This is a genomic window from Ruminococcus flavefaciens (assembly GCF_900143025.1).
GTDB lineage: Bacteria > Bacillota > Clostridia > Oscillospirales > Ruminococcaceae > Ruminococcus > Ruminococcus flavefaciens_I.
The window spans coordinates 57,672-104,016 of the sequence record NZ_FRCT01000011.1 but is presented as its reverse complement, the minus strand read 5'-3'; the positions used below and the strand labels follow the sequence as shown (position 1 = coordinate 104,016).

General features: G+C 44.9%; 33 protein-coding genes and 1 pseudogene (1 of these 34 running past the window's edge). 15 read left to right on the top strand and 19 right to left on the bottom strand.

Features of this window, described 5'->3' with window-relative positions:
* Positions 1 to 145: 145 nt before the first annotated feature.
* Genes BUB28_RS11840 through BUB28_RS11830 form a run of 3 tightly spaced genes read right to left on the bottom strand, consistent with a single transcriptional unit; the run spans position 146 to position 1,650 of the window.
* Positions 146 to 688 (bottom strand): GNAT family N-acetyltransferase, encoded by a 543-nt coding sequence (locus BUB28_RS11840; RefSeq protein WP_072951675.1) that lies wholly within the window; start codon positions 686 to 688, stop codon positions 146 to 148.
* A gap of 24 nt (positions 689 to 712) precedes the next feature.
* Complete coding sequence (locus BUB28_RS11835; RefSeq protein WP_072951673.1) at positions 713 to 1,144, bottom strand: YaiI/YqxD family protein; 432 nt, start codon at positions 1,142 to 1,144, stop codon at positions 713 to 715.
* The gene (locus tag BUB28_RS11830; protein ID WP_072951672.1) at positions 1,141 to 1,650 is read right to left on the bottom strand and encodes a GNAT family N-acetyltransferase; all 510 of its coding nucleotides are present in this window, start codon (positions 1,648 to 1,650) and stop codon (positions 1,141 to 1,143) included. Before BUB28_RS11830 ends, BUB28_RS11835 begins: the two co-directional genes overlap by 4 nt.
* 240 nt (positions 1,651 to 1,890) lie before the next feature.
* Between BUB28_RS11830 and BUB28_RS11825 the strand changes: the two genes are divergently transcribed.
* The 6 genes from BUB28_RS11825 to BUB28_RS11800 are packed head-to-tail and all read left to right on the top strand — an operon-like array spanning position 1,891 to position 12,768.
* Positions 1,891 to 3,222 (top strand): FHA domain-containing protein, encoded by a 1,332-nt coding sequence (locus tag BUB28_RS11825; protein WP_072951670.1) that lies wholly within the window; start codon positions 1,891 to 1,893, stop codon positions 3,220 to 3,222.
* A gap of 12 nt (positions 3,223 to 3,234) precedes the next feature.
* Positions 3,235 to 4,014 (top strand): PP2C family protein-serine/threonine phosphatase, encoded by a 780-nt coding sequence (locus BUB28_RS11820; RefSeq protein WP_072951668.1) that lies wholly within the window; start codon positions 3,235 to 3,237, stop codon positions 4,012 to 4,014.
* Between the two features lie 16 nt (positions 4,015 to 4,030).
* Positions 4,031 to 5,731 (top strand): serine/threonine-protein kinase, encoded by a 1,701-nt coding sequence (locus BUB28_RS11815; protein ID WP_072951666.1) that lies wholly within the window; start codon positions 4,031 to 4,033, stop codon positions 5,729 to 5,731.
* 13 nt (positions 5,732 to 5,744) lie between these two features.
* Entirely contained in the window at positions 5,745 to 6,149 is a 405-nt protein-coding gene (locus BUB28_RS11810) for a hypothetical protein (RefSeq protein ID WP_072951664.1), read from the top strand.
* Positions 6,146 to 7,087 (top strand): hypothetical protein, encoded by a 942-nt coding sequence (locus BUB28_RS11805; RefSeq protein WP_072951662.1) that lies wholly within the window; start codon positions 6,146 to 6,148, stop codon positions 7,085 to 7,087. Before BUB28_RS11810 ends, BUB28_RS11805 begins: the two co-directional genes overlap by 4 nt.
* Positions 7,084 to 12,768, top strand: coding sequence for an Ig-like domain-containing protein (locus BUB28_RS11800; protein WP_072951660.1), 5,685 nt, complete (start codon positions 7,084 to 7,086; stop codon positions 12,766 to 12,768). The genes BUB28_RS11805 and BUB28_RS11800 overlap by 4 nt, the downstream gene beginning before the upstream one ends.
* A 56-nt stretch (positions 12,769 to 12,824) precedes the next feature.
* On the opposite strand, the gene BUB28_RS11795 is transcribed toward BUB28_RS11800, so the two are convergent.
* The 6 genes and pseudogenes from BUB28_RS11795 to BUB28_RS11770 form a co-directional block, all read right to left on the bottom strand.
* Positions 12,825 to 14,687, bottom strand: coding sequence for a leucine-rich repeat protein (locus tag BUB28_RS11795; RefSeq protein ID WP_072951659.1), 1,863 nt, complete (start codon positions 14,685 to 14,687; stop codon positions 12,825 to 12,827).
* Positions 14,688 to 14,850: 163 nt separating this feature from the next.
* A pseudogene (locus BUB28_RS11790) lies at positions 14,851 to 14,985 on the bottom strand (VOC family protein); the annotation flags it as partial.
* Complete coding sequence (locus BUB28_RS11785) at positions 14,975 to 15,796, bottom strand: YhfC family glutamic-type intramembrane protease (RefSeq protein ID WP_072951657.1); 822 nt, start codon at positions 15,794 to 15,796, stop codon at positions 14,975 to 14,977. The gene BUB28_RS11785 and the pseudogene BUB28_RS11790, both read right to left, overlap by 11 nt.
* Positions 15,797 to 15,800: 4 nt before the next feature.
* Positions 15,801 to 17,177, bottom strand: a complete 1,377-nt coding sequence (gene radA, locus BUB28_RS11780) for a DNA repair protein RadA (RefSeq protein ID WP_072951655.1) — start codon at positions 17,175 to 17,177, stop codon at positions 15,801 to 15,803.
* Positions 17,178 to 17,188: 11 nt separating this feature from the next.
* Complete coding sequence (locus BUB28_RS11775; RefSeq protein WP_072951653.1) at positions 17,189 to 18,250, bottom strand: hypothetical protein; 1,062 nt, start codon at positions 18,248 to 18,250, stop codon at positions 17,189 to 17,191.
* A gap of 117 nt (positions 18,251 to 18,367) precedes the next feature.
* On the bottom strand, positions 18,368 to 18,730 hold the full coding sequence (locus BUB28_RS11770) for a hypothetical protein (RefSeq protein ID WP_072951651.1): 363 nt from the start codon (positions 18,728 to 18,730) through the stop codon (positions 18,368 to 18,370).
* A 221-nt stretch (positions 18,731 to 18,951) separates the two neighbouring features.
* On the opposite strand from BUB28_RS11770, the gene BUB28_RS11765 reads away from it, so the two are divergent.
* Positions 18,952 to 22,320, top strand: coding sequence for a glycoside hydrolase family 97 N-terminal domain-containing protein (locus BUB28_RS11765; protein ID WP_072951650.1), 3,369 nt, complete (start codon positions 18,952 to 18,954; stop codon positions 22,318 to 22,320).
* Positions 22,321 to 22,358: 38 nt separating this feature from the next.
* Here BUB28_RS11765 and BUB28_RS11760 read toward each other — a convergent pair whose 3' ends face one another.
* Positions 22,359 to 22,793, bottom strand: coding sequence for an acyl-CoA thioesterase (locus BUB28_RS11760; protein ID WP_081373501.1), 435 nt, complete (start codon positions 22,791 to 22,793; stop codon positions 22,359 to 22,361).
* A gap of 129 nt (positions 22,794 to 22,922) precedes the next feature.
* Here BUB28_RS11760 and cls point away from each other — a divergent pair, with 129 nt between their 5' ends.
* Entirely contained in the window at positions 22,923 to 24,455 is a 1,533-nt protein-coding gene (gene cls / locus BUB28_RS11755; protein ID WP_072951646.1) for a cardiolipin synthase, read from the top strand.
* A 43-nt stretch (positions 24,456 to 24,498) separates the two neighbouring features.
* Here cls and BUB28_RS11750 read toward each other — a convergent pair whose 3' ends face one another.
* The 5 genes from BUB28_RS11750 to BUB28_RS11730 all read right to left on the bottom strand — a co-directional run bounded on the left by BUB28_RS11750 (position 24,499) and on the right by BUB28_RS11730 (position 34,008).
* Positions 24,499 to 26,418, bottom strand: coding sequence for a diguanylate cyclase domain-containing protein (locus tag BUB28_RS11750; RefSeq protein ID WP_072951645.1), 1,920 nt, complete (start codon positions 26,416 to 26,418; stop codon positions 24,499 to 24,501).
* A gap of 170 nt (positions 26,419 to 26,588) precedes the next feature.
* Complete coding sequence (locus tag BUB28_RS11745) at positions 26,589 to 28,019, bottom strand: family 16 glycosylhydrolase (RefSeq protein ID WP_072951643.1); 1,431 nt, start codon at positions 28,017 to 28,019, stop codon at positions 26,589 to 26,591.
* Between the two features lie 119 nt (positions 28,020 to 28,138).
* Positions 28,139 to 28,588: a hypothetical protein gene (locus BUB28_RS11740; protein ID WP_072951642.1), complete on the bottom strand. Its 450-nt coding sequence runs from the start codon at positions 28,586 to 28,588 to the stop codon at positions 28,139 to 28,141.
* Positions 28,589 to 28,763: 175 nt separating this feature from the next.
* The gene (locus tag BUB28_RS11735; protein WP_072951640.1) at positions 28,764 to 33,056 is read right to left on the bottom strand and encodes a glycoside hydrolase family 2 TIM barrel-domain containing protein; all 4,293 of its coding nucleotides are present in this window, start codon (positions 33,054 to 33,056) and stop codon (positions 28,764 to 28,766) included.
* 256 nt (positions 33,057 to 33,312) lie between these two features.
* Positions 33,313 to 34,008, bottom strand: a complete 696-nt coding sequence (locus tag BUB28_RS11730) for a GTP pyrophosphokinase (RefSeq protein WP_072951639.1) — start codon at positions 34,006 to 34,008, stop codon at positions 33,313 to 33,315.
* Between the two features lie 336 nt (positions 34,009 to 34,344).
* Here BUB28_RS11730 and BUB28_RS11725 point away from each other — a divergent pair, with 336 nt between their 5' ends.
* The 6 genes from BUB28_RS11725 to BUB28_RS11700 all read left to right on the top strand — a co-directional run bounded on the left by BUB28_RS11725 (position 34,345) and on the right by BUB28_RS11700 (position 41,995).
* A complete protein-coding gene (locus BUB28_RS11725) occupies positions 34,345 to 34,977 on the top strand; it encodes a GyrI-like domain-containing protein (RefSeq protein WP_072951637.1) in 633 nt (210 codons plus the stop codon).
* A gap of 5 nt (positions 34,978 to 34,982) precedes the next feature.
* Positions 34,983 to 35,756 carry a PhzF family phenazine biosynthesis protein gene (locus BUB28_RS11720; RefSeq protein WP_072951636.1) on the top strand — a complete coding sequence of 258 codons (774 nt, stop codon included), beginning with the start codon at positions 34,983 to 34,985 and terminating at the stop codon, positions 35,754 to 35,756.
* Between the two features lie 120 nt (positions 35,757 to 35,876).
* Positions 35,877 to 36,599, top strand: a complete 723-nt coding sequence (locus BUB28_RS11715; protein WP_072951634.1) for a MerR family transcriptional regulator — start codon at positions 35,877 to 35,879, stop codon at positions 36,597 to 36,599.
* Positions 36,600 to 36,792: 193 nt separating this feature from the next.
* On the top strand, positions 36,793 to 38,817 hold the full coding sequence (locus tag BUB28_RS11710) for a M13 family metallopeptidase (RefSeq protein ID WP_072951632.1): 2,025 nt from the start codon (positions 36,793 to 36,795) through the stop codon (positions 38,815 to 38,817).
* Between the two features lie 3 nt (positions 38,818 to 38,820).
* Entirely contained in the window at positions 38,821 to 41,283 is a 2,463-nt protein-coding gene (locus BUB28_RS11705) for an ABC transporter permease (RefSeq protein ID WP_072951630.1), read from the top strand.
* A gap of 13 nt (positions 41,284 to 41,296) precedes the next feature.
* Positions 41,297 to 41,995 (top strand): ABC transporter ATP-binding protein, encoded by a 699-nt coding sequence (locus tag BUB28_RS11700; RefSeq protein ID WP_072951629.1) that lies wholly within the window; start codon positions 41,297 to 41,299, stop codon positions 41,993 to 41,995.
* A 50-nt stretch (positions 41,996 to 42,045) separates the two neighbouring features.
* On the opposite strand, the gene BUB28_RS11695 is transcribed toward BUB28_RS11700, so the two are convergent.
* Positions 42,046 to 42,663: a TetR/AcrR family transcriptional regulator gene (locus BUB28_RS11695; RefSeq protein ID WP_242939990.1), complete on the bottom strand. Its 618-nt coding sequence runs from the start codon at positions 42,661 to 42,663 to the stop codon at positions 42,046 to 42,048.
* Positions 42,664 to 42,741: 78 nt separating this feature from the next.
* On the opposite strand from BUB28_RS11695, the gene BUB28_RS11690 reads away from it, so the two are divergent.
* Entirely contained in the window at positions 42,742 to 42,942 is a 201-nt protein-coding gene (locus BUB28_RS11690) for a DUF1858 domain-containing protein (RefSeq protein ID WP_072951625.1), read from the top strand.
* A 324-nt stretch (positions 42,943 to 43,266) separates the two neighbouring features.
* Here BUB28_RS11690 and BUB28_RS11685 read toward each other — a convergent pair whose 3' ends face one another.
* The 3 genes in view from BUB28_RS11685 to BUB28_RS11675 are tightly spaced (at most 46 nt apart) and all read right to left on the bottom strand, a layout consistent with a single transcriptional unit that may run on beyond the window.
* Positions 43,267 to 45,177, bottom strand: a complete 1,911-nt coding sequence (locus tag BUB28_RS11685) for a hypothetical protein (RefSeq protein ID WP_072951623.1) — start codon at positions 45,175 to 45,177, stop codon at positions 43,267 to 43,269.
* Positions 45,178 to 45,223: 46 nt separating this feature from the next.
* Entirely contained in the window at positions 45,224 to 45,706 is a 483-nt protein-coding gene (locus BUB28_RS11680) for a GtrA family protein (protein WP_072951621.1), read from the bottom strand.
* Positions 45,706 to 46,345 carry the 3' end of an NAD(P)/FAD-dependent oxidoreductase gene (locus BUB28_RS11675; RefSeq protein ID WP_072951620.1) on the bottom strand. It continues 920 nt past the right edge of the window, so 640 of the gene's 1,560 nt are visible here — the last part of the coding sequence; the start codon falls outside the window, past its right edge — the gene reads right to left on this strand; its stop codon occupies positions 45,706 to 45,708. The genes BUB28_RS11680 and BUB28_RS11675 overlap by 1 nt, the downstream gene beginning before the upstream one ends.

Below are 46,345 nucleotides of genomic sequence, written 5' to 3'. Positions count from 1 at the left end.
TTAAATGTGCCGTAAGCGAAGTACAAATAACGGTTTTGAAAAGAGTGAGTGCGTGTAACAAGCGACAACGTGGCGAGGGTGCAGCGTCACGCTGCTCGCTGTTCTGAGAATAAATATAAAAAGCGTATCGAATGATACGCTTAGCTCAGCTTTTTTCAATGCAATAGCAGACTTCGCCTTCGGGTTCGAGACCTTCCCGTCGGAAACGTTCAACATTGTCTGTGATATGCATTGAAGACTTCTCCAGAACTCGTCCCGACTTTGTGTTTTCGGCGCGGTGATAGGCTTCAAGCTTCAGGAAATCCGTGTGTCTGAATACATTTTCTATTACTGCGGAAAGAGCCTCTCCTGCATAGCCATTGCCCTGAAATGCCGTGCCAATGCAGTATTCTATCTCGGCTGTGCGCAGTTCTTCGTATACGCGGCAGAAGGCTATCTGCCCGATGTTTTCGCCGCTTGCCTTTTCTATTATCGCCCAGCGGTAGAAGCTTTCGGAGCTGTATCCGCTGATATACTGTTCGAGAAGTCCTCTTGCCTCGTCAATTGTCTTGTAAACGGGTTCTCCGTACTCTATCTGCACAGATGAGACAGATGCCCAGTTCCTGTGCATGGTCTCGAGGTCCTGCGGCTCAAATCTGCGCAGCAGAAGTCGGGGAGTATCTATAGTGAAAGTGCCTGAATGATGCATGATAGTTTCTCCTTTTGGGTTATTTTATGCTTTCAAAAGCTCCGAAAGCGCGGTTTCAAAGGCTTTGTCCTGTTCGGCTGTACGCTTGGGAAGACCTTTTGTGCGGCCGCCGCTTCTGCGTATTTTAGCGGAAACTGCGCGGAATGAGAGGAGTCCTGATATATTTTCCTCAGTGTACTGCTTTCCGTCCTGATTGAGGACTACAGCCCTTTTGCTGAGACACATGGCGGCAAGCCCGTAATCCTGAGTAATAGCGATATCGCCTGCGGTTATGAGGTTCACAAGTCGGAAGTCCGCACTGTCCGCGCCCTTGTCAACGATTATGGTCTCTGCTCTGTCGCGGTATATGGAGTGAGCTGTATCGCATATAATAGTACATGGGACAGAGTGCTTTTTTGCAAGCCTGACGGCGATATCCGTTACGGGACAGCCGTCTGCATCTATGAATATCTTCATTTCTGCTCCTTTTTTATGCGGACGAAGTATGACTCGGCATCTTCATGGCGGACCCAGCCACCGTTTTTCTGCATGACTTTAAGCGATGCAGGATTGCTTTTCCTGACGCGGAGATATATCTCGTCCTCGGTAATAGTTTTTCGCGCTTCCTCGATAAGCAGTCTGAGACCCTCGGTGGCGTAGCCCTTTCCGCGGTATTTCGGAGCTATATAGTAGCCTATATGTCCTGAGCCGTCTATAAGTGAGGGACACAGATGATGTCTGAGCTGGAATTCGCCTACAATGTCATCATCGTGCCATAAAAAGTATGTGGTCGCAGGCACATAGCCCTCGGGCAGCCTTTCGCCGTATGAATTAGCTATAAGCGTATCAAGTGCGTCATCAAAGTCCTCGCGGCTTATATCGGGATAGTCGTTGATGAAGCCGTTTTCATCGGCGGGGATATCCCGCACAAAGATATATTCTTTTTCTATATCGGCAGTATTTGCAGGTCTGAGACTGAACATTCCTTTTCTCCTTTTTTATTTAATTATACTACATTCGGGCGAAAAATTCAATGTTTGCAGTTTGTATCATTTTTTACTGTAAACATATTTGAAATATTGACAAAACCTTTATGAAGTGGTATAATAAATTTGTATGTATATCACTGAATGATCATGGTATCAGGTGTTCATGTGATCGTAATTTATAAAATGTTTTTATGTGCGGATCAAACGCGCTTTATTTCACTTAGGGGTGAGGAAATGGCCGGAATTACTACCAAGCTTCTTTATCAGGGCTGTGATACATTTTTGCAGACAGGACTGAAAAAGAAGGATCAGATCAACGAAGATCTACTCAAGCTCATCAATGAGAATACTGATAAGGGACTTCTCAGTGTAAGATGGGAGAAAACTGCAACAAGAAATGTACTTAAATATGACGTTACCAACATGACTGCGCTTTCGGAATATGTCAGGCAGACAATGACACAGGATAAGTATTTCGGGATAATCAGCCAGTTCCAGAAAATACTGGAGTACTGCGCTTCTCTCGGGCTCCCTATGGACAATTTTCTGATAAATGATCCGAAAAATGTTTTCTACAGCGTGGAAAAGCAGAAGCTCTATGTGGCTTATCTTCCGCTTTTGAACCACACCTATAAGTGTACGAATACAGCAAAATTCCTTATGAAGGTGAACAAGAATGCCAACTTTACCGTTTCAAACGGTGCTGTTATGCAGAAATACAACTACTTTCTTGAGGAATATGTCAACAACTCAAAGAATAAGAGCGGATTTATCTCGCCTACGCAGCTTTACAAGATGCTCCATGAGGTGCTGATGCTGCCTGATATGAATGAGGCTGAACAGCCTCAGCCTGCTGCTGCGGAAAAGCCTGCTGTTGTTGATGATGACTTAGACCACACTATCCTTGTAAGCCGCAGGCGCGTATCCGAGTGCCCTGCTTTTCTGAGGGACGAGAACAACAGGGAAATACCTATCGACCATTTTCCGTTTACTATAGGCAGACGTGCAGGAAATGACCTTGCTCTTACGGATAAGGGTACTGTGTCAAAGGTACACGCTGTCATAAGCTATGAAAACGGTACATTTTACGTTGAGGACAAGGAGTCTGCAAACGGAACATTCCTCAACAGCTATGCCGAGAACGGTGAGCGCATAATCAAGGAAAAGCTTACCAGCGGCGATGTTATATATATATGCGATCTTCCTTTCGTATTCAATGTGAACGATACGGATTCTGCTACGGTCATTATCGGCGATAAGGGAGCAGATGCGAAAAAGGCTCCTCAGCAGAAGGCTAATATGAAAAAGCTCGCCTATATCATCAACTCCTCAAGCAAGGAAAGGATACCTGTTTTTGTATATCCCTTTACTTGTGCGGAGCTTTCGGGCATGATAGTAGGGCGTGACAATACCAAGAACAGACACAGCATTTTTATCGAAAATATCTCCTGCCAGTCCCTTAGCGTTGAAGGGGACGATGTGGCTGTAGGCGACAGGATAAGCGTATTTTCAGGCTGCAATTTCCTGTACCACGGCATAGGTTATACATTCTTTGAAGAAAGCTGACGGTGAAGGAGTATGGAATACTTTTTCTCTTACGTGACTACCGAGGGTGCTGTAAGAAAGGTGAATCAGGATTCACTTTTTATTTCCGAAGCCGAATATGATGGCGATAAAATATTCTTCGGAGCAGTCTGCGACGGCGTAGGCGGTCTTTCCGCAGGCGAAAAGGCAAGCGGCTATGTCTGCAAGCGCATAAACGAATGGTTTGCAGATGACTTTGCGGAGCTTATGAGAAATTCCGCTTCTATCCTAAAAATAAGGGAGTCTCTTGATGACCGTCTCCATGAACTGAATGAGCGTATAAACGACTACGCTGACCGCCATTCCTCAGATATGGCAACTACCTTTACGGCGGTGCTCATAAATCCTAAGTTCGGGAATATACTCACCGCCCATGTTGGTGACACCCGTCTTTATAAGATAACCAACGATGAGATAGAGGTCCTTACCTCAGACCATTCTGTTGTGGCGCAGGAGGTAAGGGACGGCATTATAACTCAGGAAATGGCTGAAAAGGACCCGAGACAGAATCAGCTCACAAACTGTATCGGCGCAGGTCTCGATGATACCTCTTACGATTACAGCATATTCCCGTACAGCAGCGGTGATGTGTATATGCTCTGCTCTGACGGGTTCAGGAAGAAGATATCATCTGAGGAGATACAAAAGGCACTTTGTCCCTCTGCTAACAAAGATGAAAAGACTATGAAGTCTAATCTCGAAAAGCTGAAGGATTTAGTGATACAGCGCGGAGAAAAAGACAATATCACCGCCCTTATGGTAAAACTCTTCTGAAAGCGAGGAGATCTATTTGCTAAACAAAGGCTTTGTCCTTGAAAACAGATATAAGATCGTCAATGTTGCAGGCAAAGGCGGTACTTCCGTAGTTTACCGTGCTGTCGATCTGAAAGCAAATAATGCTCAGCGTGCCGTTAAAGAGGTAATGAAGACCAACGGCACAGATGCTTACAATGCAAGGCAGGAGTCTCTGCTTATCAAGGAATTTTATGAAAAGGACGCGAAGAACTCCTTTTTCCCGAATATAATCGAGATCATCGACAATGATCCCGACGCACTGTATATAGTTCAGGACTATATCAACGGAGTCTCTATGGACTCTCTCCTTGCATATGGTCCCTTCCGCCATAAGACCATGCTCAGATATTCAAAGGATATCTGCCGTGTAATGTCATTTATACATAAGTGCGGACTTATACACAGCGACATGAAGCCCGATAATATCATGGTGGTGAGAAACGAGGAGGACTTTGAGAACTCACGCAGACCTGATAAGTTCGGACGGTTGAAGTTTATTGATTTCGGTTCTGTTATCGAAAGACGAAGCGGTGCTTTCGCCTATACGCCCGCATATGCGTCGCCTGAGCAGTTCTATGAGCAGGAACTGGACGAGCAGACCGATATATTCAATATAGGTGCTACCATGTACCATATGCTCACAGGCAAGAAGCCTAAAAACGTTTCGTCAAACGGCGAGTTCGTAAGCTCTGCGGAAAGATTTGTGTTCGACAAGGGCACTAATGCAGGTCTTGTGAGGATAATACGCAAGTGCGTTAATGAGGATAAGACCAAGAGATACCGCTCCTGCGATGAGCTTTATGAGGAGCTGGAGCGAACGGATAACCACACCTATCTCCGTGCTGCAAGCATAATTGCGGGATTTGCAGTGCTTTGCCTCGGTGTATCTCTGTTTGCTAATATAATGGCGAACAAGAGCAGGAACGAGGACTTCAACAAGCTTGTGGAAAGGGCTGAGAATACAGGCGAGTATTCCGCAAGATCAGAGGCGTTCGAGGAAGTTATAAAAGCCGACGGCTCTTATGCGGACGCTTATCTGAAGCTTATCGAGATATACAAGAATGACATGGTATTTGACGCTAAAGAGGCGGAACAGATACTTGCTCTTATAAACGAAAATATCAATCAGCTCAAGGAAGCTCCCGAGTTTGAGGAGATAGCCTACGAGCTTGGTATTCTTTACTGGTATTACTATTTCTATGGGAACGAGGGCAATAACGCCGACCAGAACGGAAGTATCTCGGGAAAGATAGCTTCCGTGAAGTGGTTCAGGGAGGCTCAGACCTCCGAATTCAAGCGCAGTGAGCCCGATAAATACGAGATAGCTCAGGTGTACTGTACCATCGGAGATTTCTATTCCCAGACACAGAAAAAGGAAAATGAGCTGCTCAAGAAGAATTACTCCGAGGATCTGTGGAAGAGCATGAACGAGCTGAACAAGCTTGTCGAGGAGGCTAATGCAGGCTCTGAGATAATCATTCTTGAGACCTACAAGACTCTCCTTAATCTGGAAAATTCAAATATGAGCGATTTTGCAAAGTCAGGGATAACCTATGAGGAACAAAGAGCCTTCCTTGACGATATAAAAACAAAGACCGATAAACTTGGTGCCGCTGATGACTCGGCTGCGGTGGCTAAGGAATATATCCTTAACTATTACGACAGAGTCATTGAGAGCATAGAAGGTTCGGAATGAGCGGAGGTAGGATATGACTTCTTTTGAATGGCAGATCATCTCGCAGATATTCCTTGGGATAGGCATAGTCCTGCTGATAACAGCCTTTATGATAGTGGCAAGATTTAAGGTCATCTCAAATACGATATCCGAGATAAGATCGAGGAAAAGCCCTGCTGTACCTGTGGAAAATGTACATTCTGCGGCTATAAATATGCGTACTGTCAGCAATAATACTGCTGTTCCCGATATAACCGAAGATGAGATAGCAAGCGGCAATATAACCGTTGTTGTGGGAAAGAAGAAACAGCAGGATATCAGCGACACCTTAGTTGTGGCAAACAATAAGGATAAGAAAAACGATTTCAGAATGATAAGGAATATAATCGTCATTAACGCCGATCCCGATGTTATTGACGGTAACAGGAGAAATAAATGAAGCTTGTAAACTCTGTCATCAGTCTTGCTGCGGCTGTGACTTTAGTGCCTGCCTGTGTATGCTTATATGCGGAGGCAGACTATGAAGCTCCCTCGAATATAGAGGTGAGCGTGGGGAGCTTTGAGATAGACAGGTCTCAGCTCAGCGGAGATACACTTGTGGAAGTTCCCGTATACATAAACAATAACTGCGGTTTCGTTTCCCTCAATATACTCTTTTCACTTGACGGCAGACTCAGATTTGCCGGAGATTACGAGGCTGAGGCGAGGGCAAGAAATCTTTCGGGGGTAAATATATACAACTGCGCTGATAATACAATATCTGCCTGCTTTGAAGCGTCGGGAAGAAAAAAGGTCACCGATAACGGAGAGTTAGGCGTACTCAGAGTCAATATACCCGAAAATACTCCTGCGGGAGAATATGGCATATCAATGCCTGACAGTGCAGGGGATTTCGAGGTTATGATATTCACTCACAATAGTGATGAGGCTTTGTTCGGCAGGGAATGTTTTTCTGCTCTTAACGGCGGCAGGATAACAGTTACGGACAACAGCCATACAAGGACAGCCGATGATACTGACATAAACAATAACGAAGATAACAATAATTCTCAGCAGTCTGCGGAAGATACAGCCGATAACGGAGACAACAGCTCCGCTGCCGCTGTTACGACCACAGAAACTACAACAACCTCTTCAACAAGCACTACAGTCAAGACGACCACCACATCAGCAGCAACTTCGGCTGCTGCAATATCCGAAACCTCAGCAAAAGCTTCTGCCGCTGCTGTTACAGAAGCTCAGGTCTCGGAGAAGGTGACGGAAAGATCGGAAAAAGGAAAAAAAAGAAATATGCTTGCTCCCATACTTGCAGCTTCATTGCTGTTAGTAAGTGCGGCAGTGGCTTTTGTTGTTAAAAAGGGAGGGAAGTCAAAGTGAATAACGGTATCTTTGATTTTAAAAAGAAAATAGCTTTTACGGCAGCTCTTGTTATCGTTGCTCATTCCTTTGGTACATTGCCTGCATCGGCAGCGTCTGCCACTTTGGGTGCGCTGAATACCGATACTGTAGGTGTGCCCGATGATGGCACTGAAGTGACTGACGGCGGCGGTGATGCAGAAAATACGGAGAGCGGCACTGCTGACGAAACCACAACTGCAACTACAACAACTACTACAACTTCGGCAACTACGACAACAACTACTTCGGTTGAAACTACTGTTACTACATCAACTACTACACAGCAGAGCAAAGTTACTTATAATGTTGTTGTAAACGGCGGTATTTCGGAGGAGAATTTTATTCTCCTCGTATCAACAGCATTCAAAGGGAAAAAACCGTCATATGATTACAACGGTAAGAACGGAGGTACTATTACCGTAAACAGTGATGATGTACCCTCAGATGCTAAGCTGAGTCTTGGCAGTACAGAGTACAGAAGGAAGTCTGCATCGGGCACATCTCTGGTCTATGATGCGTACTACAAGGCAGAACTGCCGTCAGATGCAGTAACTGTCATTGCTTCGGGCATACCTGCGGACGGCTTCTGCAAAAACGGTTCGGATATCACTGTAAAGTCTGTTGATGAGTATACCCTTGTCGAGAGCGACGAGGAAAAAACTATAAAGGTGGAAAGTCCTCTTAATTTCACTTACGAAAGCATTGGAAATGATGAATACAGGCTCAATTTTGTGGGCGGAAGTTATATCATTTCGCCGAGGCTTTTCAAGCTCAAAATGTCGGATAATTATAAGTTGTACAGAGGCGATAATGAGATACCCGACAGAATCCTGCGCTGGAAGGATATAGGTCAGCTTAGGATAAAAGCAGAGGAGAGACAGGCTCTTTCCGTAAGTGACGGTTCAAAATCCCATGACTTCAAGGTAGTGGAAGATTTTGTGAAGCTGAGCGAGTTCCTTAATGTTTCGCAGTTCAGATACAGCAATAACGCTGAATTCGTGGTTACAGGCGTAAACTGGAAGGTAAGCGTAAAAAGCATATTTGAAGGCGAGGAGGATAAGAACACTACCCGTTACTTCCATGTTGAAAAGGACAGCGACAACAAATACTTCTTCCGTGTGCCTTATCTTGAACTGGGCAACTTCTACCTTAACGGTTACAAATACGGCAAGTTAAAAGATGCAGACCTGAGCAAAATGTTCTCTGACATGAGCGACGATAAGGATCCTGTGGGCTATTGCAGGATACCGTATATACCGAATATGGACGATATTGAGCTGCACTATGTGAAGTTCAAAAGATTCGGAAGCTATACCTTTGCGCCTTCACAGGATATAACACTCAGAAGCGGCAATTGCTTCTCGCTTGACAGCTCCGATCCGCATAAGTCGCTTATGACTTTCCCTGCGGATTTTGACAGCAGCTTACTCAGCTATGAGTGCTTCGGAGGCTCGGATGCGTCGGGACTAAAGACCTTAAAGGCTGTTATCCAGCCGGGTGACAGGGAATTCAATATCAATACAACTGTAATGAAAAATCCTGTCTTTATCCTTGTCAAGAACGTTATCAAGGACTCTGACGATCTGACCAGCGGTCTTGAAGACAGTATATGCTTCTATAACGATAAGAATTCACCGACTGTTTCCGATACCGAGGAACGTGATGAGAATAAATGGTATGGCAAGGAAGGTGCGGAATATATTCTTGATATCCATGACAGAGAGAATTGTCCGATACCCGAGAATGATACCATTTACTATGAGGAAAAGGAAATACGCGATGTATATGAGAAGCTTATAAATGCTCCTACTGTTGACAAGCAGGAGATAGCTTCCGTTATTGTCGGGGATTACAGATTTGACAGACCTGAGCGCGGCTGGGGCGATACCTCTGCCATAAAGTGCTATATCGAGAACAGTGCGGTAAGAAATACCGAAAAGGCTCTTATTGAGCTGCTCAGAGAAACAGAGCTTTCGGAGATAAGTGCCAAGTACGCAGATCAGGGCGACAGCTATAATTATTATAAAAAGATCATAAACAAAGGCGTTTGCAGCGAGCTTGAAACCTACTATGCATCAAAGCTCAAAGAGCTTGAAAAAGATGAGGATAAAGCAGGGGAGGCTGCGGAAATAAGCATTGCAGCCGCAAAGCTTGAAAGCTGTGTCACGGCTTATGAAAAGGCTAAGAAAGACGCTAAGAATACACATAAAACTGTACCGTCACTCACCTTTGATACGGAAACTCAGAATTTCAAGGTGACACTCAAGCCTGCTGACGGATATAAGGACACCATTATAAGAGATACAGTCAACGTATATGCTGTTGATAACAGCGGCAATTCGGGCATGGGCACTGAAAAAATGTACACCATAAATGTACGCATGGACTGTGCTCCTCCTGTATTCAGCGGCGAACCTTTTATGATAAGAGGCGCAGAAAAAATCGAAGGAGCAGACGGCTCGATAAATTATGTCGTTAAAAACGGCACGTTTATCAGCGCTTCGATGAGCGATATCTCAGACGGCACAGAGGGCTCAGGCGTAGGCAGTGCAGAGTGGTACATCGGCGATAATGACGATTTCAAAAAGCAGATGTGGCGCGATAATAACAGCGAAGGCTTCTGGACTATCATAAACGACGATGATATAAAAGGCAAAAATATCAAGAGCTATTTCAGTGTAAGGGCTACAGATAATGTGGGCAACAGCTCTGTTTTCAGGTCGGACAAAACTGACAAGAAGGTAAATGTCATATTCGACAGCGCAAGACCATTAAGCAGTATCGTTGATGCCTCCGATGCTTCAAAGGTGCATCGTCAGGAGGTAAGAGAAGGCGATGAGATCGTTGTTAAAAAGTGGTACAGCAGCTATGAGGACATAAGGCTCAGTATATTTGCAGCTGATGTCAATCCCGATAAATGCTCGGGTATACGTCAGCTTAATATCGAAATAAACGGTCATGAGTGCCCTGCATTCATTGCGGGTGACAATATAGACCCTGAGCTCCTGAAGGCAGGAAAGTATTACATTGCCTTTGAAAAGGGTACGGAGGAGGACTGCTTTGACGCATATCTCAGATGTACCGCAGACAGCGAATACAATGTAAGGATATACAGTAATCTGCACAGACTTGGCAGAGAGGAGGACGGAAGCTACAATAACCGTTCCGAAAGCGGAAGTATCCAGGTTAAATTCTCTGCAAAGGACAATGCATGGCTGGACAGCCCCGTAACCGAGGAAAGAGTATACGTTGACCTTGATGCTCCTGTTATTGCCGGAGCTGATATGAACGGCGGAAATATACTCCGCGGGGACGCTGATTTCAGATTTGAAGCCTTCTCCGACGGTCAGACTTCCATAAGGGTAAGAGTCGGGGATTCGGTGCCGAGCTCAGGCATTTCAGAAGTAAAGGCTGATCTCTTTGACAAGGACGGAAATATTATTGTAAGCAATGTCAAGGCTCAGGGAGCAGGTGATGAGTGGGAGCTTAAAATACCTGTAAACTTCAAGGGCTTTGCAAGGATAACCGCTGTTGATAATGTAGGAAAGAGCTCTGATTTTGCCGATACTCTCGGTATCATTACCGAAAACAGCGGAAAACATTCAACGGAGAAGCACGTATTCATTGATCTGCCGCAAACGGGCTTTACTGACAGGAACGGCTTGCCGCTTTACAATTCACAGGTCAACGCTAAGCTTACAGTCCGTGATACATTCTCGGGCATTGCAGATGTATTTACAAGTGTTTCGGGTGAAAATGAAACAAGACTCGGAATAAACAGGGACGGCATCAAGGAGGATACCGATGCTGACAGCTGGAATATAAATGAGGATAAGTCCGAAAACAACCTTGTTACTGAGGTAACGAGAGATCTTGTGATCTTGCAGAATTCCAACGGAAACAGGATAGCCGTGAGAATGAACGATAATGCAGGAAATCCCGATCAGGACTATGTTTATGAGGATTTCAGCATAGATACTGTCAAGCCTGTGATAAAGGTCGAATTTACTGACGGAAACGGCTCGGCAGACAGCGAATACAAGAATATATTCAAGTCGGGCAGAAAGGCTGTTATAACTGTAACCGAGCGCAATTTTGATCCTTCACTTGCAGAAGTGATGATAAACGGTGAGAGAACTATGCCTACATGGTCTCATACAGGAGGTACAGAGGGCACAGATACTGCGCAGTACAGTGCAGAGGTCAATATCGACAAGGACGGTACATACAAGATTACTGTCAATTGCAAAGATATGGGCGACCTCAGAGCCGATACATATAATTCCGAGGAATTTATTATCGACCGTACAGCACCGACTCTGAGCGTAGGATTTGACAAGGACATTTCAAATCAGCATTACTATAACGCTCCCGTAACGGCTACGTTCAGGATATCAGAGACTAACTTTGATCCTAAGAGGATAACCATATCGGGTACTTTAGACAATAAGTCAGGTGATTTCCCGAAGGCTTCCGACTGGGTAAAGAGCGGAAATGATTACGTTTCAACAGTTAAATTTGATAAGAACGGCGATTACGAGATAACTGTCTCGGGACGCGACAAGGCAGGAAATCAGCTCGATACATACAGCGAGACCTTCTGTATCGATACTAAAAAGCCGACTATCGGCTTCAGTGATATAAGCAGATCAAACAACGGCAAGGAGATACGTCCGAGTATCCGTTTTGACGATGCAAATATCAAGAAGGAGACCATAAAGGTAGAGCTTGAGGGCGCAAACAGAGGAAAGGTAGTTGACGTCCGCGGCAGTCTTACCGAAAAGAACGGCGGATATGAGTACGTTTTCGATAATATCCCGAATAAGCCCGAGTATGACGATATCTATACCATAAAGGCAACTGCCGAGGATAATGCGTCAAACAAGATAGAAAAGAAATTCAGATTTTCTGTCAACAGATTTGGTTCCACATTTACTCTCAGCAATGATACGGCAGCTCTCAACGGCGGATATCTACCGCGTCCAAAGGACGTTATCATTACCGAGTATAACGCTGATAAGCACGCAAAGGCACACAGCGTTTTCATTACAAAGGATTCGGAAATGATCGAACTCAAGGAGGGACTGGATTATCTGGTAGAGACCCGCGGCGGTATAGATGAATGGTCAAGGTATACCTATACTATCTTCTCGCGCAATTTCGACAATGATGCAAGGTATACAGTTTCTATCCATTCATGTGATGAAGCAGGCAATATAAATATAAGCGATTCTGACAAGAAGAATGCAGAGGTATCATTCTGCGTCGATAAGACGAAGCCTCTGTGCATACCGCTTAATATTGCCGATAACAGAACATACAGAGGCGAGAGCTATACTGCAAGGCTTTCGGTTTCAGATAATATCGTACTGAAGAATATACGTGTTTATGTTGACGGTCTCCCTGTAACTACAAGGCTCAATGATGATGAGTGTACCTTCAATATCTCAAATTCCAGCAGTGCCCGTGAGGTATGTGTAGTCCTTACGGATATGGCAGGAAATGAGGAGGAGTATTATTACAAGAACATACTCGTTACCACTAATATTTTCAGGCTCCTTTTCCGTAAGACATGGTTCAAGATAACGGCAGGTGTGGCTGCACTTCTTGCTTGTGCTGCGGCTGTTGTCATCAGAAAGAGGAAGAAGAGACTTCTGTAATAAGGTATAAATAACGAAGAAACGGTCATAACCTATGGTTATGACCGTTTTTATGCTTATTTTTCTATGAGCAGTCTTCTCATCTTTATCATATCAAATACATCTATGATACCGTCGGCAACAAAGTCGCCTGCAAGTGGGACTTCAAGACTGCCGCTGCCGAGGAGCCATTTCTGCATAGTTACAAGGTCAGCTACATCAAAGGAGCTGTCGCCGTTCACATCGCCCTTCACGTACATCTCTCCGAATGGGTAAGCAGGTTCAGCGATAATATCTATCGCATCGGTCGCAGCTTTTATCCTTCCCACATTAGTAAGGCTGTCGTATTTGCAATGTACACCGTAAAACGGGATACAGTAGGAATAATCGGACTCGCGGTAGTAAAGGCATATGTCATCTCTGTATTCATCGGGGAAATTAGGATCCCAGAGTACTATGCGGCGGTCGTAGTTGTTACCGTCAAATTCCCAATTGCCCGACTCTATGCCGCAGCCTGCACAGGTATGACCTCCGTCGCCTGTATCGAATGAAAACAGGAAAGGTTTGCCCTGTTCCTGAGCCTGCCAGCCGAGCTCTATCATCTGATCGAAGTGATCAAGCTCGTGTACGCCCGGGTGATCCTCTATTTTTCTTGCAGCCTCTGTGTATTGCAGGAAATGATGATAATTTATGACAGATATTACATCGGGGGCGGGACTGATATCACGGAGCGATTTTGCTCCTTCCTTTATATCATTTGCGGAAATCAGTCCGTATTTTGTCATAAGAACTGTCAGTACCAAGCCGTAGCATGAGCCTTCCCAGCCTTCATCAAATGTCCTGTACTTTGCAGGAAGGAGCTCTGTCAGCTTTATCTGCGCACTATCTGTGAAGTAGTATTCATCGCCGAAAAACTCCTTATCGTTTGATATCTTCCACGTATCGGCAGAAAGATCAAGGGCATAGCTGCCTTTTGCGGGAGGAATTTCAGGTTGAGAAACACATGGGACAGAAAGCTTTTTCGCCAAAGGATTTGTTGAATAGATACGTCGGGGCTTGCTGTTCACAAAAGGGTTATCCTCAATGCTTTTTACTGAATTTGGTATGGTAAGTGACTGCATACGTACACGGTTAATAAAGGCTTTTGAGCCGATAGTTTTTACCGTATCGGGTATGGTTACGTTTACATCATCTCCCACATAGCTTACCAGCTTGCCGTTGCCGAGAATGAGCCAGCCGCCGTTTTTTTCCTTGAGAGAGTACATAAAAGGTGTGCTTGAAAAGGCGTTGAGAGCTACATCGGTCAGAGACTCGGGCAGATTTATTTCGTTAAGCATTGTGCCTGAAAATGCAAGACTGCCTATGCTTTTCACGGTATCGGACAGAGTAGCCTTTGCAAGTCTTTGTGAGTAATAAAAAGCACATTCGCCTATCTCGGTGACACCGTATGGGATATCTATTTCGGTTAGCTTTGTGTGAGCAAATGTCATGTAGCCGATAGATCGGAGACTTTTGGGGAGAATTACCTCCTCCAGCTCTGAATCCACAAATGCGTAGTCGTCTATTAAGGTAACGGAATCGGGGATAGTTAAACGCTGTATGCAGGTACCGCGGAATGAGGAAGAACCGATAGTTTCCAGTCCGTCAGGCAGGTTTATTTCCATAAGACCTGTATTTTCAAAGGCGTAGTCACCGATTATTTTTACCGTATCGGGAAGAGTTACGCGGTTGAGTTGTTTTTTACTGAAGGCAATACCGCTTATCTCGGTAACTCCGTAGGGGATCTCGACTTCATTGCTGTAACCGTAGTAAGCCTCCAGAACTCCGTCCAATATAAAAAATTCGTCTTTATCGTAATCAACAGCAAAGGTCAGCAGAGGACACAGACAGGTGCATATCATAAGCAAGGCTGTAAACAGTGACAAAAAACGTTTTTTCATTTATATCCCTCCGATTCAGCATGAAGCTTTTTTCAAATCAATTATAACATAAAATCCTGAAAACAGCAACATATAAAGCAAAAACGCAGCAAGGTCTATCCGTGCTGCGCTTTTTAATATATACCGATAGTGGACGCACATATTGTGTTACTATGATAGCTTAAAGAGTGCCGTCCTTTATAAGATAAACATTAGACGTATTTTCATCCTCTTTTATCTCAAAGCCGATAACATCGCGGTAAAAGCGTATCATTTCGCCCATATTCTCGACAAATAATCCGAATCCGTCAAGTCTCATAATATTCCTCCTGTTTTTCAGGTGAGGGATAAATTATATCATCAATTACGGAGCGACCGTCGATAGTCCTGTAAACATAGACGATGATACCCGCACCGACTATTATGCCTGTAAGCTTTGATAATACTGCGATACCGCTGAATGAAGTCAGCCATACACTGCCGTTGAGAAGATAGTGGAGCAGTATAGCTCTCAGCAGCCAGCGTTTCTTGAAATTATTATCATTCAGCTTCTTGAATATCATTACAGACAGGCATATATGAAATCCGAAATTTGTTAGTATATTCAGCCAGTCAAGGATACTGCAAAAGATATCGTTATCGGCAAATGCATTTAGCTGTTTTATAACCGCCTCGGCAGCCTGCGGCGTTTTACCGGCTGTAAAGGGTTCAACGCCCTCACTGTTCAGCTTTTGTCCGTAGCCTATGATATTAAAGGTATCAAAGCCTCTTATCCAACATTCAAGTCCTGCATGACCTATTCCGTAGCATACAGCAGCACCCGAAGTCCTTACGTTGAGCAGTGGATACTTTATTGCAAGCCAGCGTCCAAACTCTTCCGTAATGCACACTATCTCTGTGGATATGGCTGCTTTCTGTGCAAATGAAGCGGCAGGCAGCATGATATAAGCCATACCGTCAGCAAGTCTTGTTGAAAGGAAATAGGTGATGATGCCTGCTGTTATTGGCAGAAGCTTTGCGGAATTATATCTGCGCATTATAAAGAATGCAGCAACAGGAAGTGCAAGATAAATAAGTGCGGTTATGCAGTATCCGATAAGGGTACTTCCCGAAAAAACGATATCATTCATAGCTTTATTTTATAGCGGCAAAAGCCTGTTTGAGCGTACTTGCAGGGATAATGTTTATATTATATTCCTTAGGGGCAACAGCCGACATGGACTGCTTAGGCACTACACAGGTGGTAAAGCCCATGCGCTCAGCCTCGCGTATACGCTGTACTATATGTGATACCGAGCGTATCTCTCCGCCAAGACCTATCTCACCGAAGGCTATCAGCTGCTCGTCTATCTGCTTGTCCATAACTCCCGAGTAAAGCGCCATAGCCACAGGCAGGTCGCCTGCGGGCTCGTCAAGTCTGAAGCCGCCGACTATATTCAGGTATACATCGAGTCCGCCCATGAATATGCCGAGACGCTTTTCGAGTACGGCTATGATGATATTGAGCCTGTTGAAATCAAAGCCCGTTACCATTCGGCGCGGTGCGGAATAGCTTGTCTTTGAGGCAAGAGCCTGCACCTCTGCAAGTATAGGTCTGCTTCCCTCCATTACGCAGGCTACACAGGTGCCCGATACATTATGGGGGCGGCCTTCAAGGAGCATCTGCGACGGATTTGACACCTCGCGCAGTCCTTTGTCAAGCATCTCGAATACGCCTATTTCGTTGGTAGAGCCGAAACGGTTCTTCACAGCGCGGAGAATACGATAGCTCTGATGCCTTTCGCCCTCGAAATACAGCACCGCATCAACGATATGCTCCATTACCTTAGGACCTGCGATAGCGCCGTCCTTATTTACGTGACCTACTATGATAATGGGTATCTCCTGATTTTTGGCGGTGTGCATGAACAGGTTCGTACATTCTCTTACCTGAGTAAGACTTCCGGGGCTGGAGCTTATATGACTTATGCTCATTGTCTGTATGGAGTCAATTATAGCGATATCAGGGGCGCTTGAAGCAATAGTCTGTGCAACAGCCTCTGCATCGGTGGCAGTGAGGATATAGAGATTTTCCGTATCCACTCCGAGTCTCTGTGCGCGGAGCTTTATCTGCCTTGCCGACTCCTCTCCCGAAACATAGAGTACGGAGTGTTCCTCGCCGAGAAACTGGCATATTTGCAGGAGTATGGTACTTTTACCGATACCGGGTTCTCCTCCGAGAAGAACAAGAGAGCCTTTTACAAGCCCTCCTCCGAGGACTCTGTTAAGCTCTCCGATACCTGTATCATAGCGCACATCGCTGTCAGCACCGATATCCTCAAGTTCGAGGATACTGTCGGAAAGGTCGGGGACAGCTCCGCCCGATGATGCTGAACGCATACCTGCGGGAGCTGTATCGGCAATATCCTCCTCGAAGCTGTTCCATGCTCCGCAGGAGGGACATTTTCCGTTCCATTTTGTGCTTTCGTAGCCGCACTGATTACAGGTGTATATATATTTGGATTTAGCCATTTTTTACCTCATCAAGCAAAGGCAAGATCTATGTTTTCAGCTGTGAGCGGATATAATCTTCCGCAGAGCATAGTGCTGTCAGATGGCTTGAAATTGGATATATCAGAGCCTGCAAGCGACCAGCACTGGACCTTGCCGTCAAAATCCGTAGCGTAGAATATTTTGGCATTTACATCAAAGTGTATGCCGCCGTCTGTATCACAGGTGGTATCAAGTTCCTTTATTCCGTCCTCTTCGAGATAGAATACACATACCTTTGAGTCATTGAGGATACCTGTGGAGACAACTACCTCGGGGACACCGTTGAGATCAAGATCCATTATCTCAAATGCAGCGTCCTTGATATTGGGATCTGCAAGAATAGAAGAGAGCTTTTCCTTATATAAAGCCTTCTGATCGTCCTTCATAACGCTGCTCCAGCACTGGGAATAGTTGAGAGCATAGTCTATAGCGTTATCGCCCATGGTGTATTTTCTTCCCACCTCAGCGGTTACGAAATCACGGTAAAGGTGGAGATACTCCTCATACTTTGCAAGAGTCACCTCGTTGTCGTTTATTTCATAGCGTATCGTAGCACCTGATGCTGCGCTGCCCGAGTTGTTGAAGAAGTCGAACTCCTTATTGAAGCTTCCTTCCTTGAATGTAAGGTATTCTCCTAATGAGAAGGTTTCGCCGTCATATGAGAAGCCTATAGCTGTCTGCGAGGGAATATACTGTAAGGTGCCGTATGAGCCTGTAGTAGCTATAAGATCGGCATTACTGCCGATGAGCATATATACATCACACTTTGATGAAGCCTCCGATGACGGAGAGATTATAAGCTCAGGGATATCATCACCTGTAAGGTCGTATATATCGAACATGGAGTCATCTGAATATCTTTCAGAGCCTTTGAAACTGTCAATAGTTGCCTTGAAGGGCTGCTGCCAGTCGAAGCTGATATCAGATGGAGCGGAATTTACATCAAGCAGGCTCGGCGGCGGTTCAATTGCTTTCTTTGTTTCGTTGCAGCCCGTAAACGCGGAAAGAGCAGCTGCCATGATGATAAGGGTAGTGTTTTTCTTTATATTCAATGTTATTGCCTCCCGGATTTATATACAATTATTGTACCACTTTTGACGAACTCTGTCAATAAATATTATTACAGGTCGAAAGTGCATTTTTTTATGAAAAACAACGGATTTACGTCATTATTCAAGGCTGCATCTCAGCTCCCAGTAATACTTCCGGCTGCATACGGGGAAGTCATCGAGTACGCCGTGCTCGGGGTCGTAGAAGGTGCCCTCGCAGTACAGTGACCAGTGCCAGCAGCGGGGAGTTTCAAGGCTGAGCAGGCAAAGAGGCGGGAGTTGTGATTTGTCCTCTGCCTGTATGCGGTTATCGGATATGTAAACACCGTGTTCGCGGAAGGTGCGCTTCATCTCTTTAAGGTCGGTCTCACGGTCGTTATCAAGGTATCGGCATATGTATTCGGGAGTCTTTTTCAGCACCATAGCCAGTACTGCCTGACCGCATTGCAGGTCGGTAGGCTCGTGAATATAAGATATTTCCATTGTATCACCTCTATGATATTTTACCATATATGGAAAATGGTGTAAAGACTGTATTTTTGGCAAAATATCCACCTTTTCTTTATTATCGGGGTTGAAATAATAAATGGATAGATGTATAATATATAAAATAGACAAATTACAGAACGGGATTGTAATAAAATTATGCACTTCTTACTAAGGAAGTGGTAATATAATTATGTTATAGAAAGAGGGTATTAAAATTGAGGAAAAACTTGATCCACAAATCTATCAGTACAGCTGCGGCATTATGTGTACTGATACAGCCGTCGGTACAGATGATACCGCGGAGCAGCGCAGCAAATGCAGCAATGAACTATTCCAATGCAGTTGTAGCCAGTCAGGGCTCGGCTGCTGGCGATGCCGTTATAAAGGGCGGCAGCGCGGCGGTAGTTTATGACAGCACATTGAAGTCAGATGTGCTCGACCTTCACGGCGACTCCTTCGGCAGCGGCTGGTTACAGCTGCCTGCAATGTTCGCCAAGGGCTGCGAGAACGGTTTCAGCTTTTCATTGAAGTATAAGCTGGACAGCGATGCAGGAAACTACACAAGACTTTATCAGTTCTCGCCCGTACCCTTCGGAGCAGGTGCGGCACCGAGCTATTCTTCACCCGATATCTCCATTGACCTGAAGGATAAGAAGGCTTTCAGAACAAGTATATTCGTGGGCAAGGGAACGACTACCGAGAACGACGACAAGCACAGGGCTATATTTGATGTAGAGTCTGCTCCCGACAGCGGAAAATGGCATGAGCTTACGGCTGTGTACTCAAAGACAAAGGCGGAATTTTATATTGACGGAAAGCTGCAAAGCATAAGCGAGGCTGATACACTTACTGATACTATGAACAGCCTTTTCAGTGAAGGTGTTCTGCCGTCTTATATCTACAATTCGATCGGTCATTCAGTCTATTCGGACAACGATATTAAAGCTTGTGTGGACGATGTTGCGCTTTATGGCTATGCGCTTACTGCTCAGCAGGCAGCTATACTTCCCGATGATCCGATGTATCTTTATACCTTTGAGGAGAATACCATAAAAGAGGGAGAGGCTGTTCCCGAGGAGGAGATATCAGTCTCCGAAAACGGCACTCCGCTCACAAGCGTTCCCGAACTGGAAAGCTGTTCTCCCGACAAGACTCTCATAACCAAATTCTGGGTAGATTCCCGCGGAAGCTATTACTATTCCGTGCATAAGAACAGTCACGGCAGTATAGGTACTGTCATAGAGCCTTCAAAGCTTGGTTTCGTTACAACTACAGAGGACTTGTCAAGCGGCTTTTCGCAGACTGCTCCTGCTGCGTCTGTAGTGGAGTATGACGATACATATACTATGCCATTCGGCAAGCACAGTACTTACCGCAATCATTACAACGAGACTTCGTTCCCACTCAAAAAGGGCAGTTCCACACTTACGGTATATGTGCGTATGTACGATGACGGCATGGCTTTCAGATACGCTCTCGATCACGGTGCGACCATAAAGGAGGAGGCAAGTCAGGTAGTATTCCCGAAGCAGGGCACTCTCTGGGGCAATATCCCTAATGCTACCTATGAATGGGATTTTACGGAATTCAATGTTGACAAAATGACAAGTGCGTGGGCTGATTATTCGGTACCGCTCACGGGTAATTTCAATAATAAATACTGGGTTCTGCTTTCGGAGGCAAATGTTTTCAATGAGAGCGACCCTTACTGTGCAGGCTATTTAAAGACAACAGGCGGTTCTCGGGCGCTTACATGGCGTTTCGGAATGAAGGCTTCCTCGGTGACTATGAAAAATGCCTTCCATACTCCGTGGAGAGCTGCTATAATTGCCGATAATCTCAACGATATGGCTTCAAGTGACCTTATCCTCAACCTCAATCCGCCTTCAGTGCTTGATGATACGAGCTGGATAAAGCCGGGCAAGGTGGCATGGTCATGGTGGAGCAGCGGCGGTGACTCACCTATAGAGTACCACACACAGAAGGACTATATCGACTTTGCGGCTGAAAACGGCTGGGACTATGTGTGTCTCGATTTCGGCTGGGCACTCTGGGACGACAGTGCGGCAAAGGTAAAGGAGCTCTGCGAATACGGTGCAAAGAAGGGCATAGGCATTTATCTGTGGTACGGTGTAAACAACAAGGGACATTCAGGATATAAGGACAGCGCAGGACACCCTGCATATCCTTACTATTCGCTTCTTGACGAAGCAACTATTGTCCGTGAGTTCGAGCGCATAAAGGGTCTGGGAGTAAGCGGCGTAAAGGTGGATTATTACGAAAGCGATACTCAGGAGACCATGAAGCAGATGTACCTCTGTGCAAGCATAGCCGCAAAGAATAAGCTTATGGTGCTTTTCCACGGCTGTACTCTGCCGAGAGGCGAAAGCAGAACGTATCCGAATATAGTTTCATACGAAGCTGTAAACGGTACGGAGTTCTATAAGTGGGGAACAAGTCCTTCACTTGCAAATCGTATAACCTATACATTCACAAGAAACGTTGTAGGCTCTGCTGACTTTACTCCTACAGGTGTGCCGATATACGGCATAAAGGCTACAGCAGGCTTTGCACTTGCAGATACGGTGAATATAGAGTCGGGCGTTCAGCATTTTGCTCAGTCTGTATATACCTATCAGGGCAACAAGGCTCTGCCTTTCCTCAATGATGTGCCTGTAAAATGGGACGATATGAAGGTTCTGGACGGCAGACCTATGCAGTTCAATGTTACCGCAAGAAGAAGCGGCAGCAACTGGTATATAGGTGCGTCTACGCTTTCTGCAAGGAGCATATCCATAAAGCTCAGCGACCTTATTGATGACGAGGGCGAATATACTGCGTATATCTTCGGCGACAACAAGGACGGCAGCGAGATAGAGGTCAGGATAATAAGGGACGTTACAAAGGACAGCGTTATCGAGGAGAAGCTCCTTGCTAACGGCGGTTTTGTCATGAAGATAACAAAGAGCGGCATGAAGCTCACAACTCCTTACAGCAATTTCAAGTTCTATGAGGCTGAAAATGCTAAGCTTTCGGGACAGGCTTCGATTACTGCCGATAAGAACGGCAAGTACAGCTCTGGCAATGCGTATGTTGGCTATGTAGGCGGAAATGCTTCAAACTACGTTACATTCGAGAATGTTAAGGTGGATAAGGCAGGGGACTATAAGCTCCGTATCTACTATGTATCGGGCGAAAGAAGAAGCCTGAAAATAGATGTAAACGGCTCTTATGCCACAACTCTTGACGGACTTTATGCTAACAGGAACGACTGGTCGGGTATTGCGGCTGCTGATACTACAGTTAAGCTCAAGGAGGGCGTGAATACCATCAAGCTGTATAACGATAAGGGCTACGGACCTTCAATTGACAGAATAGCTGTTGCTATACCGAATGAAGATGTGGAGGGCGATGTGAACCTTGACGGCGAATTCAGCGTTGCCGATCTTGTTCTCATGCAGAGATATCTCCTCGGTTCTGCGACCTTCAACAAGCAGCAGTTCGCTGCGGCTGACCTCTGTAAGGACGAGATGATAGATGCTTTCGACCTTATCATGTTCCGCAAAAAGATCATTTCCAAGTAATGATAAAGCTCCGAGGTTTATGCCTCGGAGCTTTTTTATCAGTCCTTTATTTCATATCCGTTGTAATCCGCGAATAACTTATATATGTCGGGATATTTATTTTTGGTGCGAAGCGGTTTCATATCAAGATCGGTGAAGCAGTGGGAGGAGCTTCCCTCTACGCAGACCTCTCCTGTTTTTCTGCTTATCAGCTTATATTCGATATGGAGAGTTGTACCGTTAAACTTTACGATTTTGGGGTATACTGCAAATGGTTCGTCGAAAGTAAGGGGACGCTTGTATTTACATTCTACCGATAGCACGGGCATGAGGACTCCTTTGGCTTCTATCTGCTCAAAGGGCATTCCTGCTTCCGTCATAAAGTGGACTCTTGTCTCCTCGAATATCCTAATATAGTTTGAATGGTGCATTATCTTCATTTTGTCAGTCTCATAGTAATATACGTTTCTCTCATAGGGTCTGATATTGTTCATGTCTATCATTCCTTTCATATATTAATAAGCACGGAATGTGCATATATCCGTTTTAGCATTTGACTTTGCGGTATTGTTATTTGTGAAAAATTATGGTATAATTCTAATATCATCATCAGGAGGTGGAAAATGAAAATAAAAAAGCATCTCAGCAGTATTCTCGGTACAAATGCTGCCTTTGTCATACTTCTCCTGCTTCAGATAGCGTTTCTCATGCTTGCTGTAACGAGTCTCGGCGGACGCTTTTACTTTGTATATTTTGCTCTTATAATACTGGACATAATCCTTGCAGTATACATCACAAACAAGAATGAGCCCATTTCCTACCGTGTGGCATGGATAGTCATAATAAGCGTTTTTCCCATTATGGGAGGTATATCCTATCTTTTCCTGAAGCTTTCACAGCAGTTCCCGAAATCCCTTGATATGCGCAACCAGAAGCAGACAAGAGAACTGCTTGTGCAGGACAAAGACGTAATGAATGAGCTTTCGGCAATGTGTCCCGATGCACTTAATCTTGCAAGATATGTTGCCGATTACGGTATGTATCCCGTCTACAGAAATCTCCATGCAGAGTATTTTCCCTTCGGTGAGATACAGTTTGAAAAGCTTGTGGAGGAGATAAAGTCGGCAAAGCACTTTATTTTCCTTGAATTCTTTATTATCACCGAGGGCTATATGTTTGACACCATATCAGAACTCCTCATAAGGAAAGCTGCTGAGGGAGTAGATGTAAGGCTTATGTATGACGGTATAGGCACAGGTATGCTGAACTCTGTCAAGCCATTCCGCCGTCTTGCAGATAATGGCATAAAGTGCAAGGTGTTCAATCCATTCCGTCCCATGATCTCTTCTGTTCAGAATAACCGCGATCACAGGAAGATAGTCATTATCGACGGTATTACAGCCTTTAACGGCGGTACTAATATCGGCGATGAGTATATCAACCGCAAGGAGCGTTTCGGTCACTGGAAGGATACGGCTGTTATGATACGTGGACAGGCTGTGTGGAATTATACGGTAATGTTCCTTCAGCTCTGGGAAAAGGCTGAAAGCAGCGAGATGCTGAAATTCAAGCCCAGAATGCCGCAGTATCTTTCGATGCCGGTAGGTGACGGCTTTGTACAGCCCTTTTCGGATTCTCCCCTTGACGAGGAGCCTGTGGGAAAAAGGGTGTATCTTGAACTTATAAATAATGCCCGTGAGTATGTCTGCATTACGACTCCTTATCTTATACTTGACGAGGAGATGACGAACGCTCTGGGCTTTGCAGCGAAAAAGGGTGTAGATGTCAGGATAATAACTCCGCATATTCCCGATAAGTGGTACGTGCATATGATCGCATGGAACAATTACACGCAGCTTACTGCTATGGGAGTAAGGATATATGAGTATACCCCCGGATTTATTCACGCAAAGACCTGCGTTGCAGATGGTAAGACCGCACTTGTAGGAACTATCAATTTCGATTACAGAAGCTTTTATCTGCATTTTGAGTGCGGGAGCGTACTTTATGAGTGCTCGGTAATAAGGAAAATGGTGCAGGATTTCAACAAAACAGCTGAGATCTCACAGCTTATTACAATGGAGGACTGCAACAGCCGTTCCGTCTTCAAAAAGATCGCGGGAGCTTTCCTTAATATGTTTGCACCATTGTTATGATATTTACGCCCCGATATGTGATGATCGGGGCGTTTTTATCGTATTAATCATGCCTTAAATAACGAGATGTGCGTTTACGTTTTTTCTCCTCGTACATTATCTCGTCTGCTCGTGTTATGAGGTTGAAAAGTGTGGTATCGGCATCAACTTCTGTAACTATGGTGCCTATACTTGCATCAAGCTCATATGGCTTGTTGATAAGGCGGTTCATCTTTTTAAGCTGAACGTGGAAAACGCTTTCAAGAGCCTCTATGTCCTCATCGTAAGCATTTTCGCCGAAGATAATGAATTCATCACCGCCGAAACGTGCGCATATCCTGCCGCCGCGGCAGCATTCGCTTATAACGTTGGCAAACTGCTGGAGTGCAAAGTCACCCTCCTTATGACCAAAGTTATCGTTTATCAGCTTCAGTCCGTCCATATCTATGAATGCGATAAGGAGCTTCTGGTTAGTATCAAGGCACTTTTTCACCATTTTATCCGCTTCTCTGATAAAGCCGTTTCTGTTGTAGATATTGCAGAGCGGGTCGATGACGTAAAGGCGGTCCAGCTCCTTTATCATGTCGTTCATGTGTATCAGCTTTCTGATATTTTCTATGGAGTTGCTGATATTCAGCATGAGGGAATGACAGATAAGGCTCTTTGTTGGAAAATCACTGTTTACAAAGATATAGTATCCAAGACAATATTCGCGGAAATGAAGCGGCATAAAGAAGCTGATATTTCCGCCGTTGTTCAGGGGGACAGGGTGCATATCCGAGCTTGGGAACTCCTTGACGGGGATATTTGTACCGTTGTCAAATATCAGGGGAGCACTCATTTTTGTGGTATACCCCTTGGTCTGGAAATTGTTTTGAGTACTATTTGCCGAATTGCCTGATGAGACCTCGTCCCAGTTTGAACAGAGGCAAATGCAAAATCTGTCGCATTTTATATCGCGTATAAAGCAGGCGACAGTACGGAGATTGTCGTCAAGTTCGTCCTTTTCGGCAAGCTCTGTGGTCATGCGGTTGAGGAGAGAGATATCCCTTCTGCATTTATTGAGCAGCTTATAGGAAGACGCTTTGAATTCGTCTGCATTGTTCCTGGATTCACTTTTACAGCCGCAGCTTTCATTAAATACAGGAACTGCCTCAAAAACAGTATCCTCGTCGTATTCCTTGCCGTTTGCTTTCTTTATGAGTATCTCGCAGGCTTTGTAGCCTGCCTCTTCGAGAGGACGGGATACTGTCGTAAGTGAGGGTACGTGATGCTGGGCGTTGTATGTGTTGTCAAAGCCTGTTACTATGACGTCGTCGGGAACATTATAGCCGAAATTGTTGAGCTCCTCTATAGCGGCAAGTGCCATTGCGTCATTGGCACATATTATAGCCTGAGGACGAGGCATACCCGAGCTTATGAACTGATCCACGCCCTTTTTGCCGTCAGCCGCTCTGAATTCGCCTAAGTACACGCGGTCGTTGTCTACAGGCACGGAATGAGCGTCCATAGAGTCATAGAAAGCGTTCAGTCTTGCAGAAGCTTCGGGGTTGGCAAGAGGTCCTGAAATGAAGTTTACAAGAGTGACCTTATGCTCCTCAAGTATATGATCTACAAGTGAGCGCATCGCCTTATAATTGTCTATGCTTATGTTATAGAACTCGGGATAGTCGTCGCAGTCGAGGACGGCTACGGGAAGTCCTGAGCTTTTTACCTTTGAAATAATTTTTTCCTTTACGATAGCATCGCTGATGGTATTTGTGAGAAGTATCATTCCGTCAAACTTTTCGTAGTTTATCAGGTTGAAGATGTTGTATTCGCCAACGTCGAATTTTCGGCTGGAGAGGACGCCGCTGAATGAACAGAAACAGGAAATATTAGCACGGTATCTTTTGGCGCATTTCTTTATTCCGTCTAAAACAGCGTTCTGGTACTCTTCGTCGATTCCCGCGACGATGACAGCGATTTCTATTGGTCTATCCATTATTGCACCCCTTTGTAAGTAAGATAGATTCTGAAACGATATGATCAACAATTTATTATAACATATTATTAACTAAAAAGCAATAGATACAGCAGACAAATTTGTCTATTTTTCCTTGTTTATTCTGCAAAAAAACAACCGGCATTATGCCGGCTGTTTTCTAAGAGAGGTCAAGCTATCTCTTCGACTCTGACGTTTGAAATATATACCGTAGCAGTTGAACCTCTGTGTCCGAGATTGAATTCAAGTCTTCCGTTAGGATCGTCCTTTTCCTTCATCTCAAATTCATAGGTGAATGTCTGCTTTTCGGGGGTAACTTTAAGTTTAGTATCCTGTAAATATCTTATCCAGCCTGCTGAAGGAGCTGAAACGCATACCACGATATCTCTTTCCTCGTCTGCGTATGCATCGAATGTTGCTTTGTACTTCTTGCCCTTTATCATCGGAAGATCGGGCTGTACCAGCTGTACTGAGTAGTCCTCTGTGCCTTCATTTTCGGACTTTATGATTATCATATTATCCTTTATCTCTGCCGAGCCTTCGCCGCCGTTAAAGAGCAGGAACTTCCAGTTTACATCATCAGTGAGATCCTCTGCCTCTGAGAAATCTCCGTTGTAGATGAAGTTTCCGTCCTCAAGTGCTTCACGATAGGTCTTTTCAGGCTTCTTAACATTTGTATCGTATTCGGGCTTCTGATAAACTCTTACGTAGTCTATCTCAAACTCAGCCTTGTCAAAACTTGTTGTTTCGTCAGGATTACCGGGCCATGTTCCGCCTACTGCCAGGTTCATCTGAACGAAGAATGGCTGATCAAATGGTGCAGGATAGGGCTTTTCGTCCTCGCCCTTTTCTGCTGTGAACCAGTCATTGACTGTATTGTAAAGATTGCCGTCGATGTACCAGCGCATCTCGCCAGGCTCCCACTCAACGGAGAATTCATGGAAGCTGTCAGCATAGGTCTGACCTGTAAGGTTCCATGTGCCCTGCTGTTCGCCGTGAGGCTCGCCGTAATGGAGAGTACCGTATGCAGTCTTTACGTTGTTTCCGAGGACCTCCATAATGTCGATCTCGCCGCACTTAGGCCACTGTCCGTAGTAGCTCTCGTCCTTTGGCATCATCCATATCGCAGGCCATAAGCCCTGTCCCTCGGGTACCTTTGCGCTTACGACTACCTTACCGTAAGTGAAATCGGTCTTGTTCTGACCTGTCACCTTGCCTGAGGTGTAGTAGTCCTTGCCGTTCTTTTCGGACTTTATTGCCTTGATTACAAGTTTTCCGTCACGGACAAAAACGTTGTCGGTCGATGTGGTGTACTCTTGTAACTCCTCATTTGTCCAGCCCGGTTCGTGGGGCTCGTAGTTCCACTTGCTTTCGTCAAGTGCGTCAGCGTTGAATTCATCGTTCCAGAGCAGGTCGTAGCCTTCTATCTCGGGAACGTCTGCGTCTGAGGAAGCGTCTGTTGTTTTTTCTGTAGTTGCTTCCGCAGTTGTTGCAGAGCTATTGTTGTCATTGCTGTCGCTTGTGTTTTGATCTCCGCAGCCTGCTGCTGAAACCATCAGTGCAAGAGCTGCTATAAAAGATAAAGCTTTGTAGTCTTTCATGTTTATTCCTCCTTAAAGATGAGGTTTATTCTCTGTGGTATTATTATAACTTTTTACCCTGAAAATTTATAGCAAAATGGACTGATTTATAGTAAACTGATGATATGATATAAATTGTATCAGCCGTATCCGCAAGTACTGATAAACCATGGCGAGTCATCTGTGCTGCGTTGTAGGACCCAGCCCCAGCCTTTATACATATTGCCATAATTCCATGAAGCATCCGACCAATACAGTATCGGAAGATCCTTAGCGTAAAAATCCGAAACAATGACCATTGTCTGAAAACCCGTACTGCTTTCTTTATAGCTCTCTCTGCCATCTCCCTGATATCTGAGCTCTCTGAGCTCGCAGTTTTTAAATTCAGGGAAATAATCCTTTATACATTCCACAGCGTCATCGTAGTCATGCTGAGTGTATATTTCTGATGAAATAGGCTGTATCACTGCTTTATCCACTGTACCTGCGGGGAGCGGTTTTCTGTTGACGCTTAACACTAATGCAAAGAAAATAACGATGAAAAGCAATATAAAGCTTGCTGATATAATAATAGCTTTGCGTTTGGTCATATAATTGCTACTTTCAGTATTTTTTCCATGATAATAATATAGCATACGGATATGACTTTATCATGAATTTTCTATAACAATTCTGATATTATTATTTTATGTAATGAAATAAGCCAAGCCCGAAAGCTTTTCCGAGGTCGCTTTCGGGCTTGGCTGTTTTAGGAGAGGTGATTGCTTATGGTTCGAGGGACTTTATAAGTCCGAGGAGATACTTCTGTATCTGCATAGCGTCATTGTTTGTAATGCCGCTTGAGCCGTTTTCGTAAACGTCTGCATTGCGCTGTCCCTGTGCTGTGATATGGTGCTCGTCGGTACCGTCGAGACCGTATCTGTTAGGATTGGACAGAGACTGCATTATAAGAACTATATCATTCATTGCTATTTCGCCGTCGCAGTCTGCGTCGCCGTAGAGTATATCTTCATCAGGGATATCCTCGGGAGCTTCGGCGATATTGTCGAAGTCCAGCCAGAGCTGAACGTATTCACTGTCGGCAGCATATGCAGGTGAAGCTGTGTTCTGCGAAGAAAGCTCAGAGGCTGTGAGAGCTTTGCTGTATACTCTCATCTCGTAGAAATTTGCCTGCGAATTTCTGCCTGTTTCGGGGCAGGCACCAAGTGTCAGCGGATAGCCCGAATGTGCCACTCCTGCGGTCGTGCCCACAGCCTTTTCAGCAAGCATCTTGCCGTCGCAGTATATTCTCAGCACATTGTTCTCAGCATCGTAAATGCCTGCGATCTGATGCTTCTTGCCTATCCAGTCGGAAGGAAGTGATGAACTTACGCTGTGCCATTCTCCGCCTGCATAGATGAAGAAATAGAGTACGGAAGGCTCTGCTCTGAGACCGAAGGAATAGTCGCCCTTGCTTGCAAACATATTGTACTGCTGCGAGCCTGTAGGAACTGCATTTACTTCTACTGTAAAGGAATTTTTGCCCTCAAGTGCGCTTTCAAGCTTGCTGCACGGAGGTATTGAAACTGCGCCTGCTACGTAGTTTCCGTCATTGGAATTCATAAGCTTTGCGCCTGAACTTATAGAAACTTGCAGTGCATTGCCGCTCTTATCCTGTATAACTGTTCCGTTGGAACGGAGCTTTGCTGCTGTATCGGATATTGTGCTGTCAGAGCTTGAAGAAGCTATCGGGATAATGGTGTATGACCAGTTGTATTGTCTGCCTGACGGTAAACGATACTTTTCAAGTGTAGCCTGTCCGCAGGTAGCGCTTCCTGTACCCATTGAGCCGTAGTCAACGCTGAGCATCGTCTCGCTTCTCGGGCGGAGCTTGTATGGGTGGTCTGCGTTCTGGAGATCCTCGGGAGTGAAGTGGAGAGCGCTTGCTTCAACTGTTCCGTCGGCAGCGATAAGGAGACTTGACTCTTTAAGGCTGTTCTTTACGGATATCCACTTTACATCGGTAAGGTTGCCGCAGTCGTCGGCTTTAAGGTAAGGATAGAACATTGCCGAAACAGTGCTGTTCCATATGCCCATTCTGCCGTTGGTCTTTCTGTCGTTGAAGGTCTCAACAGGACCGTTGCCGTACCAGCTTACCTCCTCTGCGCCCTCGGGGAGCTTCATTATGGAGCCTACACGTATGAAATTGCCCAGACCTGCGCCTGCTGCGTTGACATTGAAGCCAACTGTTGCGCTGCCGTTGCAGTGGATAGTATAGGTGATGTCCACCTTTGCATTGCCTGCGTTTGTAAGAGTGAGATGAGATACAACTATCTTCTCACCGTTGTCGCCGTCAAGTATGTCTATCTTGTCACAGCGTGCGCCCTTCATTGCGTTCTTCCAGCCTGCATCAAATGAGCCCTTTGCGCCCCAGCCTGTATCGTTTTCAACATTGCCGCGCCAGAAGTTAGGTGCAGGACCGTCTGATATGAGTATCTCGCCGTTGTAGGCGTATGAATTCATAAGACCTGTTGACTTGTCGATAGCAAAGTTGAAGCCCTTGCCTGTAGGTACGTAGCAGTCGGGAGTATCAACAACTGTTACAGGCTCGCTGCCCGTATCGTATTTAGCTACCTTGCCAGCTGATGTTATAGGGAACTGAGCATAGGATATCTCAGTGCCTTCGGGGAGAAGATCCGAGCCCTTGCGCACCTTTACGGATATATCAAGGTACAGCTCGTCGCCTGCAAGGATATTCTTAGGTACAGTAAATGGGACTTTAATGGTGCTCTTTGAAAGCGGCTTTGCAGTAGCGTCGTCAATAGTGCCGCTGCTTATGCTGATACCGTTTTTGAGGAGCGACCATGTAACGTCAAAGTCGCTGAGGTCTACGAAATTATTCTCGTTGTATACGCTTATCTCATTTTTTGCCAGCTGAGATGCATCTGCGCTGAACCAGAAATTCTGATACTGGAACTTGACCTCTGCAAGCTCGGGCTGAGGGTTTCTGTCAGGGCTTATAAGACCGTTTTCGCAGAAGCTGTTATCGTTGGGCCAGTCGCCCCAGTCTCCGCCGTAGCCGTAGTATTTGCCCTTTATCTCCTCTTTGTACAGGTTCTTCTGAGCGTAGGACTCCGAGTAGTAATCCCAGCTGTTATTCGGGAGAGCAACAGCTCTTGACTGGTCTACCCAGTCCCATATGAAGCCGCCCAGCATATTGTCTGCGCTTCTGATAACGTCCCAGTATTCCTTCAGTGCGCCTACGGAGTTGCCCATAGCGTGGTCGTATTCGCACATTACATAAGGCATCTTGCCCTTGCCTGCGTTGTTGCCGATAACGTCTGAGCCCGGGTACATATTGCTTCCCATATCAACGCCCATGCCGAAGCCCTGACCTTCACTGTGGACAGGTCTTGTTGGGTCGTTTTTCTTGAAGTACCATATCATATCGCGGAACATTCCGCCTGCGTCTCCTGCATTGCCTGTATAGCCCATTTCGTTTCCGATAGACCATGCAACGATAGCAGGATTGTTTTTCAGACGCTTGTAGGCAGTTTCTGTTCTGTCCATAGCAAGCTCATAGAAAAGAGCCTTTGTGTTGTTGTGAGTGCCGTCCTGAAGAGCGTGGCACTCCATATTTGTCTCGCCCATAACGTACATACCGTACTTGTTACAAAGCCAGTACAGGTATGAATCGTTGCTGTAGTGAGATGTTCTTATAGCATTTATGTTGTTTTTCTTCATAAGGGAAACGTCCTCGCGGATAGTTTCCTGAGGTACAGCCTTTCCGTAGAACGGGTCTGTATCGTGGCGGTTTACGCCCTTTAGGAGCAGACGCTTGCCGTTTATGGTTATAGGCTGCCACTGCTTTGTAGTTACCTGATATGAGCCGTTTACCTCAGCCCTTGTGAAGTTTATCTCACGGAAACCCAGCTGTGAGGAGAGTATCTCCTGTACATTGCCGCTGCCGTCTGTGAGCTTCAGTACGAGAGCGTAGATATTTGGAGTTTCGGCAGACCAGAGCTTCGGTGACTTTACCGAGGTCCTGATAGTGCAGGTGCCGCTGCCGTTGCCTTTAAGCTCGTCTATTTTTGCGGATGCGCCGCTGAGTATATTGTTTCCGTCCTCATCATATGCCTCGGCAGTAACGCTCCAGCCGTTCTTTGAGTTGCCTGTAAGGTTTGAGATATCCATTGATATCTCAAGGTCGGCATTGGTAAAGCTGTCGTCAAGGTCTGTGCGGACGGTATAGTCTCTTATCTGAGTTTCGGGTGCGCTTACGAGGAAAACATCGCGGAAGATACCGCCGTCATAGATCATGTCCTGATCCTCGAACCACGTACCGTCACAGAATTTATGCACCTCTACTGCAAGAGTATTCTCGCCGTCTTTTAAAAGGTCTGTGATGTCAAAGCGGTGAGGGCTGAAGGTGTCCTCGCTGTAGCCTACGGCAGTACCGTTGACATACACATAGTATGCGGACTCTACGCCGTCAAACTCAATGTATATCCTTCTGCCTGACTGACGCATTGAGCTGTCAACGGTGAATTTCTTGCGGTAAAGTCCCACAGGATTATAGTTTGTGGGTGCCTGCGGTGCAGGTACATTGCTGTCGTACTTTGCCTGCCACGGTTCGCCTATATTGGTATAGATAGAGAAGTCAAAGCCCTGTCTTGTCCAGCTCTTTGGCAGCTGTACCGTTTTCCAGCCGTGTTCTGATGAGGGCTGATATTCGGGCTTGAAGCAGCCTGCATTGATGTGCGAGCTTGCCTGCTGTGAGTTTTGTACTACAACAAGATCCCAGTCCTCGTTTGCTCCTGTGAGCATCTGTAAATACTCAGAGTCCTCGCGGGCATTGTAGTCCCATACAGCATTTACAGCTGCTTCTGTGGAATGATAAGGCACAGGATTGCATGATGCAGCTTCGCGGTTTACTGCGAAAACGTCCTCTGCGCCGTTTTTTCCTGTCCACTCGTTTCCTGAGAAGGTGACGGCAGAAGCTCGCTGCGGCACTGTAAAGCCGAACGATGTGGCGGCTGTCATGACAGCTACGATAGCTGACATAATACGTCGTTTCATAAGTTGATCCTCCTTGTTTTAATAATTCCCCTGAAATGCATTTTTCTTTTATGTTAGTCATAGCATCAATGATTTATTGTGTTAAATAAATAACTTCTTGATGTTGATAACTACTTATTATGTATAATATATCACAATAATGAGCGGATTGCAACTGTATTTTTGAGAAAATAGTGTAAAAAATAACGATTTTTTATTTTTAGTATTGGATATTACCAAAAAAACCACTCTGATATCATCAGAGTGGTCAGTATTTTCAGTCGCTTTCGATTATATTTCTTATAGCCTGCATACGTCCGTCCCATTCCGCGCTCTGGTCAGCGCATTTTTTCATCTCGTCCGCAAGCAGATCGAGCTTGAAGGGTGGGAGGTTTTTCTTATAGCGGAGCTTGTGTTCGAGACTTGCCCAGAAGTCCATAGCTATAGTTCTCAGCTGTACCTCTGCTCTTACAAGACGCTTTTCGTTTTCGAGGAAGATAGGCACCGCTACTATAAGATGCAGACTCCTGTAGCCGTTGGGCTTCGGTTCTTTTATGTAGTCCTTTTTTTCGATAAGAGTGATATCGTCCTGCTGCAAAAAGCAGTCTGCAAGACGGTATATATCCTGCACGAACGAGCATACGACACGGATACCTGCAATGTCGCTGACATTGTTTTCGATAGCCTCGATATTCCGCGGTATATGCTTGGACAGCAGTTTACGGTATATGCTTCCGTAGCTCTTTATCCTTGACTGTATGAACTCTATGGGATTGCTTTCGCCGTTCAGTGAGAACTGCTCGTTAAGTACGCGGAACTTGGTCTCTATCTCCATTATGGCGCACTTATAATATGTGAAGAATTGCTGCATGGGTATCATATTATTCTCAACCGAGCGCAGAAATTCCGCCTCTGACATTTCTGCTTCCGTAAGCTCACGCAGGTCACGTATAACTTCATTTTTCAGGTCCATGTTTTTACCTCAAATCTGTTTTGATGTTACTATTATATCATTATTGCAGGTCAAGGTCAATCGGAGATGATACTTTTTCATTTATTTGACACAGAACTGTCAGCTGTGATATACTTATTTTGAGTTGAGAGCTAAGTAGGGGCGAACAGTGTTCGCCCGCGAGCCCTTAGCCCTTAGCCAAATGTAGGGGCGACCATTGGTGGTCCGCCCATATCATTAATTGCCAAACGGACGCGCAATTAAGCAGTGTCTCAAATCTTTGATTTGACTGGCAATGCTATATATAAGACTATCTATCTGAAAGTTGAGATTTTTTTTCTGAAAGGAGCATATGTCATGGCATTTGATTACAAAAAGGAATACAAGGAATACTATATGCCAAAGAATAAGCCTGCTATAGTGGATATACCGTCAATGAACTTTATCGCAGTCCGCGGCGAGGGTGACCCGAATACAGAGGGCGGCGAGTACAAGCAGGCTATAGAGCTTCTCTACGGCATTGCCTATACCATAAAAATGAGCAAGAAGACCGACTATCATATAGAAGGGTACTTTGACTATGTTGTGCCGCCCCTTGAAGGCTTATGGCAGCAGGAGGGCACAGCTGGTATCGACTACAGCCGCAAGAGCGATTTCAAATGGACTGCCATGATAAGAGTGCCTGATTTTGTCACAAAAAGCGACTTTGACTGGGCTGTGGAGCAGGCAATGAAAAAGAAAAAGCAGGACTTTTCAAAAGTGGAGTTTATGACTCTTGAGGAGGGGCTCTGTGTTCAGTGTATGCATATGGGCTCTTATGACGATGAGCCTGCAACCGTTGCGCTTATGGACAGCTATGCAGACGAAATGGGTTATGATATCGACATATCCGACAGCCGTCTGCACCATGAGATATACCTTTCAGACCCGAGGAAAACAGCTCCCGAGAAGCTGAAAACCGTGGTTCGTCACCCTGTGAAGAAGAGGTGATGAGTATGAAACAGTATATCGTTGATGCTTTCACGGACAGACTTTTCAGCGGAAATCCTGCGGCGGTATGCGTTGCTGACAGCTTTCCGAATGATGATATTATGCAGAGCATTGCCGCTGAGAACAACCTTTCCGAGACAGCTTTCGTTGTGAAAAACGGAGAAATCTACAGACTGCGCTGGTTTACGCCGAAAGGTGAAATAGACTTCTGCGGTCACGCTACATTGGCGGCAGCCTTTGTGCTTTTCAGCTTTTACGAAAAGGACAGCCGATACATGACTTTTGATACTGCAAAAGGCAGATTTCAGGTCAGCCGCAGGGGAGTACTCATTGAAATGGACTTTCCCGCCTACGGTCTTGAACACGTTGAGATAACAGACCGAATGATAGATGCTCTCGGAGCTATCCCCATTGCAGCATATCGTGACCGCGATATTATGTTTGTGCTTCGTGATGAGGACGAGGTGCGCGGATTACAGCCTGATTTGGAACTCCTTTCGCAGCTGGACTGCGCCTGTGTGGCAGTGACCGCAAAGGGAAGCGGATATGACTGCGTATCGAGAGTTTTTGCGCCGAGATACGGTATAGCTGAGGATCCTGTAACTGGTTCGACTCATTGCATGATAGCACCTTATTGGTGCAGGAGACTTGGAAAGGACTCAATAACTGCATTTCAGGCTTCAAAGCGTACAGGTGTGATTAACTGTACGATCAGTGGCGATATGGTAAAAGTATCAGGAAAAGCTGTATTGTTTTCAGTTTCTGATATAATGGTATGATGTGATAATGCATAAAATAATAGATTATTTTTGTGCACATCTACAAAGATGAGAAAAAGCTCTTGACCCTGACGCCGCGTCATGGTCTATACTGAGGTCACACGAGAGGAGGTCGGTATTATGATGACTGTAAAACAGGTAAGTGATATTTCGGGAGTGAGTATACGCACTCTCAGGTATTACGACAGGATAGGACTTCTCAGTCCTGCGGAGCATACGGAAGCAGGTTACAGGTTGTATGACGATGCGGCTCTTGAACGGCTTCAGCAGATACTCCTTTTCCGTGAGCTTGAATTTCCGCTGAAGGATATCATAGCTATCATGGAAAGTCCGACATATGACCGTAAACAGGCACTTGCTCAGCAGATAGAGCTGCTGGAGCTGAAAAGGCAGCATCTTGATGACCTTATAGCCTTCGCTCGCGGAATAAAAATGATTGGAGTGAGAGCAGTGGATTTTTCTGCATTTGACACATCAAAGATCGACGAATACACAAAACGGGCAAAGGAAAAGTGGGGAAACACTAAGGCTTATGAGGAGTTCTCACATAAGAAGCGCACATCTGAGGAGAACGAAAGGCTCATGGAGGACTTTGCTCAGCTGTTTGCAGAGTTCGGAGAGCTTAAAGGCGGCAGTCCCGAAAGCAGTGAGGCACAGGCAATGGTGAAGAAGCTTCAGGGCTTTATAACCGAGCATTTCTATACCTGTACCGATGAGATCCTCAGCGGACTGGGCAAAATGTATGCCGCAGACAGTGAGTTCAGGGAGCATATCAACAGCGCAGGCGGCAAGGGTACGGCAGAATTTGCGGCAAAGGCGATAGCTGTATACTGCGGCGAATAATCGACAGATGTTATAGAAGCGGAGCTTTTACAGCTCCGCTTTTTCTTATGTACAGGAAGCTGTTAAGAAAAAGATAAGAAAAAGATAAGAATTATTTAGCTGTTATTTAATTGACAAATAATGGTCGGGGACTGTATAATAAATATCGTAGCATATGTTTTTTATATGCGATATTAATTATTGGAGGACAAAAATGAAGAAACATCTGAAGGTCTTGTCGTTTCTTCTTGCGGGTATGCTTGCTGTAAGCTGTGCAGGCTGTTCGTCATCGAAAAAAAGCGAAAGCGATGACAGCAGGCAGGCTTCGGAGGAAAGCAATGAGAAGAACGCTGACGGCAATGACAAGAAAAAAGGAAAGCCGAAGGCAGAGGACGATTTTTACAGCTATGTAAACTATGACACGCTTATGGAGTCCGAGATACCTTACGGCGAAAACTATATGTCAGGCTTTGAGGACGAGGATAACAGGGAAGTTATCCCGGATATGATAAAGGAGATAGGCGGCAGCAGCGAAAAGTTTGCAAAAGGCACAAATGAACAGCTTATCCATGACCTTTATCATCAGGTAATGGACTATAAGGACGATGGCTCGGTATGTAAGGAGATAATGGATAACTGCGGAAAAATTTTGGCAGCCAATGACATACAGGAGCTTTTCAGGCTTTGGGGTGAGCTAACAAGGAATTACAATGCAAATTCGCTTTTTACCTTTGAGGTCATGCCGGATTTTATAGACGGATCAAAAAATTCGCTTTATATTACACCTGCTTCGAGCTTTCTGGGCACAAGTCTTAAAGAAATAAACGATATTTCCGATAACTGCAAGGAAGCTAACAACATAGCAAGAGATATGCACAGAGTCATGGGCGATGATTATGAAACAGCCGATGAAAAGGGTAAGCAGATGGTGTATATCGGACTTGAGATAGCTCATAATACCGACTTTGAGACAAAGCAGACCATTGAAAATATATTGAAGATACCTATGTCAAGCTATGAGGAATTAGACAGCGTGATGTCAAATCTTGACGGCTCTGTTGTGGAGATGTTCTACGGTGATGTAAAGGGCATCACTGACGGAATATACATATGTGATATCGGGCAGGTCAAGGCTATTAATTCGCTCATAACAGATGAAAACCTTGAAAAGTGGAAGTCATATATCTTTGCGTCATATCTTTATGACAACAGATACTTTATATCTGACAGCAATAAAATACTGAAGGAATATGCTCCCGAAAGCAAGGATGCCAAGGAAGATCAGGCGGCAGATACCGTTTCGGCACTTCTGAAATGGCAGATAAGCGAGATATATGCCGACAGATTTTATACTCCCGAGCTCGATAAGGGGATACATGAGCTTTTCGACGATATCATAAACAGCTATGACAGCCTTATAAACAATGCAGACTGGCTCTCAGCCGAAACAAGAAAGGCACTTGTGAAAAAGCTGCATAATATAATCCTTATCACAGTTCCCGAACCGCATAAGATCGACCCTAAGGACGCTGACCTCATCGGCGGCAGTTATTATGAGACTTCAAAAAATCTTTTACGTAAATACAGAGCCGATGATATAAAGGAACTGTCCGAAAAGGTGGACAAGACAAAGACCTCTATGCTTGCAACAGAGGTCAATGCACAGTATCAGATAAGCAACTCGATAAATATAACAGTTGCTATAATGCAGAAGCCTATGTTTGACCCTGAGGGCGACCGTGCAGAAAATCTGGGCGCACTGGGTGCGGTCATCGGACATGAGATAGGTCATGCCTTTGACTCAAACTGTATCAATTACGATCCCAACGGAAAATACAATCCCGACTGGCTCGGCGAAAAGGACAAGAAGATACTTGAAGAGCGTGCAAACAGGCTTACCGAGTATTACAACGGATTTACTATCATGGAGGTGTTCCATGTTGACGGAGAGCTTACAAACGGCGAGAATTATGCCGACCTCAGCGGTGTTGAATGTGTTACGAATATCATAGACGATAAGGACGAGCTTAAAAGGCTCTTTGAGAGCTATGCAAGGAGCTGGGCTACACTTATGGTTGATTCCGACGGAATAAAGGCTCTTGATGACGACGAACACAGTCCTGCTAAAACTCGTGTGAACGCTGTACTTGCATCGAACAGTAAGTTCAATGAGGTATACGGTCTGAAGGAGGGCGACGGAATGTATGTTGCTCCCGAAGAAAGGGTAAGCAGGTGGTAAGCAATGAGACTGATATTAAAACATACATTAAAAAACATCTGGGCGCATAAGCTCAGAACTATCCTGCTTATGATCTGTATTGCGGTGTGCAGCTTTACGGCTATGCTCTGCTTTGATATGAGCGGCTCTCTTGATAAGATGGTAAAGGGTATGTTTGCCAATATGGCAGGAAATACCGACCTTCTGATAACTACAAAGTCACCTATAGATGAGGATTTCGCAGACGGAGCTCCTGAATGTGACGTTATGTACCTCAGCGGCGGAAGCTGTTATTTCGACAGGCATCTTGATATGGATATCTCCTATGTTCACCGTAAAAACGTAGAGATATTTGCTGTTGATGAAGCTCAGGCAAAGAAGATGAAGCTCATAAAGGACAGCGTTGAGCTCGGCGGCAAAAAGGCAGCTATCTCCGAGGAATTTTCAAAGGAATACGGATACAAGGAGGGGGACAAGATAATCCTCCACGGCGAAAGAGACATACCTGTTGAGTTTACTGTAAGCAGTATCGAAAAGAAGCAGGGACTCTTTGATACGAGCAGCCGTATAGCTGTAAGCCTTGACGATATGAAGGAACTCGTTATTGCAGATGAGCCTGAGATAAAGATGGCATTCGTCGATGTGAAAGAGGATTCGCAGATAAAGGACGCAGAGGATTTCTTCAAGAAAAAATATCCCACAGCAGATGTAGTGAACTATTTCGACAATGAAGAGCTCAATGAGCAGATAGGCTCTATAACGAGAGCATTTCTTGTGCTTTTTGCTATCTGTATGCTTCTTGTAATATTCGTAACGGTATCGGTATCAGAGCGTATCATCGTTGATAAGATGTCGGTAGTAGGTACTTTCCGAAGTCTCGGTATCTCATCGCGCATGACTACTCTTGCGCTCCTTTTCGAGAATATCCTTTACGGACTTTTTGGAAGCGTCATAGGCGTTATGATCTACAGAGCAGTAAAGCAGCCATTCTTTGATTCTGCCTTTTCCTTCAGTTCAAACGGAGATGATATAATCCACCCCGATGTGCCGGAGGCTAAGCTCATAGTTATTATCGGCGTTATCATCGGCGCAGTTGCTATAGAGTGTCTCTGTCCCATAAAGGAAGTAATAAAGGCAGTAAAGACACCTATCCGTGATATTATCTTCGATACAAAGGATACAGAGTACCGTCCGAGCAGGATAGCTACATATATAGGCTTTATCCTTCTTGTGGCAGCTGTCGTTACATATTTCTTCAAGGATAATTTCTGGTGCGGTATGATATGCTTTGTATTCTTTATCGCAGCAGTAGGCTTCCTGTTCAATTACATTCACCGCTTTGCGGCAAAGCTGCTGGAAAAGCTCTTTGCAAAGCTGAATTTCCCTATAGCAAGACTTGCAGCTGTTGAAGCAGGTGCGAAGAAGTGTACTGTGGGAAGCTCTGTTCTCTGTGTAACAGCGGCATCACTTGCAATGGTGCTTTATATATTCACCAATTCCCTTTCAGCTCTATACAACCACGATGTTTTTAAGGGCGATGTTGTAGCTATGACAGGCAGCTCAAAGGCTGAATATCTTTCATATGTAAAGGATCTCGACGGTGTTGAGACTTCTGAAATGATATACATAGAATGGGATACTGCAAAGCTTGACGGCAAGGAAACTCAAATAGCGGTATTCGGCTGGAAGGACGGCGGCTTTGAGCTGTTTGATGCTTTTACGGGCGTACCTGAAAATGTTGGTGAAGGTGAGGTAGTTCTCGACAGAGGACTTATGAAGAAGTACGGATATAAGAAGGGTGATACCGTAAGCATCACATTCCTTTCGGATGGCTATCTCCCTGTTGAGAAGAAGCTGAAGGTAACAGGAAGGATAGAAAATGATTACTATGCAGGTTCTGGAACAAGCGTGATAATCACCGAAAAGCTCTTCAAGGATATATACGGCGATTATCCCTACAATCTTCTTGTAAAGGGAGATGATCCGAAGGCTCTGAAGGACACAATAAAGGATCATTCCGCTGACTATGTAAATGATATATATACCCATGATGAATTTGTAGAATATATGGCTACTCAGCGTGCGTCATTGAATACTATCCTTATTCTCCTTATTGTTATCGGTGTCGGACTTACCTTCATAGGCGTAGTGAGCAATCAGCTCATCGGACTCGAAGGAAGAAAGCGTGAGTGTGCGGTAATGACCTCCGTAGCAATGCCGCGTAAGAAGCTGTCGAAGATGTTCCTTATGGAAAGCTTCATATCTTCGTTTATCGCGCTTGTTGCGGCAGTTCCGATAGGTATATTCATGTCCCATATCTTTATCGGTATTCTGGAACAGCTTGAGCTGTTCGTTGCACTTGAGGTATCGGTGAGTGACTGTGTGAAGTATGCTGTGCTGTTATGTGCGGTCTTTACACTTGTTTCGCTCTTCCCCATAAGGGCATTAAAGAAAATGGACGTAGTTTCACAGCTCAAATACGAATAAAGGAGAATGTATAATGGCTAATCTTATAGAAGTAAATAATGTATATAAGACCTTCGGAAAGGGAGAGTCGATGACGAAGGTGCTCTCTGGGGCTTCACTTAACGTTGAAAAGGGCGAGTTCGTATCACTTATGGGAGCTTCGGGAAGCGGAAAATCCACTCTTCTGTATCTCATCGGCGGACTTGACAGAAATTTTGAGGGTACTATCTCGGTGTGCGGAAATGACATCGCAAAGCTGAAGGAAAAGAATTTGTCAAAGCTGAGACTTGAAAAGATAGGCTTTATCTTCCAGTTTTACAATCTTGTGCAGAATCTCAACGTTGAGGACAATATCCTGCTTCCGTCCAGCGTTAAAGGAAATAGCAAGGCAGATATGAAGGCTCAGCTTGATGAGATACTTAGCATAACAGGTCTCACAGAGAAGCGCAAGGCAAAGCCCTCACAGCTTTCGGGCGGTCAGCAGCAGCGTGTGGCAATAGCAAGAGCAGTTATCGGAAATCCCGAGATAATACTTGCCGACGAGCCGACAGGTAATCTTGACTCGGTAGCAGGTGCAGAGATAATGAATCTTTTCTCAAAGATAAACAAGGAAAAGGGCATAACAATATTACAGGTAACTCATTCGGATAAGTGCGCAGCTTACGGCGACAGAGTTATCGAGCTCGTAAACGGAATGACCAATGTCCAGAATATCGGTCAGCCTGTTGTATGAAATAATAAAAAGGGACTTGAAAAAGTCCCTTTTTTATATCTGTATATCGTTCAGGCAGACTCATTGTCGAAATTCTTGAAATATAGTCCGCCGTAGAGGCTGAACATAAGTTTTTTCAGGAAACCTACATCAGCCTTTGCACCTGTAAGTATGTAGTTCTTGGCGATACTGTTCATACCGCTGGAAATAAAGTCAACGATGAAAATTCTTTTCTCATCGGAAACATCACTGATGAAGTATTTACACTCCATAAGGGATCTGTACTGCACATCGTAAAGAAAATGTATCATGTCATTGCGTACAAGCAGGGATATTATGTGGCGCTTATCCACTATATATCGGCTGTAGCCCTCGCAGAAGCTGCGGAACATGGCGGAATGGCAGGAGGTAGCGCTTTCCTCTGGAAGATAGCAGCAGTTGTTGCTGAGCTCATAGATTATGACATTTTCCTTTGTACCGAACAGAGAATAGAAGGTCTGGCGTGATACCTGAGCTTCGCGGCACAGGTCACTGACGCTTATGTCATTGAAGGACTTTTCTTCAAGAAGTTTTAAAAGTGCTTCGGAAATAAGCTTTTGTGAGAGTAAAGCTGATTTGTTGCTGCCCTGATACATTGACAAAATACCTCGCTTTGTAAAAGTTGATATAAGTGCCTTGACAAATGTCAAAGACTGTGATAATATTATAACAAGGGTGCGGACATTTGTCAAGCCCCTTTAAGTGAATTTAACGGAGGTTACAAAAATATGGCACAGGTTACTAAGGATACAAAGATCGGTGAGCTTCTTCAGCTGGATAAAGACGTATCGCCAATCCTTTTCAGCATTGGTATGCACTGTCTCGGATGTCCTGCATCACAGGGCGAGACAATCGAGGAAGCTGCAATGGTACACGGCGTAAATGCTGATGAGTTGGTAAACGCTATCAATCAGAAGCTTGCAGAATAAGATATAGCAATAATACTACAAATAAAAAGGACACTTAACCGTGGTACTTGTATAGAAAGTTTTGCACTAATTATTGAGAGAACCCCTTTTGAAAAAGGGGCTTCTCTCAAACTCTCTCCCGAAAACTTTCAGTTTTATTTTTTCTCAGATAGGGCACACCCTGCATTACTTGCAGGGCTTTTTTATTTTCGGTGTGCCCTATCTGAGAAAAAATCAGCTAAAAAAGTCTTTGGAAAGGGGCTCGGGGGAAAGCCTTTCTTCAGAAAGGTTTCCCCCGATAAATAGTATAAGCTTCTATATAAGTATCACGTTTAAAGTGTCCTTTTATTTTTTTACTATGTTATGGTCGTAAACAAAGATGGTGTATTTTGTATCGTTGATTGTAGTGGTAAGGGTATTCATTGGGATATCCTTTTTATAATCGTCAGATTTGATGAAATTGCTGCGCTCATCGCCCTCAAGTATGAGGAAGTACTTACGCTGGAGAGGATTATCCTTATACCATTTTGTGGAGGACTGATACCTTCTCATCGACACGCCTTTGTCGTCGATATAAACGTCGCTGACTTTTATTTTTCCGTCTGTGATAAGTGTTATTGAGTTGGCATTCCAGAAGGTGGAATAGCCCCTTGTCAGACCATGCTCATCAAGGAAGTCCGCAAGCTGGTACCATGTATTCTGTTTGTAGCCGTCCTTCGGCATTTTCATCACATTTGAGAATGCAAGGAAGCCTGCTGCAAAAACAGGTACGATCAGCAGTGAAACTATTCTTGAGCAGTCTGCATTTTCCGTGACAGCCCAGCATACAAACAGTATGCTGAGGATAAGAGAAGTTCCCACCATAGGAGTGAGTCTCCAGTCTGCAACTGCCAGAACTCCGCAGATATAGCCCATAAGGACTACAGCCGTCACTGCCCAGTGCAGCCATACCCATATGCGCATCATTCTGCCCTTTCGGTCATTTCCGTACTTTTTATAGCATATCGTAGCGATTATCGGCATAGCAGCTAAAATAAGTGCGGATACGATATATACAATGTTTGGGATACCCTGTTTGTTGGTGAACATGACATCGGGAATGTTCTCGACACCGAGAAGCCTGAACCACGCAATTGGGAGCTTCTGTAAGTGGGATATCCATGAATTCATTTCCGAAAACTCAGAGTTTGCGTTCTGATAGTTTGCTGTAAGACCGTAGAGCAGATGATTATTGAGCATATTTCCTACAACTGTCATTATAAGAAAAACAAGAGCACGGAAGGTAACGAGAGCGGTTTTACCGCTTAAAATGCTGTACTTCTTATTGATGAACTGCTCGATAAATATTGCACCTGCAAACGGGAGTGCAAACAGAGTCAATCCTGAAATGCCGTTCATTCCGGAAAGGAGCATGAATAAGCATAAGCCCATGAAAAGTATCAGCTTGTGCAGGAAAGTGCCTTTGTGATTTTTGCCCTCTTTTTTCAGTTTGCTTTCCTTGCTTCCCAGAGACAGTATCCTTGCATACAGAAATGTACCGATAACAAGGAAGAGAAGTCCGAGAGAGTAATATATGGTATGTCCCCAGAATATCTCTCTGAGCTTAGGGGTAACAAGAGTTATAGATATGAAAAGTGCAGTACCTGCAAAGCCTGCGGGAGTGTTTCCTGTTATCTCTCTTATCATCAATATCATAAACAGCGTTATTAATATGAAGAAACAAAGCATTCCGGCTATATGAGCAGTCATTCCGAAGCCGAATATTTTTATCAGCGGTATCATAATGGTACTTGTGCTGAACGGCAGGAAGCAGGCGTAGGCGAAAGAAGGGTCATAGAGCTTTCCGCTTTCCAAAGATGCATTTGCCCACATTATGGTATCTGTGCAGTCTGCATGGAATTCGTATTTTCCTGCGTAAATAATGTAGTATACCGCAGCACCGACTGTACATATGAATATGAAAAATGCCGCAGCGAATATAAAGATATCTGCAATGATATTGTATTTTGAACGCTTATGTGCAGGAGCTTCTGCGATCGCATCGGCTGCCACAGCTGCATCTGGAGTTTCGGTGACCTCGGGGACTGTTTCTGTAAATGCTTCATCAGCAGGCGGAACAGCTTCTTCCGTAAGGTCTACGACATCTTCTGCTGTATCCGACGGTACTTCCGTCAGGTCTATGTTCTCATCGGTGGGGATTTCCGATACTTCTTTGTCTGTTGTATCGGAAACAGGTGTCTCGATTTCTTTATCCATTATATTACCTCACAATGGGAACGGGCAGCATAAGCTGCCCGAAGGATTATTTATTATCTTTTTTGGTGTAGAGCAGTATCTTTCTTGCGAAGAAATTCCAGAGGAAGGAAACTGCTGTTGAAACTACCTTAGCTATGATCTGGAAAAGACTTGTCTTATCGCCGATCCATACCTCAAAAAGCTTTGTAATGCCGATAGTGATAAGAAGTCCTACCACACCGATAGCCGCAAAGCTCAGGAACTCCACAAGCTTGTTCTCGACCTTGGAATTCTTGAATATCCATAAGGTGCTTATGAGATAGTTTACTGCAAGACCTGCAATGAATGAAAGGGAATTGGCTACCCAGCCGTATTCCTTCTGTTCGCCGAAAGCAAATCTGAACAGTATATATGACAATGCGAAGTCTACAACGAAAGCCAGTCCGCCGACAAAAAGGTAGCGGAAAAACTGTATCAGAGTATTGTCCGTATCGCCGACAAACAGCTTTTTGAACTGTTTATCGCGGAATATCTGCTTGATCTCGTCCATTACTTCTGCTTCTCCTCGTGGTATTCCTTTTCTGTATTAACGTTCCAGATCGAGGACTTGTCTGTGCTGCCGTTCTTGATAGCCTTAACAGCCTCGAATGAGGTTACCATAGAGTGGTCGATATTGTTGTATCTGTGCTGACCGTTACGTCCTACGCAGAACAGGTTCGGGATAGTATCGAGGTAAGAAATGAGCTTGTCCATTTCCTCATATGTGTCAAAGTAAGCAGGGTAAGCCTTCTTTACCTTTTCCATATGTGTATCTATTACCTCGTCTGCACTGTCGATGAGACCGAGCTTTACCATTTCCTTTACACAGAAGTCAGAGAACTGTGCTTCTGTCATGTTCCAGAACTTGTCGCCTTCTGTTACGAAGTATTCAAGACCAACCCATACAGTATGACCAAGATCCTTTACCATGTAAGGAGACCAGTTGTTATAGATCTGGAAACGCCCCATCTTAACACGTCTGTCCTGAACGTATACCCAGCAGTCAGGCACGATATTGCCGACTGTACGCATATTTGTCTTGTTCTTGAGCTTGAGCTTGGGAACGAGAACACCGAGAGTCATATAATCACGGTATGGGAGACCTGCTGCGATACGAGCAGCGTCCTCGGGAACGTCGTTCATACCTGCA

What these genes read in the sequence shown, in the direction of transcription:
- BUB28_RS11840 (WP_072951675.1), bottom strand. Translation starts at nt 688, where the DNA reads ATGCATCATTCAGGCACTTTCACTATAGATACTCCCCGACTTCTGCTG.
- BUB28_RS11835 (WP_072951673.1), bottom strand. Translation starts at nt 1,144, where the DNA reads ATGAAGATATTCATAGATGCAGACGGCTGTCCCGTAACGGATATCGCC.
- BUB28_RS11830 (WP_072951672.1), bottom strand. Translation starts at nt 1,650, where the DNA reads ATGTTCAGTCTCAGACCTGCAAATACTGCCGATATAGAAAAAGAATAT.
- BUB28_RS11825 (WP_072951670.1), top strand. Translation starts at nt 1,891, where the DNA reads ATGGCCGGAATTACTACCAAGCTTCTTTATCAGGGCTGTGATACATTT.
- BUB28_RS11820 (WP_072951668.1), top strand. Translation starts at nt 3,235, where the DNA reads ATGGAATACTTTTTCTCTTACGTGACTACCGAGGGTGCTGTAAGAAAG.
- BUB28_RS11810 (WP_072951664.1), top strand. Translation starts at nt 5,745, where the DNA reads ATGACTTCTTTTGAATGGCAGATCATCTCGCAGATATTCCTTGGGATA.
- BUB28_RS11805 (WP_072951662.1), top strand. Translation starts at nt 6,146, where the DNA reads ATGAAGCTTGTAAACTCTGTCATCAGTCTTGCTGCGGCTGTGACTTTA.
- BUB28_RS11795 (WP_072951659.1), bottom strand. Translation starts at nt 14,687, where the DNA reads ATGAAAAAACGTTTTTTGTCACTGTTTACAGCCTTGCTTATGATATGC.
- BUB28_RS11785 (WP_072951657.1), bottom strand. Translation starts at nt 15,796, where the DNA reads ATGAATGATATCGTTTTTTCGGGAAGTACCCTTATCGGATACTGCATA.
- radA (WP_072951655.1), bottom strand. Translation starts at nt 17,177, where the DNA reads ATGGCTAAATCCAAATATATATACACCTGTAATCAGTGCGGCTACGAA.
- BUB28_RS11770 (WP_072951651.1), bottom strand. Translation starts at nt 18,730, where the DNA reads ATGGAAATATCTTATATTCACGAGCCTACCGACCTGCAATGCGGTCAG.
- BUB28_RS11760 (WP_081373501.1), bottom strand. Translation starts at nt 22,793, where the DNA reads ATGAACAATATCAGACCCTATGAGAGAAACGTATATTACTATGAGACT.
- cls (WP_072951646.1), top strand. Translation starts at nt 22,923, where the DNA reads ATGAAAATAAAAAAGCATCTCAGCAGTATTCTCGGTACAAATGCTGCC.
- BUB28_RS11750 (WP_072951645.1), bottom strand. Translation starts at nt 26,418, where the DNA reads ATGGATAGACCAATAGAAATCGCTGTCATCGTCGCGGGAATCGACGAA.
- BUB28_RS11745 (WP_072951643.1), bottom strand. Translation starts at nt 28,019, where the DNA reads ATGAAAGACTACAAAGCTTTATCTTTTATAGCAGCTCTTGCACTGATG.
- BUB28_RS11740 (WP_072951642.1), bottom strand. Translation starts at nt 28,588, where the DNA reads ATGACCAAACGCAAAGCTATTATTATATCAGCAAGCTTTATATTGCTT.
- BUB28_RS11735 (WP_072951640.1), bottom strand. Translation starts at nt 33,056, where the DNA reads ATGAAACGACGTATTATGTCAGCTATCGTAGCTGTCATGACAGCCGCC.
- BUB28_RS11730 (WP_072951639.1), bottom strand. Translation starts at nt 34,008, where the DNA reads ATGGACCTGAAAAATGAAGTTATACGTGACCTGCGTGAGCTTACGGAA.
- BUB28_RS11725 (WP_072951637.1), top strand. Translation starts at nt 34,345, where the DNA reads ATGGCATTTGATTACAAAAAGGAATACAAGGAATACTATATGCCAAAG.
- BUB28_RS11720 (WP_072951636.1), top strand. Translation starts at nt 34,983, where the DNA reads ATGAAACAGTATATCGTTGATGCTTTCACGGACAGACTTTTCAGCGGA.
- BUB28_RS11715 (WP_072951634.1), top strand. Translation starts at nt 35,877, where the DNA reads ATGATGACTGTAAAACAGGTAAGTGATATTTCGGGAGTGAGTATACGC.
- BUB28_RS11710 (WP_072951632.1), top strand. Translation starts at nt 36,793, where the DNA reads ATGAAGAAACATCTGAAGGTCTTGTCGTTTCTTCTTGCGGGTATGCTT.
- BUB28_RS11705 (WP_072951630.1), top strand. Translation starts at nt 38,821, where the DNA reads ATGAGACTGATATTAAAACATACATTAAAAAACATCTGGGCGCATAAG.
- BUB28_RS11700 (WP_072951629.1), top strand. Translation starts at nt 41,297, where the DNA reads ATGGCTAATCTTATAGAAGTAAATAATGTATATAAGACCTTCGGAAAG.
- BUB28_RS11690 (WP_072951625.1), top strand. Translation starts at nt 42,742, where the DNA reads ATGGCACAGGTTACTAAGGATACAAAGATCGGTGAGCTTCTTCAGCTG.
- BUB28_RS11685 (WP_072951623.1), bottom strand. Translation starts at nt 45,177, where the DNA reads ATGGATAAAGAAATCGAGACACCTGTTTCCGATACAACAGACAAAGAA.
- BUB28_RS11680 (WP_072951621.1), bottom strand. Translation starts at nt 45,706, where the DNA reads ATGGACGAGATCAAGCAGATATTCCGCGATAAACAGTTCAAAAAGCTG.